The following is a 57,671-nucleotide window of genomic DNA, read 5'->3' as shown; positions in this document are numbered from 1 at the left end:
AAGATGCTCCAATGTGTTTTCTGTTTCTTTTTGTTGCCGATGCTGCCCGGCAAAGGTTGTTATGGCAATGTCTGCATGGCAGCAGAATGATATTGCGGTAGCCGTAAATGCCGGGAAATCTCTGCAAATTTACATAAAATATCTGTGAACGTCAAACAAATTTCCGGAAAAGTTATTGCGAATTCAGGAGTTGTTCATGTATTTAAAAAAGAAAAAGGGACAGCGCTCTGTCCCAATCTTTGTTAACCTTAAATCTAATACTATGAAAAACACGATGCAAAGATAAGGACATTATTTGTTTGTTGCAAGTTTTTACACTCAAAAAAGAAAGCTAATTATTGTATTTTTGATTTAAATCTACGTAACGGTATGATAATCATGTGATTTGTAGTAATAATGATGAATATTTTGTACCTTTGCATAAGATAAGCTGCACCTCGGCATACATGAACAAGTTCTGTCTGCCCTCGGTTTGCATTATCTTTGCATTACATTCTGAAATCTAACAACCGATTTGTGTTAAACAATAAAATAAAGATTTATGGATCCATGCTTCTATCCGTTGTCATCTGTTCATACTCTTCCGGAGCGTCTGAACTGTCCGTTCTATTATCGTCCACATGCTTTGTGCCTGCAGGCTGCCGAGGCTGTGCAGGAGGAGATTGCAGTTATGAGGGAATGGACGGACGAGGTGGCGGAGGGAAAGATGTTTGGTGTGCTTGTAGTCAGTGACGGCAATGGCAGCATAGGCTATCTGCGTGCCTATTCCGGTCAGATAGGTGGCAGGGCGGACTGGCAGGGATGGGTGCCGGCTGTCTTTGATTATTTGCAGCCGGACGGATATTTTGCTGTCCATGAAGCAGAGATAACATCATTGACCGGTGAGATAAAGGAACTTGAACGCTCGCCACGGCATACTCTTAATTGTGCTTCCCTTGTCAAGGCAAAGGAGGAAGGAGAGCGTCGCATAGAGGAGTACCGCACCTTTATGGCGGAACAGAAAGCCTCTCGTGTGGCGCGCCGTGCTTCAGGAGAGGATGAGGAGTCGCTGATACGCGAGAGCCAGTTTCAGAAAGCTAAGTTTCGGCGTTTGAAGGTTGCGGTTAAAGACTCGCTGAAATCTTTTGAAGAGGCGGTTGCAGCCTATGACCTGAAACTTACAAAGCTGCGTGTGCTACGCAAGCAACTCTCTGATTCTCTGCAACGTTGGTTGTTTGAGAGGTTTGTGATGCTGAACGGAAGAGGCGAGACTAAGAACCTTATGGAGATATTCTCCGGGACTCCCGCCCGCGTTCCGCCGTCAGGGACAGGCGAATGCTGTGCACCGAAGCTCCTGCAGCATGCCTTCCTGCATGGCTACAAGCCGTTGGCTATTGCGGAATTTTGGTGGGGAAAGTCACCCATTGGTGAGATACGGCATCATCTGGAGTTCTACCCTGCCTGCCAAGGAAAGTGTGCGCCTGTGCTTGAGTTTATGCTCCAAGGGCTTGAGGTTGAGCCGAATCCGCTGCATCAGCCGGAGGAAAGGACAGAACTCTCCGTGGTTTATGAGGATGAGTGGCTCATTGCCGTCGACAAACCGGCAGGCATGCTCTCCGTGCCGGGTAAGGGGCAGAGACTTTCCGCTCAGGAGATTCTCTCAAAGGCGTCCGCCACAGTCTATGCGTGCCACAGGCTTGACATGCAGACTTCCGGCATACTGTTGTTTGCAAAGACGGAGGAGATGCAGCGCACGGTACAGGGAATGTTTGCAAGGCGTGAGATCCGGAAGATGTACATGGCTGTCCTTGACGGCGTAAGTGACCGCCCTTCGTCAGGGAAAATCTCTCTGCCCTTATCTCCGGATTACACCAACCGCCCTCGTCAGCGTGTGGATTTCAAGGACGGAAAACCTGCCATTACACATTATAATATATTACATGCGCGCAACGGTCGTACGGTTGTGGAGCTGTTTCCGCATACAGGTCGCACGCATCAGCTCCGCATCCACTGCGCTTATTCCGAAGGACTTGGCGTGCCGATTGTGGGTGACGAACTGTACGGTCGTCATTCCCAGAGGCTTCTCCTTAATGCGCAGCGCATGGAGTTTGTGCATCCTGTCACGGCAAAACCTGTCTGCATCCGGTCGGAAACGGATGTTGTTAATGTATCAAATCTGTTGTAGTGCAAGATTTTAACCAGATAGCAAATATATAGCGTCCACTTATTGAAAGTGAACGCTATATATTATTCTCAGCTTACCTTATTTATTTCATCTATCAGGTTGTGATAACTTGCTACCTTATGGTATTTCACATTTGCTGTTGAAATGGAGTTGAATAATTTCTCCGCACAACATATTTTTGCCTTTTCGATGGCATTCAAGTCCATAGATGACATGGAGCCTTTGGTTTCGGCGATAAAGAAGATGTGCTTGACACCGTCTTTCTTCATTGCGATTGCCCAATCGGGAGCATAGTTGCCTACCGGAGTAGGAATTTGGAAAGTGCGAGGCAGCTTGGCATACACCACCACCTCATTAGCCTCATCAAGGTCATGTGCAAATTGGCGTTCACCTTTGCTGTCGCTGAACACATAATCGGTGATGTGCTTCTTGGCTTCGTAGGCACGGTCAAAATCAGTTTTGCTCTTTACAGTGAATATGTTGCTGTCGTACTTCCCTTCTGTCATGTTGTATCGGATAGCTTCAACAATCATTGTGGATTTCTGCTCTTTGATGATGCTCGCCACCTTGCGGATAAACTCTTCAGGGTTGTTCTTGAAAAGATAGAGTTTGTTTTCCTTGATACCCTTTAGTATCTTTACAACCGTGCGGCGGGTGAGGTTAGCCCCCTTGGCTATATCACCCACAAGGTCATAGCGGACAGTGGACGTGCAGACATCCGTAAGTCGCTTGGACTGTGAATGGGTATTGCCGAAATCTGTCACTTTATCCTCATCCTGTGTGCCTTCTACCATTACATAACGAAGCTGCTTTACCTCCAGCTCCGCATTGATATGCAAGATAGCTTTGTCTATCAGCTCGTTGCTGTCATAGTTTACTGTGTAGACATATTGGTGGTTGATTTCATTCCACAAGGCTTGGAACTCTGCTTTGTTGAAATTATCGTTGAGCTTGTTGTCCGGTGTGGTTGGCTTCTCTTCCACTACCATATCTTCCAACGCTTTCGGGTCAAAGATTGAATTTATCAAACGTGTCACACCCTCGGATATCGGTTGCTGTTTTGGTGGCAACGGAGCTACACAAGCATTGGCAATCGCCTCACGGTAATCGGGTGTGATATGCTTGTCCTCATCGATATATCCATTGTCTTCCAGATAAATGATGATGCGGCTTGCTTCCGTCTCACTGATGGTGTGTATCTCTTCTCCAATCTTGATTTGCCGCCCCTCGAAATAGGCAATCGTCGCCTTGGCGGTACGTTCGCGAAGCACTTCCAGTGTCTCACGTTGCAGTGCTGTAGTGAAATCAGCATAGCTTTCATTGGCAATAACGGTCAGTTTGTTCACTTCATGCACATCTTCACCAAGCAATTCTCTGTCCATGCGCACTCCGTTCTTGTCCACGCAGATACGAAGTCCTCGTCCCACCTCCTGCCGCTTGGCGGTAGTGGAGTTGCTGTGCCGGAGTGTACAGATCTGGAAAACATTAGGATTGTCCCACCCCTCGCGCAATGCCGAGTGTGAGAAGATGAAGCGTGTAGGCTCCTCAAAACTCAGTAAGCGTTCCTTGTTCTTCAGAATAAGGTCGTATGCAGAAATGTCGTTGGACAGTCCAGATTTCTTCTCCACTTTGCCGTCAATAGCCCTGTTGGTCTTCTTGTAAATGGAGAAATAACCGCGATGCACCTCCTGCGGCGTGGAACGCCGGAGATAATCGTTATAGTCTTCATCCCAGATGTGGAGCTCGTCGTTAACCAACCGTGCGTATTCCTCTTCGAATATCTTCTGGAACACACCTTTCACTTCCTCGCCGTTTTCGTCATAGCTCTTATACTTTGCCACTTCGTCAATGAAGAAAAGCGACAGGCATTTGACGCCACGTTTGAAAAGCTGGCGTTCCTTTTCGAAGTGCGACATGATGGTTTCACGGATTTGCACCCGCTGCATGTTAAGCTCATTGGAATCGCCAATCACTTCACCACGACGGATTGTTACACCGTTGAGGAATGTCACATATCCGTTTACGTTGATTTCCGATACAACAAAATTGTCATACTCTGCCAGTCCGGACTCTTCGCACAGGTTGTCGCCCACGGCAAATGCCTTTATCTTCCTGATAATGTTGCCGGAGACGTTCCTTGTCTCCAGTTCGATGCGAGCTTCAGGTGGACGCTTGGGCGACAGCACAATATTGTCGAGATAGAGATATCCGCTTGTTCCACGAAGATTCTTCACCTCAAAGCCTTTCACATGGATGCGCTTTACCAGTTTCTGCCGATAAGCATCCAAGGCATCAAGTGCATAAATCGTATTATGCTTTGTCTTGTGTGTGGCGGAATAGTTCAGCACAAACAACGGATTGAAGCGCTTGATACCGGCTTGTGTGGCATCGCCCTCCATTTTCTGAGGTTCGTCCATGATAATGATGGGACGGTTGGTTGCAATCACATCTATCGGGCGACGGCTGCCAAACTCATCACGTTTGGAGTAAATGATGCGGCTCTCCTTGCTTCTGCCGCCCTCTTTCATGGAAGCGGCAAAAGCCTGTGTGTTGATAATCATCACGCTCAACCCGGAATCCGATGAGAAACTGTCAAGCTGTTGCAGGTTGCCGCTGTTGTAGATGAACCAACGCGCCTTCTTGCCATAGTGTTCCATAAAATGCTCTTCAAGCATCGAGAAACTTTTTGCCACACCTTCGCGAATGGCGATGCTCGGCACAACAATGATGAACTTGCTCCAGACAGATTGCTTGTTCAGCTCGAACATGGTCTTGATATAGACATATGTCTTGCCCGTTCCTGTCTCCATCTCAATGTCGAGGTTCACTGCTCCGATGCCTTTTGAGAGGGAGGTGGAGGGAGTGATGTCGTAGAGGTTCTGGATGCTGTTGATGTTCTGCAACAATGTTTTTGCATCCAGTTCCACGTGGTGGTTCCTGTATCCCGTTTCATCGTCAAACTCAAACGCCGGTTGTGCCTGCACTCCACGGTCTATGCGGAACTCTGTCATCGTGTGCGAGGGCTGCCCGGTAAAGACTGCCACGGTGTTTTCTACAGCATCAGTCTGATATTGTTGTATCTTAAACTTGAATTTCATTGTTTCATTATATTGATTGCGTGGCAAACACATGCCAGCTTCCGTCCTTGTCGCGTCTCTGTATATAACCTTTTTTGTCATTTGCTGCAGTTGCTTTTTTACTGCACGGGGAATAATGCCGGCGGCATCCGCTATCTGTTCGATGGTAATGTTTGGATTTCCGTTGATTGCCTTTAGTATCAGCGGACTGCTTGAACTGCGAAATGTGATATCGTTTCCGCTCAGTCAATGGTTGAAGGCTTTGCCATTTGGCGTATAATGTATCTATTTTATCCATATTATTACCGTTTTTTTACACCTGAAGGTATCCTAAGGGCACTTCTGGATGTGTTATCTGAGATTTTGCAGACGTATCTGCAAAATCTTAAAAGTTAGGAAATGGATGTGTTATAACTGTCATTTTATTTTGCTTCATGGCTTATAGTATTCTGCACGTTGTGCCGGGTGAATAATGGCGGAATATTTGTTCAAAGTTGTCTATCACATTATCATTGGCTGCCGAGGCGTCGCGCATCACAAAATAGACAGGCTTCAACCTGGCAATTTCAGTAATGGTGCTTTCGTTCACATCTGTGTCGAAGCAGGCTATCAGATAGTTGTCGTCTACAAAATGCACATGCTTGCCTGCTATCTGCCGTGTCTCAATGTTTGCCGAGAGTTCAATGCCAAGGTTGAGCATCACTTGGAAAAGTAGGTCTTCGCTGGTGCGATCGGATTTGATGTTATCTGCAAACATATCTTGTATGCTGAACTCTTGCGGAGTGTAGTAGACATCCTCCATGTTGCTGCTGTCAAGCTTCAGCACACGGAAACCGGTATCGAGTTTTTCGATACCTTCTTTGCCGGCATTCTCTTCCTTTATTTTCTTTCCAGCACGGCGGATGCGTTCTTTGCCAATTTCACAGATATTTTTGTAGCCTGCTTTATAGGCTTCGCTCTTCTCATCTGTTAATTCTGGCAGCTGCACCATAATGAATTTGCGGTAGCCTCCGTCTTCCGCATTAAGCTGCAGTATGGCGTGGGCGGTGGTGGCAGAACCACTAAAGAAATATAGGATAATCGAGTCTGTGTGAGACGAAATTCTCAGCATCTGACTTATAAGGGATGTTGGTTTGGGAGTATCAAAAGGAGTTTTTCTACCAAATAGGGCACAAACTTCTTTGTTTGCTGCATCATTGTGTCCTACTTCTTCAAAAGGCCACCATGTCAAAGGAACTCTTCCTTGTTGAACTTCATTTAAATAGCGTTTCAATTGTGGTGCACCTTTACCATCTTTACCGAAGTATATACGATTTTCGGCAAGCCATCGCTTCATCGTGTCTTGACTTGCTCTCCAACAACTGCCCTCTGGTGGTAGGTATTCAAATCCTGTATTAGGATTTATAATGGGGTATACACCAGATGGAGAGAATGATTTTACAAGAATATTGTCACTTCTCCAGAATCCTTTCCCATCACCATCATCATATTTATACGGTGCGTTTTGTTCATCAGTTCTAGGTAAAAGGTTTCGTTCGAAATGTTCTATATTTTTTGCATAAATTAAAATATAATCATGTGTTGTTGAATATCCTTTTGAATCATTTGTGGCTGCATACTTCTTCTGCCATACAATACAAGCAATAAAGTTCTGTTCCCCAAATATTTCAGCACATATTTTTTTAAGATTCATAATCTCATGGTCATCCATAGAAATATATATAGAACCATCTGGAGAAAGCAGGTCGCGAGCCACTTTCAACCGTGGATAAATCATATTCAGCCAGTCCGTATGAAAGCGACCGTTACTTTCTGCATTGCGTTGCATCGGATCTATAGTTTGGTTGCCATCTTCATCAAACAGACCGCTGTTTTGCTCAAAGTCTGATTTACCTTGTGCAAAATTATCATTATATACAAAGTCATTACCCGTATTATAAGGCGGGTCTATATAAATCATCTTCACCTTGCCGAGATAAGTCTCACGCAACACTTTGAGTACATCAAGATTGTCACCTTCAATGTAAAGATTCTGTGTATTGTCAAAATCCACACTCTCTTCACGGCAAGGACGCAAGGTCCATAGTGGTAGGCGTATTAGCCAAACGGTTTGCTGCACGCTTATCAGGCCAAGTGAACTGATAGCGCTCCTCACCCTCGGCAAGAATATCGTTCGACAGCTCCGCTTGCAGTTTCTCAAAATCAATAGTCAATTCAGGCTTACCATCCTTGCCCAACCGCTCCGTTACGCAGTTCGGAAACAGCCCGGCTATCTTGTCTATATTTGAGCCAATGACATCGTGGTTCTGCATCTTTAGTTTCTCCATGTTATATTATACAATTATTGTCAAATTCATTATAGCTGTAAATTTCTTGAGTTTGAACAAGTTCATTGTGAGCGTATAAATCTTGTTACATGTTTGGTGATTTCAGATTTATTGATTATCTTTGCAAAAAGAATATGTATCTATGAACGATTGCAACAAATACATCCGTTTTGACTGGGCTGCAAAGCGCATGCTTAGAGATAATGCTAATTTCGGCGTGTTAGAAGGACTTGTAACAGTTCTTCTGAATGAGGAGGTGAAAATTATTGAGCTGCTTGAAAGCGAGAGCAACCAGGATGCACGAGATGATAAGTTTAATCGTGTGGACATCAAGGCTCTGAACAGCAAGAACGAGATTATTATAGTAGAGATACAACAGTCGCGTGAATTGTATTTCCTTGAACGCATACTGTATGGTTCAGCGAAGGCCATAACCGAACATATTTCCCTTGGGGAGAAATACGACAAGGTGCGGAAAGTGTACTCTATCAATATCTTGTATTTTGACCTTGGTCATGGTGCGGACTATCTTTATCACGGCAAGGTGTCCTTTGTTGGTGTGCATAAGCATGATGAGCTGAAGATAACGACAAAGGAGGAGGATGTGATAAAGATAAAGACTCCCGAAGAAATTTTCCCCGAGTATTTCATTATCCGCGTGAATGAATTCAACGATGTTGCGAAAACTCCACTTGAGGAATGGATGGATTATCTGAAAAATGGTAATATAAAGGACGATACCACTGCTCCCGGTCTTAGTGAGGCTCGCACGAAACTACAGTATCTGAGCATGAGCAGGCAGGAAAAGTCTGCCTATGACAAGCATGTTGAAAACATAATGGTGCAGAACGACATACTTGACACTGCAAAAATGGAAGGACGTGCTGAGGGACTGAAGGAGGGTATTGAGCAAGGACGGCTTGAAACAGCAAAGGCTCTTCATCAGATGGGGCTCTCTAATGAACCGATTGCCCAAGCTACAAAATTGTCCATAGAGAAGTTAAAAGAGTTATTCATATAAGTGTTTATTAAATATTATACCATGGAAAAGAACAATAACCAGCAACAACAGATGCAGTTGGAAATACAGCCGGACGTTGCTCTCGGCAATTATTCAAACTTCGCTGTAATCACTCATTCAAGTTCGGAATTCATCCTTGATTTCGCGACGATGCTGCCGGCGATGCCAAAGGCAAGTGTTGCCACACGTGTCATCATGGCTCCGGAACATGCTGTCCGTCTCCTCGGCGCTTTGCAGGAGAACATCAAGCGCTACGAAGCTCAGTTTGGCAAGATTCAGATGCCGGGAATGCCTGTGCAGCGTACCATCGCTCCATTCTCCAACGGCAACGGCGGAGAGGCATAAAGACCTTTGACGCGAAAGCAATAAAAAAAGCGAAGGAAATACCTGTTGATATTCAGGAGTTTCCTTCGCGTTTTCGTATACATGGTGTGTAAGCGTTGTGTTTTGCATCCCTATCACTTGTGCTTGCGGTTGGCACGCTGCTGTCTGTATTTGGCTTTCTGCATGGCAGAGCCTGACCCATGGGCACCGGTGATGTACTTTTTTTTCTTCGCCTTTGTCTTCACTTTGCCGTCATCCGCATTATTGCGCTGACCGCCACGACCGAAACTGATGCCGTTTTGTAGTATCAAGTCAAAATCATCCATAGATGTTTGTGGGTTGTAGGTTGAAGGGCTGTTAAGAATACCCCCCAACCTATAATCAATTAATGGTGGAAGAGGCGCACGCCTGTGAATGCCATCGTTATGCCGTACTTGTCGCAAGTGTCGATGACATTATCGTCACGCACAGAACCACCGGCTTGTGCGATGTATTCCACGCCTGACTTATGGGCACGCTCGATGTTGTCTCCGAATGGGAAAAATGCATCTGAGCCAAGAGCCACGCCTTTGTTCTCTGCAATCCATGCCTTCTTCTCCTCACGTGTCAGAGGTTCCGGCTTTTCAGAGAAGAACATCTGCCATGTTCCCTCTGCGAGTACATCCTCGTAGTCGTCCGAGATGTAAACATCGATGGTATTGTCGCGGTCGGCACGGCGTATTCCTTCCTTCCATGGGAGGGTCATGACTTTCGGACATTGGCGCAGCCACCAAATGTCTGCCTTGTTTCCGGCGAGGCGTGTGCAGTGGATACGTGACTGCTGACCGGCACCGATGCCGATAGCCTGTCCGTCCTTCACGTAGCATACAGAGTTTGACTGAGTGTATTTCAGTGTGATAAGAGCAATGATGAGGTCACGTTTTGCAGTCTCTGTGAAGTTCTTCGTCTGTGTAGGGATGTTCTCGAAGAGGGCGTCATCAGCGAGGTTTATCTCATTGCGTCCCTGCTCGAAAGTGATTCCGAAGCACTGCTTTGTCTCGATTGGCTCAGGCTTGTATGCCGGGTCTATCTTGATGACATTGTAAGTCCCTTTGCGCTTCTCCTTAAGAATGGCAAGAGCTTCTGGAGTATAGTCAGGAGCGATGACACCGTCAGATACCTCGCGCTTGATAATCAGTGCGGTAGCCTCGTCGCAAGTGTCAGAGAGCGCTATGAAATCACCGTAGCTTGACATACGGTCGGCACCTCGTGCTGCAGCGTATGCGCTGGCAATAGGTGTGAGAGGCACTTTGATGTCGTCAACGAAATACACCTTTTTGAGTGTGTCGGAGAGTGGAAGTCCTACAGCAGCGCCGGCAGGGCTGACATGCTTGAAACTTGCGGCAGCCGGCAGTCCTGTCGCCTCTTTCAACTCTTTGACAAGCTGCCATGAGTTCAGGGCATCAAGGAAGTTGATGTAGCCCGGACGGCCGTTAAGCACTTCGATAGGCAACTCTCCCTCCTGCATGAAGATGCGTGAAGGTTTCTGGTTCGGATTGCATCCGTACTTTAACTGTAATTCTTTCATTTTTTTATATGTAAAATATTGTATGTCGTAAAAAAAGAGTATCTTTGCAGCCTATAAATATCATTAATGTCATGAAGAAAGATATAAAGTGCCTGCTTACAGAGGTGGAGAGCAAACTTGTGAAACGCATCCATGAGCGTCCTTCAAAGGATGCTCTTGACCGACTTGCCTTGTTTGTCGGTTTCCAAGATTGGGAGAGTTTCAGGAAAGAGTTGCATGAAGGTGAAGACCTTTATGCTGAAGACGGTGACTCCAATGATGCAGAGAAAGATGCCAAGGAATAGTTCCTTTATTTCTTTTTCTTCTTCTTTTTCAACTCTTCCTCTGTTGTTACGGTTATGCGTCGGTTGCTGTTGTCGCGCAGAACCTGCAGGACTATCTCGGAAACCTGTTGTTTCAGTTCCGAGATAAACTGCTGTGCGTCATATTTATGATGCTCTATATCACGCAGCTTCTTCTCCCAAATGCCGGTCAGCTCACATGATTTCAGCAGTTCCTCGCGTATTATGTCTATGAGGTCCATGCCCGTCGGAGTGGCAAGCAGGTTTTTGCGCTCACGCCGTATGTAGTGCCTTTTGAAGAGAGTCTCAATGATTCCGGCACGTGACGATGGTCGTCCGATGCCATTCTCTTTCAGAGCGGCGCGCAGAGTCTCATCCTCCACAAACTTTCCTGCCGTCTCCATGGCACGGAGGAGTGTAGCCTCTGTATAGTATTTTGGAGGAGTTGTCTGCTTTTCTGTCAGTGTCGGCGTGTGAGGTCCGCTTTCTCCTTTCTCAAAATTAGGCAGTGTGCGCTCCTCTTCCTCTTTTTTCCCGTTGTCAGCGGATGCGTTTGCACTGTCATTTTCAGTCTTGTTGTTCTTTGCGAAGACAACGCGCCAACCCGGGTCAAGGATTTCCTTGCCACTTACCTTAAACTCAACTTTCTCCTTCTCGCCCTGTACTTCACCGTTGACGGTGGTTGTACTGATGATGCAGTCCGGATAAAAGACCGCGATGAATCGTCGCGCAATAAGGTCAAAGACATTCCTTTCCGCATCACTCAACCCATGAGGAGGCACTCCGGTAGGGATGATTGCATGGTGGTCGGTGACCTTTGAGGAATCGAACACGCGCTTTGATTTCGAGAGTTTCTTGCCTCCCAACGGGCGCACAAGGTCGGCATACGGTGCCTGTCCGGCAAATTTCGTCTGAAAAAGACCGTTGAGCGTCTGCGGGCATTTGGCGTAGATGTCATCGGAAAGATACTGTGTGTCGACACGCGGATAAGTCGTAAATTTTCCTTCATAGAGCGACTGTATCGTTCGCAGTGTCATGTCAGCCGAGTAAGAGAATTTCTTGTTGCACTCCACCTGCAGGGATGTGAGGTCAAAGAGCTGCGGACACTGCTCCTTTCCTTTCTTTTTCTCCACCTTGGTGACTGTGAACGGTCTGCCTTCTATTATGGAAAAGGCTGCCTCACCCTCTTCTTTCTTAAGGTATTTGCCTTTGGTGGCGGTGAAAGTTGTGCCACGGAAAATGGTGGACAGCACCCAATAAGGCTCAGGGACAAAGTTCTCTATCTCCCGTTGTCTGTTGACGATGAGGGCGAGGGTTGGTGTCTGCACGCGTCCGATGGAGAGAACCTGTCGGTTCTGCCCGTATTTCAGGGTGTACAAGCGTGTAGCGTTCATGCCTAAGAGCCAGTCGCCGATGGCACGTGAAAGCCCGGCAAAGTACAGCGATTGGTATTCACTCTGGTCTTTAAGGTTTTGGAAACCCTCACGAATAGCGTCCTCCGTCAGTGAACTAATCCACAGACGCTTCACCGGACATGTAGCCCCGGCTTTCTGCATCACCCACCGTTGTATCAGTTCTCCTTCCTGCCCGGCATCACCACAGTTTATTATTCCGTCGGCAGCCTTCATCAGCTTTTCCACAACAGCAAACTGTTTCTCAATATGCTGCTGAGGAATCAGCTTTATTCCGAAGCGTGCCGGCAGCATCGGCAATGCCGAAAGAGACCACGCCTTCCAACGGTCGGTGTAGTCGTTCGGCTCTTTCAGTTCGCACAGATGACCGAAAGTCCATGTCACCTGGTAGCCGTTGCCTTCTATGTAGCCGTCCTTCGCCTGTGTTGCCCCTATTACTTTGGCGATGTCACGGGCGACGGACGGTTTCTCTGCGATGCAAACAATCACGCTTCTTCTCCTTGTTACGGTTAGCGGTTAGAGTACATTGACTCGTAATATTTCTCGTATTCGCCACTTGTGATGTTATCCATCCAAGCCTCATTCTCGAGATACCACTTCACAGTCTTCTCTATTCCTTCCTCGAACTGCAGTGAAGGCTCCCAGCCAAGTTCCTTCTGGAGCTTTGTGGAGTCTATGGCATAGCGTGCGTCATGGCCGAGGCGGTCGGTGACATAGGTGATGAGGTCGAGGTCGGCTCCCTCCGGTCTGCCGAGCAGGCGGTCAACAGTCTTGATGACAGTCTTGATGATGTCAATGTTTTTCCATTCGTTGAATCCTCCGATGTTATATGTCTCGGCAACCTTCCCGTTGTGGAAAATCACATCAATGGCACGTGCATGGTCCTCAACATACAGCCAATCGCGCACGTTCTCGCCCTTGCCGTAGACAGGGAGCGGCTTGCGGTGGCGGATGTTGTTGATGAAGAGAGGGATGAGCTTCTCAGGGAACTGGTAAGGACCATAATTGTTTGAGCAGTTCGTCACTATCGTAGGCATGCCGTAAGTGTCATGGAATGCGCGGACAAAGTGGTCGGAACTTGCCTTGGAAGCCGAGTATGGGGAGTGCGGGTTATATTTTGTTGTCTCGTAGAAGAAATCCTTTCCGTAGGCGAGGTGGTGCTCGGATGATGACGCGGTGGTGGTGAACGGCGGTTCGATGCCTTCCGGATTGGTCATCTCAAGTGTTCCGTAGACCTCATCGGTGGAGATATGGTAGAAGCGCTTGCCCTCATATTTCTCCGGCAGGGACTCCCAATAGAGCTTTGCAGCCTGGAGAAGCGAGAGTGTTCCCATGACGTTTGTGCGTGCGAAAGTGAACGGATCCTTTATCGAACGGTCGACATGGCTCTCGGCGGCAAGGTGGATGATGCCGTCAACCTGCTCGTCCTGCATGAGTTTGTAGAACGCGTCAAAGTCGCAGATGTCCATCCTCACGAACTTGTAGTTTGGCTTGTCCTCTATGTCCTTGAGGTTGGCGAGGTTGCCGGCGTAAGTGAGTTTGTCAAGGTTGATGATCTTGTAATCCGGATACTTGTTGACAAAGAGGCGGACAACATGGGAGCCGATGAAGCCGGCGCCGCCGGTGATTACGATAGATTTCATTGTACTTGGTTTTTAGGGGATATATATTAAGATTATCTTGGAGTGTTTAGTCTAAGTTTTATTTAACATCAACTGTCCATAGACGAATAACGCGGTGTGTTCGTAGACCACGGCGCAACCTGCTTCGGAGCTTCTGCTGCATTGCGGTTGACATGTTTCGAAAGTTCCTTCTCTATGCGCTCGCTCTCCGGAAGCTCTGCGACAGGAGTGTTCATCGGGTCAGCCTCCATGCGTTTGAAGCGCCGCATGTAGACAATCATCATCGCCAAGGCGACAAGGGCTGCCAGCGCATCACTTGAAGGGAGTGCTGCCCATACACCGTCAATGCCATAGAATTTCGGCAGAATGATGATCAATGGTATGAGGAACAGCATTTGCCGTGACAATGACAAGAAGGTGCTTATTTTCGCCTTACCTATAGACAGGAAGAAGTTTGTCACAACAATCTGGTAGCCGATAATCGGGAACAGGAGCATGTTTATGCGCAGTCCGCGTGCCGCCGCTTCTATGAGGTCGTGGTCGGTGGTGAACAGGCGTATAATAGTCTGAGGGAAGAACTCGCAGATGCTCCAGCCGACAACCATCACGACAGTAGCACTTGCTATGGCATAGTTGAGAGTCTTCAACATGCGCCCATACTGTTTCGCACCGAAATTGTAGCCGACGATAGGCTGCATTCCTTGGTTTATGCCGATGCAAATCATCACGAACATGAACGAGATTCTGTTGCCGATGCCATAAGCACCGACAGCCATGTCACCGCCATACGCCACAAGGGCGTTGTTGATGAATATGATTACAAGGCACGCACAAGCATTCATAAGGAACGGAGAAACACCGATTCCAATGATGCGCCTTACAAGTTCGCCTTTCAGACGGTAGATTCCACGGTGGAGATGCAGCAGTTCGTCCTTGTTGGAGAGCAACTTGAACTGCCAGCAGAGTGCACAGAACTGCGCAAGGATAGTTGCCAGTGCCGCTCCGCGGATGCCCATTCCGAAAGTGTAGATGAACAGCGGGTCAAGGATTGTGTTAAGAACCACGGTGAAAATCGTGGCATACATCGCCATCTTCGGCTTTGATGCGGCACGCAGCACGGCATTCATGCCGAAATAAAGATGTGTGACGATGTTGCCAACCAGCAGCACCTCCATGTACTCACGGGCATAAGGCAGTGTCTGGTCCGATGCTCCGAAGAACCTCAGTATCGGGGAAAGGAACGCAAGACAGACAATGGCGAAAGTTATGCCGGTGATGCAGTTCAGCGTGACATTGTTTCCGAGGATATTCTTTGCCCCGTCATAATTCTTCTGACCAAGGAACACACTGATGAGTGTCGATGAGCCAATGCCTATCGCCGCGCCGAAAGCGCCGGAGAGGTTCATGAAAGGGAATGTTATGGCAAGTCCCGCAATAGCCATCGGACCAACACCACGACCGATGAATATGGAGTCAACCATGTTGTACAGAGAGCTTGCCACCATAGCCACAATGGCAGGCACGGCATACTGCATGAGCAGTTTGCCGACAGGCTTCGTACCAAGTTCCAATGTTGCTTGCTTCTGTTGCATGTAAATGAATATTTGGTGCAAAATTACAAAAAATCTCTGTCATTACATAATAAAAAAGGAAAAAATCCCCTCGCCGCGTATTTCTCTTGACATAGTTTGCGGATTATGGTGGAGACAAAGTGCCTGCTTTTACGCAGAATAGGATAAATTCTAATACAAACAGCTCCGACTGCACGCAGCCGGAGCTTAATCTTTTTTATAGTGCCTGTGGGTGCCTGAGCCTCATCCATGTTATAATAGTAATATGCAACCGCATCTTCTATCCTTGTGTTTGGTATGACGTTATGAATTCTACGATTCCCGGTTTCCGGATAGGTCGATTCAAATGTGAAAAGGTAGAATCCTAAACGATAATATCCTATGTCAGACAAGTACTCTTTAGCCTTTTCAGCATCGGAAATAATTACACCTCTGTTCTTCAGCAACTCTATTTGTTGTTGAAAAGTTGTTGCGCTTTTTGTATATTGTATTTTCCTCCTTGCCATAAGATTGCAATTTTCAGTCTTTTATAAGATTTTTTTTGTTTGTCGGGCAATATCATTTCTTTATACCATTGTCCGTATCTGCAAGGTTATTTCCATGCCGAGGACGGAAAGGGGACTGTGCGCATACAGACGAAAGCCGGCACTCCGGACAACCGCAGTGCACGTCTGGAGCGTCAGCGCACCATGGATTTCGCATTGGGAGGCGAGCATTTGTGGGGAGCTGTAGGTATGGACTGGACAGCAAGTTATGCCAAGGCAACCGAGGAGCGTCCCAATGAGCGTTATCTTGACTTTCAGTTGAAGAAGCAGAAGTTTGACATCGACCTGAGCGATGAGCGCCGTCCGTATGCCGTTCCAAAACTAGGTTCCACCATGCTGTTGGGCGATGAGTTCAGTCTGAAGGAACTTACGGAGCAGCAGGAGAGCATCAAGGAAGAGGATTTGAAATTCTCTGCCAACTTCAAGGCCTCTATGAACAATGGCGCAAAACTGAAGTTTGGTGCGAAGGTTGTACGCAAGACGAAGGAGAAAGATGTTGATTTCTATGAATATACGCCGACGGACGAAGAGGGTTTCATGGCAAACAGTCTGAAGAACGCTGTGGACAAAAGCACGGAAAAGTTCATGCCTGACGCGAAATACCAAGTGGGTGTGTTTGCCGACAAGGACTATGTTGGCGGCCTGAGCCTTCCGGGGTCGCCCAAACATACGGCAAACGCTTCACTTTATTTTGAAAAAGGAGGTCTGAATGTGCGTCTGAGCTATAACTTTGCGTCCGCTTTCATCGATGAAATGGGAGCAGATGCCTTCTATGACAGATACTATGACGCAGTGAACTACATGGACATCAATGCCGGATATACGTTCGGAAAGAAGGTGAAGACGACTTTCTATGCGGAGGCAAACAATCTCCTGAACCGGCCTTTGCGCTACTATCAGGGAACAAAGGACCGCACGATGCAGGCGGAATACTATGGCATAAAGGTGAATGCAGGCATAAAAGTGAGTTTTTAATGAGTATGGATTTAATTTATTAAGCATTATATGAATATGAAAAGAATCATTCTGTTGGCATTGACAGCTGTCATTGCCTTGGCAGTGAACGCCCGGACTCCTGAAACATGGAAAGGGCTGAAGCGAGGACTCAACTTCTACATGGTCAACGATTTGGGGCGCAACGGCTACTAGGACCAGAAGCCAATTGCCGAATTGATGGGCGAAATGGCAGAGGAAATCGGACCGGAATGTGTGTTCGCTGCCGGCGATGTGCATCATTTTGAAGGAGTACGCAGTGTGGCGGACCCGCTGTGGATGACCAATTACGAACTCATCTACAGCCATCCGGAACTGATGGTCGATTGGTTTCCGGTGCTTGGCAACCATGAGTACAGGGGAAACACTCAGGCAGTCCTTGACTATACGAACGTAAGCCGGCGATGGACGATGCCTGGCAGATATTATACCAAAGTGTATTCAGGGAAAGGAACATCAATCAGGTTTGTCATGATTGACACCACTCCGCTGATTGGCAAATACCGCAATGACGATGAAGGTTATCCGGACGCCTGCCGGCAGGATGCGGACGGGCAACTGGAATGGGTCGATTCGGTGCTGAATGTGGCAAAGGAGGATTGGGTGGTAGTCGTGGGTCATCATCCTGTTTATGCCGAAACACCGAAAGACGGCAGTGAGCGCGAGGACATGCAGAGGAGGTTGGACCCAATACTCCGTAAGCATAAGGTGGACATTTATGCTTGCGGGCATATACATAACTTCCAGCATATCCGTGTTCCGGGCAGTGATGTGGATTATGTTGTCAACTCCTCTGCCTCGCTAAGCCGTAAGGTGAAGGCGGTGGAAGGCACGGTGTTCTGCAGTCCGGAAGCGGGATTCTCTGTGTTTGCGGTGGACAAAAGCGAACTGGCGATGCACATGATTGACAAGACAGGGACAGTAATTCACACTGTCAGGCGCACGAAATAGTTTTTCAGAGGGCTGTTGTCCGGTTCATACGAAGATACGCATAAGCAGACAGAAAACTTTGAATGAAATTTGGTTTTCTGTCTGCTTATGCGTATCTTTGCAAATTATACAGCGATTGCTGTGCAGAATTTATACTAAAAATATAGAATATGAAGATTTATGAGATTTGTTTCAGTCCTACGGGCGGAACGGCAAAAGTATCCCACATACTGGCAGGAGGATTGGGTTCAGAACCGATATTTATCGATCTTTCCGACAATGCTGCCATGGCAAACGGTGTTACACTTGCGGACGATGGTCTTGCCGTGATTGCCGTTCCGTCGTACAGTGGCAGAGTTCCTGCCACGGCTGCCGAACGCATTGCCTGCATCAAAGCCAATGGTGCCAAAGCCATAATTGTGGCAGTTTATGGCAACCGCGCTTACGAGGACACTCTTGTGGAATTGCAGGATGTGGCAGAGAATGCAGGATTCACCGTTGTCGGTGCTGTCGCTGCCATCGCCGAGCACTCCATCGCCCGCCGCTATGCCGCAGGAAGACCGGACGCGGAGGATACCTCCTGCCTGAAAGAAATGGCAGGCAGGATAAAGGCAAAACTTGAGAAAGGCGACATGAGTGTCCCTGCAATCCCCGGCAACAGACCTTACAGGGAGGTGGGCGGCAAAAAGATTGTGCCTTCCGCCGCCGGCAAATGTACCAACTGCGGGCTTTGTGCGGCGAAATGTCCTGTGGGAGCAATCAGCAAGGACAATGCCAAAGAGGTTGACAAGGATGCTTGCATCTCGTGTATGCGGTGCGTGGCAGTGTGTCCGCATAATGCAAGAAGCATCAACTGTGTCCTGCTGTCGGCTGTCAATCTGATGCTCCGCAAGCCTTGCGCGGTAAGGAAAGAGTGCGAACTGTACATATAATGCCAATGCTTCCGCACATATTTTGCGTGAATGCTGTTGTCCTTTTCAAGAAATAATTATGACAAAAGATGTTGCTTCTTGTTGTGAAAAGTGACAAATGGTTAAAAATACTTGCCTATCTGCATTAAAAATATGTAAATTGGTTGTTATTTCATGGTTTCTTGCTATCTTCGCCACAGAAGCGCATGGAAAACGTTTATTTACTTCTTGTAATGCACATGCAATACAGGAAACTGTGTTTTCCGGTAGCGTGGAGAGTTAGCCAACGCGGAGAGTCCGTCTCCGTAGAAAATGAATCCTTAAAACATGAGAAACATGAAAGAAATCGCAACAATCAGTCTGGAACGCATGAACAACGGAGCGCATTTCCTGTTCGTGAGCAATGTCATAGGCTTTGCAGAGGCTTCCAGAATCGTAAAGGAGAAAGCGCAGGCGCTGATTTCTGCATTGAAGGAGGCTGTGGCAAAGGAGGACAAATGCCTACAAATCTCGCACAAGAGTATGCTTACTGCCGACATCGAGGAGAGCGATGCTGAACGTGATGCTCTCTACAATGGCTACAAGAGTGCCGTAAAGGGCTATCTCAGTCTTCCTTCCAACGACTATGCGGAGCGAGCCAAGAAACTTTGGCAGCATCTGAAGGACTATGGACTCATACCACAGCTCCAGTTGGACCGTGAGACGGGAATGCTCATGAATTTCATCACTGACCTTGAGGGGAAATACAAGGAAGACGTGGCTGCCTTGAATCTTACGCCTTTTGTCGCCGGGATGAAGGCTGCAAACAACCGTGTCAGGGAGATGATGCTTGAAAGGACGGAGAATCAGAAGAGCATCCCTGTCGGGGCTTTGAAGGGTGCGCGCAAGATTGCGGACAACGCCTACCGGAAACTGGTCAGTATGATTAACGCGCTTGCCACTGTTGAGGGTGCGGCGGAATATTCACCGTTCATTGAGATAGTCAACGCGGAAATCCTCCATTTCAAGCGCGATGTGCTTCGCCAGCACTCTTTCTTCAAAGAGGTGGCGGGGTTGGATGTGAAGCTGGAATGTGATGTGCAGGAACAGATGCCGGTTTATTTTTGATTTTGGAGCCTGTTGCTTCTAATGCAAGATGAGCAATGTGTTATAAACAAGATAGTCAGATGGCTATTCTGCAAAAAAAAGACTGCCTGACGGGAATCAGACAGTCTTTTTTTGCAGAATATGTTTGTAAAATAGTCTTGCAGCATGTGTTTTATTTCATATATTTCTTACCGTTGCGTATCACGATACCACCGTTTTGCAGATATGAAGGATTGATACGCTGACCTGCGATGTTGTAAGTGGCATTATTTGTTGTATCCGTGTCAGAAATGGAGACGTTGCATATACCGGTCAGGATTTCTTGCAGTTCTTTCCAGTAAACCACTGGTGAGTAGGAAATGTGTGGAGGTTGGTTGTAGGTAGTGTTCTGCCATACGATGGCATTGTCGTAGACATGGTCGTCACGCAAGTACGGCAGCATGTAGTTGCTTTCGTAGTTTGTGGTGATGATGTTCAGCCCGAATTTTCCGGCTGCAGCGTCTATGGCATAGTAGTAGACAACCTCCTCGCGCCAGTCACCAAGGATGTCAGCTTGCAGAGAAGGAACATATTTTGTTCCGTTGATGGATGATGCACCCGGTGCGATGTTGTAGAGGGTTGTCAGGCGTTTCCACTGTTTTGTCGTGCTGTCCCACTTGTCTATATGCTGTCGGTCGTGGTACTCGTCATAGAGGTCTCCGTCCCAGTAAATGCGGAAGTTTATAGAAGAAGAGCTTGTTGTACCTACATGCCAGTCGCTGATGACATTACCCTTACTGTCGTACAGTCCGGGATAGGCAGAACACATGGATTCCGCTCCCTCATGCTTGTCGTCAAAGTCGCCGCAGAGACCGCGTCCGCAGTCACCGCCAGTCTTCGGGGTGCCCCAAAGAAGCTGGCCTGTCTTTGCGTCGCGCATGTCTTGTGCGTAGTGGACATAGGATGCTTTTCCATCCTCCATGACAGAATAAATCTCCATTCCCGGGTTGTTCCAGTCAAAGTCGCCTATATGCAGCGCGTCACCATGACCTTCGCCGCTTCTCCACAGCACGTTCACACCGTCATGGTCAAGCACTGCCGAACCGGCAACTATCTCATCAAAGCCGTCACCGTCGACATCTGCCGACTGGAGTGTGTGGTAGCCTTGTCCATACATTCCCTTTCCGCTTGTTGTGGAAGAGTGACGCCATAACTCATGGAGTTCCTTTCCGTCAAAGTATGCAGCCATATAGTATGCCTGGCTGTAATAGCCATGATTCATCACTGCACACGGAGTAGCCTTGCCGTTGACGTTAAGTCGCGCCATGGCTGCATTATAACGCTCTATGCGTGCTGCACTGCCATAAGCGGCTGAATTGTTCTCGAAGTCGTCATGGGCAGGCCAGTAGTGGATGCTGCTTATTGCACCGCCGGTTGTGCCGTCGAATACAGTGAGATACTCCGGTCCGCTCTCCACACGCCCATTAGCTGCAACGTAATTTGCATAAGGGTCATCATTGCCCATAAGCACGAAATTGCCTTCGCCGTCTATGGTTCCGGGAGCGGTGCGTACAATCATCTCGCCATAGCCGTCACCGTCAAAGTCATAGCAGAGGAATGTTATTGTGTGCTGTGACGCCCACATGTTCCGTCCAAGATTGATGCGCCAAAGGTGTGTGCCGTCAAGTTTTACGCAGTCAAAGAATACAGCACCCGTTGAGCCGGTATTTGCGCCATCGCGGACATTGGAAGGTTCCCAGCGTATGACAATCTCCTGCTCGCCGTCGCCGTCCATATCATAACATGAAGCATCATTCGGAGTGTATGTAGCTCCGGTACCGTTGGTGTCTGTAGGAGCCTGTGGCAAGGCGAAAGCGGTGTTCTGCGCATCCCATGCAGAAGTTTCCTGCGTCTCAAGCACAGCGCCGTCGGCACTGCATACTTCTATGCGATAGTTCGTTCCGGCAGTTTTGCCACGATCATAGTAGTTCGTCTTTAGTTTCAAGGTCTGTATCAGTTCGCCCTCACGATAGAGTTTGTACAGAGTGGAGCCTGGGATGTCTGTGGCACGCATACGCCAGCTGACAAGATTGCCATCGTTAAGGTGGACAGCCAGCAAGCCACGGTTGAGCGGTTTTGCCTCGCCACGGTTGCCGATGTGACTGACCATGAGGCGTACAGCTGATGAGTAGACAGTGCTGCCATTCTCCTTTATGGTAACAGTGGCAACATTGTTTGCATAGTCGACATTGGCAGTATAGCCTTCCGTCGGTATGGCATTGAAGTCTGTAGGGACTTCTGTCAGTTTTGTTCTGAAAAGGCTCTCGACACCATTGCCAGAATCCTTTATTACAGGGTACAGGTCAATGGTTTCTCCGTTGGAACGGCAAGTGAATGCGGACAGGTAGTGTGACATGTTGTATACCGGCTCATCCACGATGCCTTCTATTTCCACACTGCCTATTGCAATCTGCTTGGTGTTGGCGATTCCCATTATGTATATGTTCACAGTGTAGGATGAACCTTCAACTATCACACCGTTGATGTTGTATTCATGGGTGCTGAATCCGGTAGAGTTGCCTGACATGATTTTGTTGCGCAAAGGAGTGATTCCTTGTGCAAATGTTGTTGCAGGAGCAGAACCTGTCTGTGTGGTTATGCTTATTGTGCCTTTGTCCGTTCCGCAGCGTGCTGCATCGAAGGACAAGCGAGTAGGTTTGAATGTATGCCCTTCAGCAATGTTTATGCTGAAAGAGCCACAATAGCCGTTGGTGATGTTTTTCACCTCTGTGGCAGGTTGGAATTTCGTCATGGGACGGTCGTATGTCACCGCCGTATAACCGGCATCGGCTCCTGAGACTGTCAATAATTCCGTGGCGGTCAGTTTTTCGCCAATCTTGCAGGCAGTCGTCAACTGGGCAACTGCAGTTTCATCGCCTGTAAGGCTTGCAGTTGTCAGGTTCTCCAAATCATTTAAACTCCACAACGCGGTCGCTTTCTGCGCCCACATGGTTGTTGCCGTTGCAAGTAAGAGTACAAATAGTAATTTTCTTAGCATGTTTGTTAGTGTTTTAATTGGTGTTTTTGTTAATCAGGTCAAGTCATTCCATGAAGTCGTTTGGCTATGTAGGAAGCCGTCTTTTTGTGAGGTCATTTCCATTTCGGGTACAAATTTACGAATTTATTTTGACATAAATAGCTATATGCAAGCGATTTTTCATTTCTCATTCATATAATAATAAGGTGAATTAATAAACTTTTGCGAAATAATTTTGGTGGTACTTTGGGTATTTTGTAATTTTGCATATAGATTGTTGTGATTTATCATTTATCCGCTTTGAATGGCATGGTGTACACTCTCTTTGGTGAAAGATATAGGGTTTTCCCATGTACAGTTAGGGGATTTCCATTCTGGCGTTACAGTGGAAATGAGTACCTTTGCACCAAGTGACAGAAATGGACAAGCCAACAGATAAATATATTTACAACACTTATTGCTGCTTATGGGCGGCATAGTATTAAAAATGACAATTAAAAACGTAGAACAACAATGAAAAAGATTCTAAGCATCATCGCAGCATTAGTATGCGTACTTACAGTAAGTGCACAGTCAGTCAACCAGTCAGACAATAGCCAAAAGGCTAAAACTACCTCATGTGTAGGGAAACAGTGCACACAGTCTGACAAATGTACAGCTAAGTGTGGCACAGCCAAATGTGAGAAGCAGTGTGACAAGTCTGCAGGCTGCAAGTCCAAGTGTGAGAAAAAATGTGGCAATCCGTCAGAGTGCAAGAAGCAGTGTGACAAGCAGTGCACCAAGTCTGAAGATTGCAAGAAGCAGTGCATTCGCAACAATGCCAAATAATCGGCAATGTGCTTTGTCACTGATGTGAACAAGTGATTATCTTGACAATAATATATTCAACATTACTTTTTTGATGAAAATTCTGTTGCTTGGCTCAGGAGAACTGGGTAAGGAGTTCGTTATTGCTGCAAAGCGCAAGGGCGTGTATGTTGTGGCATGTGACAAATATGACAATGCACCGGCTATGCAGGTTGCCGACGAGCGTGAGGTTTTCTCCATGCTTGACGGTGACAAACTTGCGGAGGTGGTTGCTAAGCATAAGCCGGACATCATTGTCCCGGAGATAGAGGCGATACGCACAGAACGCCTTTTCGATTTTGAGAAGCAGGGCATACAGGTTGTACCGTCAGCGCGTGCCGTGAACTATACCATGAACCGCCAGGCTATTCGTGACCTCGCTGCAAAGGAATTCGGGCTGCGTACGGCAAAGTATTTCTATGCCAAGACCTTCGAGGAACTTGAGACAGCCAGCCGTGAGATAGGTTTCCCATGCGTAATCAAGCCTCTGATGTCATCTTCCGGACATGGTCAGTCCACTGTAAAATGTGCAGAGGAACTGCGTCCGGCGTTTGATGCTGCCATGGCAGGCGCACGTGGTGATTTGCAGGAGGTAATCATTGAGGAGTTTATTCATTTCACATCAGAGTTTACATTGCTCACGGTCACACAGAAAAACGGTCCTACTCTTTTCTGTCCTCCGATAGGCCATGTTCAGAAAGGCGGTGACTACCGTGAGTCATGGCAGCCTTACATGATTTCCGATAAGGACCTTAAGGATGCTCAGGACATGGCGGCAAAGGTCACTGCGGCACTCACGGGTGCAGGCATCTGGGGCGTGGAGTTCTTCCTTACCGAGACAGGCGTTGTCTTCTCAGAGCTTTCCCCGCGTCCGCATGACACAGGTATGGTGACCCTCGGTCATACTACAAACCTTTCAGAGTTTGAGCTGCATCTGCGCGCTGTCCTCGGTCTGCCTATCCATAGCATCAAGCTGGAACATGCAGGAGCGTCAGCCGTAGTGCTTGCTGACAAGGATTATGAGGGCGTGCCTGAATACAATCTTGCCGATGTGCTCTCAGAAGAGAACGCACGCATCCGCATCTTCGGCAAGCCTGAAGCTCACAAGGGACGCCGTATGGGCGTTGTGCTGACTTATGGCGATGTCGAGAACGGCACTGACTGCCTGCGCGACAAGGCTAAGCGTCTTGCCGAAACAGTATTGAAATAGAATTTCCAAGGTTATGGGTTGTAGGTTTTGGGTTATAGGTTCATTTTTATTAAGCAAAATGAAGGGCTGCAACCCAAAACCTGCAACCCAAAACCTGCAACCCAAAACCAAAGAATGCAAACATTATATCCCAAACTCATCACTGATGCCCTTGCCACAGTGAACTATGCCGGAACGAAAAAGAACCTCATCGAAAGCGAGATGCTTGTCGATGATGTCAGCATCGATGGCATGAAGGTATCGTTCACACTGCTTTTCCCAAAAGAGACAGACCCTTTCCTCAAATCCACACTGAAGGCTGCCGAGGCGGCAATACACTATTACGTGGGCAAGGAAGTGGAGGTCACGATAAAGACAGAGTTCAAGACAAAGCCGCGTCCGAAAGAGGACAAGTACCTCACAGACCTGAAAATAATTGCCGTAAGTTCCGGAAAGGGGGGTGTCGGCAAGTCTACGGTGTCGGCAAACATCGCTGTTGCCATGGCGCGCCTTGGTTATAGGGTGGGGCTTCTTGACACAGACATCTTCGGACCTTCCATGCCAAAGATGTTCGGATGCGAAGATGCACGCCCTTATGCGATAGAGAAGGACGGCAGACAGCTTATTGAACCTATCGAAAAATTCGGTGTGAAACTCCTTTCCATTGGCTTCTTCGTATCGCCTGAGACAGCAACTCTGTGGCGTGGCGGCATGGCTTGCTCTGCATTGAAGCAGCTTATCTGCGACTCCGATTGGTCGGACATCGATTACCTTATCCTTGACACTCCTCCCGGAACGAGCGACATTCACCTGTCATTGCTCCAGATACTGAACATCACGGGAGCGGTAATCGTCTCCACTCCGCAGCAAGTTGCGCTTGCCGATGCACGCAAAGGCATAGACATGTACCAGAACGACAAGGTCAATGTGCCAATTCTCGGTCTTGTGGAGAACATGGCATACTTTACTCCGGCGGAACTTCCGGAGAACAAGTACTACATCTTTGGCAAGGACGGCTGCAAGAATCTTGCCGAGCAGCTTAACCTTCCGCTCCTGGCACAAATACCTATCGTGCAGAGCGTTTGCGAGAATGGCGACAACGGTACTCCTGCTGCAATGGATGTCGCGTCACCGACAGGGCAGGCATTCCTCGCCCTTGCACAGGGAATTGTTTCCAAGGTGCGCTTATTGTAGTAAAGCTTTGCGTCCGATTGTTTCCGTAATGGGCTGTAAAATAAGTATGGCAAGTATGTCAAAGAACTCTGTAAACCAACATTCTTGATGTTTTTGGTTTCGGTTGCAAAGGTACAACATTCCGCAAGCGATTCCAAATGTTATAGGGGTATATATGGGGGTATCTCTTGTAAAATGGAATAGTTGTATAGAGCATATTATATAATATAAGGTGTAAATAGTTTTGTGCGCTCTTATATATAATCAACATAATCTTCTGAATCCGTGTTATGATTTAACGTGAGTTCGACGGACTCACGTTAAATTATTAGTGCTGCATAGAGCCATCCGCATGCGAACTCAGAAGATTAATCGTTTCTCAAAGCATGAATTGCAAAGGATTATGCCTGTTTGCCGGACACCAATGCTTTTGCAACCGGTTTGCAAAATATTTTATGTAATTTTGCACCCGAAATCAAGGAAAGGCGTATAACTATGCGCTGTCCTTTTACACTTTTGCAAACAATAAATCACATAGAAATGATTATGATTAAAGATGTTCTCTCCGACTACGTGCTTTCGTTCTGGCATCTGCTGTGCGAAATGGCACCTTACCTCCTTCTGGGATTCTTCATTGCGGGACTGCTTCAGGCATTTGTCCCACGGAATATGTTTTCACGCCACCTTGCCTCCAATGACTGGAAATCAGTGGTTAAGGCTGCACTCTTGGGCATACCTCTCCCATTATGTTCATGCGGAGTCATACCTACCACTGCCGCCCTTCGCCGCGAAGGGGCGTCCAAAGGTGCTGCAACATCATTCCTCATCGCTACCCCACAGACAGGAGTGGACAGCATTATGGCGACATACTCCGTGCTTGGACCGGCGTTTGCCGTCATCCGCCCGTTGGCAGCACTCGTCACATCATTCTTTGGCGGCATACTTGTCAACAGACTTGACGGTAAGGAGGAATGGAAAGACGATGAAGAGACAGTGGAAGAGGGGTGCAAGGACGGCTGCTGCCATAGTCATGAGCATGCAGAAGACGCTTCTTTTGCTGCACGCATGAAGTCTGCCCTCAACTATGGATTTGTGGAGATGTTGCAGGATGTGGGCAAATGGCTTTTCATCGGTCTGCTTATCGCCGCTTTAATCACCGTTGCTGTGCCTGCGCAGTTCTTTGAACTCTTCTCAGGAAACACACTCCTGAGTATGGTTCTTGTGCTGCTGGCTGCCATTCCCATGTACCTCTGTGCCACTGGCAGCATACCAATTGCCGTGTCGCTGATGCTCAAAGGTCTCTCTCCGGGCACTGCCCTTGTCATGCTTATGGCAGGACCGGCAAGCAATGCCGCATCAATCCTTGTCGTGCGCAAGATTATGGGTCGCAAGACGCTCATGATATACCTTGGCTCCATTATCTTCGGTTCGGTTCTCTGTGGTCTGGCGATGGACTATCTTATGCCGCGCGAGTGGTTTGCGCTGTCACCGGCAGGTGTCATGGCAAATAGCTGTTGTGAGGATGGCGGACCTGGGTTTATAGAGATAGCTTCCGGCATTGTTCTTGTTGCGCTTATGGTCAATGCTTTTGTCATTCGCCGCAGTCATCATGGTAGTGAGCATGAGGTGGCAGCCACAGACATGCCTGACTATACGATAAAGGTTGATGGCATGACCTGTTCCCACTGCCGCGCCGCTGTCGCAGGTGCTGTGCAGTCCGTTGCAGGAGTGGAGCGTGCGGATGTCTGCCTGAACTGTGGTGAGGTCAAGGTGTGGGGCACCTGCTCTGCGGAGTCTGTGATGAAGGCTATTGACTCTGCCGGCTTTGACTGCCGTTTGCTGTAAGATTTTAGCGTTTTGACAATCACTCTCCTTACAAAAAGAACATCTGCTTTTTGTAAGGAGAGTGATTTGTTTTTATGTGTGAGATTTTTCCTGATTGCTGAGATGTTACTTAGCTTGTGAAAGTGAGCGTGGTACATCCACACACACGCATCCACATGCACAAGTTGTCAACAGGCTTTATAGGCACGCATTGCTGAATCCTGGGATACCATGAGGACACAGTGGCCAGGTCACGGTCATTAGCGAGTCATGGACTATCATTGCGCAGAGTTTGTTACACTAAAAAAATAATGAACTGCAGAGTGTTGAAGATGTTTGCCGTACACCAACAATTCTTTTATGGCAATGATATGCCAACCCCGATTGCAAGATTGTTGTCAGAAGAATTTCGGAGTATGTTCCTTTCGTATTCTGCTTTGATGACAATCTGTTCGAGTGGCAGATAGTTGATGCCTATCTTCGCGCTATGACAATTCTCTTTATGATTGGAGAAGTCATACCGTACAAAGGCAAAAAGACGGCTGTTTGCTTTTGGCAGACCATGGAACAGGTCATAGCCGGCTTCAGCTCCGCAGTGGACGGCATTTGCCCGCTGGGAATATGTGGCAACGGCACGTGCAATGACGGCATCAGATGAGAATCTCAGGTTGCTGCTCACAATGAATTTTCCGTCATAATATCCGCTTGCGTCAATACTTAGATTGTCGGCAGGACTGTTCTCGATTCGCATTGCCAATGCCAAGGAGTCGTTTGCCAGCAGTATTTGCGCTTCATAGTTGCACATTTTATGGCTTCCAAGGAACGATATGCCGGTGAGGTTGCAGTTCTCTGGCAGGATATCCGTTTCGCCCAATGGCAGGGATACGGAGAAGTGGTCCATGGGATTGTCAAGAAGATTTGAGATGCCGACAGGGACAGTCATCTTGCCGAAACGCACTGCTGCCCATTCTGTGAAGGTCTTCTGTGCGAACAATTGTGTGATGTCAGCCGCATCTGCATACTCCACTTCTCCAAATGCGCTCCAGCCATATTTCCAAATATACTCCGCGCCTGCGAGAACATGCGGACTGACGGCATTATAACCTTCGGATGTCTTCATGACTCCTGTTTCGCCGTAACCTTCGATGGTAAATGAACTGTTTCTTGCTTTGCTGCTGTCTTCGTCTTTTGCTGCCGCCATGACGGATATGGCAGACAGCGCAATTACGCAGATAATTGCTCTTTTCATGCTATGTTTTTTGAGTTTTTTGAATTTTTTGTGCAAAATTACAATGATTCTTTGTGTACGGCAATACTTAAAAGTAGGTAATATTTTTACGGTAGATTGTCGGTGTTGTTGAAGAAAGATTATATAGTATGTGCTTTTGTTAAAGGGCAGGATAATGAGCGGGAGTGTCGCTTTTTCACATGAGGGAAAGGCTGCACTCATGTTTATGTACCGAAATTGTAATTAGAAAACTCAATGCTTTTTCCCCTCCGTAGAATTGCATAAAAACAAGACTGTAGGAACAAACATAGAAATTTGCGAAATTTCAGAATTCTTGCAGTCTGCTGGTATTCAACGGCTTATGTAAAATAAGGCGTCTTTTCTCAATCAGCGGGACTGCAAAGTGTTACCATTCGTGTGACAAAAGGTTATCTCTGACAGGACGAAAGGTCATGAAAAGGGATGTAATATGTGGCTTTTTCTGATGAGAAATGCCGTTTTTCACAGGAAAAAGAGTGGGAAACGGCTGATATAGATGTCAAGTCAGGCGTTTCCTTAATATTATGATAAACAGAACATTTGAAAACTTGATGTTTTCCGCTGGCAGGGAAATGTACCGTTTGGCAATATTTTTTTGTGCCGGACGAACTGCATAAGGATATGACAACCGGATGATTTGTGGATGATGTGTTTTGCCGCACCACTTATGAAGCACCCGTATGAAAATTGTACCGATGTTCGATTGTATGGGTAATGGAAAATATATAAATAAGACTTTGGTCATGATAAAAATGTTAATGATTTTTTATTTGACATTTTTTCTTGATTATACTGAATTTGATATAAGAAACCCGTTGGCGGAATTAAATTAGCGCATATTTAACTCTTCCAATTGGTTTGTTAATTAATGTATTGTAGGATTGTGAGTGCGCTGGCTTTCCCGATAATTCGCGTAAACAGTCCTTCTGTGTCTTTTGCATAATTCCTTGTAATCCAAAATTGGCCGGACAACTGTGAGAATAACGTTTCAATCCTTTTCCTTGCTTCTGCAAAAAAGAGGAGCGGTCGGTTTCCTGTCCTTCCGGTTTCTCCTATGATGAGCCTCCGGCTTTATTTTGGCAGTAGTAAGCAGGTCCAATTGTACTTGTCTTATGTATCCTCTGTCGCCTGTGACAGTACAGCTGTTATGACCACCCCTTGCATCTTTGATGTAATGAATATCATGTACACTTGCCTTTGTCAGGTCAGAAGAATGGACTACTCCGCTTAACCCACAGAGGGCGTGCAGTTCATATCCGTAATTATTGCCTGCGGGATACAAGGTTCGGGATTTTCCTGCGATACTCCTTTAACTTGGAAAAGAGCAAAGGCTCGCTGTCAATACCGACAGCTTCGGAACACATATTCAAGGCAACTGCTTCCATATCGGAAAATTTTGTAACAACACCTCTACGGGGTAAGCTTTCTGATTCATTGATTGAATTTCCTGCAATTTGTTTGTATATGTCCAATAACGATTTCGATGGTTAGGATAAGTGTTTTTGAAATTGTAGTATACAGGGGTAAAGAAGAATGGAATAAACTGGCTTTAAATTTGTAATTGTGATTATTTCTCGTTATCTTTGTACAGAAATATAAAAAAAAACTCCCACCGAAGCGGGAGTATAGGTTTTCAACCTTCGGTCTGATGACCTTATTGTGATAAGATGTAAGAAATCTTATATTGCAAAGGTACGGCTTTAAAATGACTAATAATCACAAATGATAGGCTATTAACATAAATTTAACGAATATACAGATGAAAGAACGAATTTTAGGTCTTGATACAGGAACAAACAGCGTAGGCTGGGCTGTGGTTGATTATAATCCGGAAGCACCGACCGACAAGTATACATTAGTTGATGCAGGAGTTAATATCTTTCAGGAGGGTGTGAAGATAGAAAAGGGTACAATAGAATATTCACGTGCTGCTGAACGAACAGGGTACAGGCGTCAGCGTATAGGATATTGGAGGCGCAAAGTCAGGAAAATCAAGTTGCTGAAGATTTTGATAAAGCATGGATTATGTCCTTTCGTTTCTGACGATGCTCTTAAAAATTGGCGCACGAAAAAAGAATATCCATTGTCTGATGAGTTTGTTGATTGGCAACGGACAGATGAGGCGATGAACAAGAATCCTTATTATTACCGCAATCTATGTCTCTCGGAGAAATTAGATATGGATGATGTGGGGAACAGGTACATTGTCGGGCGTGCCATTTATCACATAAACCAGCGTAGAGGTTTCCTTAGCAATAGAAAAGAGGAGGCCAAGGAAAGTGACGGTAAAGTTGCAAAATCGATTAGTGACATTAATGATGAGATGGAAACTGGAGGGTATGAATACCTTGGACAGTATTTTTACTCTCTTTATCAGAGAGGAGAACGTATCCGTGCAAAATACACAGACAGGCTGGAGCACTATGAGAAAGAATTGCTTGCTATTTGTGAGAAACAAGGCTTGGGAGAAGAACTGGCAAAGGTTTTACGCAAAACAATTATTACGCAACGACCTTTGAAATCTCAGAAACATACTGTTGGGCGCTGTGTTTTTGAACCTAACAAGACTCGTTGCCCAATATCACATCCGATGTATGAGCAGTACAGAATGTATGCGTTTGTTAACAATATCAAGATACAGACTCCGATAGACAGTGGAAGCAGGCACCTTACCCGAGAGGAAAAAGATTTGATAATTCCGCTCTTCTTAAGGAAATCAAAGAAAGATTTCGGCTTTGATGAAATTGCAAAGAAATTGTCTGGGACAAAGAATAACTTTTGCTATTATAAAGACAAAAGCGAGCAACCTTACCGTTTCAATTACCACATGGACACTCGCGTGAGTGGTTGCCCTGTTATTGCTCAGTTGTCAGATGTCTTTGAGTGCAAGGCAAGCGATGACTCATGGTTGGAAGCTGCCTGTGAGGTTTATGTAATGGGTGGAGGCAAAACTCGCTTCCAGATAATGAATGATATTTGGCATGCATTGTTTTTCTTTGAAGACAAAGAGCATTTGTTCTCGTTTGCAAAGGAAAAATTGCAATTGGATGATGAACATGCGAAAATGTTCAGCAATATCAAGGTACCATCTGATTATGCTTCATTGTCTCTTGCGGCAATTAGGAAAATATTGCCATACATGAAGCACTATGGTTTGATTTATTCTCATGCAGTGTTCCTTGCAAACATGTACAAGGTTGTGCCATGTGCAATTGACAAGGAGGCTTTGCTTCCAATGCTGCCGAAAGAGGATGCGGAGGATATTGTTGAGGCATTTGAAGAATATGATTCGCAAAAGTCAGAAATTCGTACTCGTGAGGAATATGTAAAACGATATGTTGCATGCAAGTATCAATTGGATGAAGAGCAGGAAAGAAGGTTGAAGGTTCTTTATCATCCTTCCCAAATAGACTTGTTCCCTAAAGTGCGCAAGCCAACCGAAGATGGTTATTTCCAGCTTGGCTCGCCACGTACAAGCAGTGTACGCAATCCTATGGCTATGCATTCATTGTTTAGGATGCGTCATGTGATAAATACATTGTTGAAAGAGGGAAAGATAAATGAATTTACATCTGTCAGAATAGAACTCGCCAGGGAACTTAATGACTCCAATAGGCGTGCTGCCATAAGACAGTGGCAGAATGACAATGAAAAGAAAAACGTAGAAAATGCAAAGCATATAAAAGAGCATTTTGGTGAGTCGTATGTGCCAACAAGTGTGGATTTGCTGAAATATAAATTGTGGGAAGAGCAGAATCATCTTTGTTTGTACACGGGAGAGACGATACGCCTTGGGGATTTGTTTGATAAGAACAAATACGACATAGAACATACTATTCCACGTAGTGTTGGTGGTGATTCAACAGCAACGAATCTTACCGTGTGCCAAAGCCGTTTTAACCGTGAGGTGAAGAAGACTTGTCTCCCAAGTGAATTGGAGAACTATGAGGCGATTCTTGAACGTGTGGAACATTGGAATGAAAAATACGAACAAGTGGACAAACAATTACGAAAGCTGAATACACGAGGTGTAGCAGACAAAGAATTGAAAGACCGCATTATTCAGAAAAGGCACAGGCTGGCTTTGGAGCGTGACTATTGGCAAGGAAAGTACTCGCGTTTTATTATGAAAGAGGTCCCTGAAGGATTCTCACGCCGTCAAGGTGCCGATGCCGGTTTGATTTCAAAGTATGCCCGGCTTTATTTGAAATCATTGTTCCGCAATGTGTCAATAGTCAAGGGCCTTGCAACGTCTGACTTCCGTAAAATCTGGGGGCTTCAGGATAAGAATGAACAGAAACGGCGTGAGAATCATTGCCATCATGCTATTGACGCTGTGACCATTGCTTGTATAGGCAGAGCAGAGTATGACCAACTTGCTCAATATTATCATGACGAGGAGCGACATAGATGGGGAATGAACAGCTGCAATGGGATGTTCCCAAAGCCTTGGCAAACATTCACAGAAGATGTAAAGTCGCTTGCTGATAGAATTCTCGTCAGTCATTATACGGCAGATAATATGTCTAAGCGGACAAAGAAGCATATAAGAAAGAATGGGAAGGTTATGCCGCAGTTTATGCAAGGTGACACTGCACGCGGACCGTTGCATTTGGATACATTCTATGGCGCGATAGAACGTGATGGCGAAATCAAATATGTTGTCCGTAAGTCATTGGACCAAGTGCTTCCAAAGGATGAAGAGAAGTTCATAAACAAGATAGTTGATGAAAAGGTAAAGGAAAAGGTGAAATCTGCAAAAGACGAGTATGGAAGTCTGAAAAAGGCAGTTGCCGCAGGTATTTGGATGAACCGTGATAAAGGGATAAAGATAAACAAGGTAAGGATATATTGTGAAGACGTGAAACATCCCATCGAAATACGTATACATAGGGACATCTCACGTAAGAAATATAAACAGTATGTCAATGTAAAGAATGAAGTTAATTATATGATGGCAATCTATGTTGGCAAGGATAAACGAGGGAAAGAGAAACGCTCTTTTGAACTTGTTAACAACTATGACGCTGTGGCTTATCATAATAGTGATTTGAAGGTACAGGGGATAAGATTATTTCAAGAATACAAGGATGGTTATCCTCTGAAATGGCAACTGAAAACAGGTTCTATGGTATTGCTGTATGAAGAAACTCCGGAGGAAATCTATGAATTACCTAAGTCTGCTTTGACCAATCGTTTATATAGGGTGGCAGGAATGTCGTCTATGATTGTGTCTGGATGTCATTACGGTACGATTGCACTTGTTCATCACCAAGAGGCACGCCCATCTTCAGAAGTGAAATTGAAAAATGGAGCTTATAGATGTACTGAAGATTTTCGTGCAGGTATCAAATTGTATCATACTCAATTTAAAGCCTTAGTCCAAAATCAGGATTTTACTATCAATGAAATTGGAGAAATTAAATTCCTACATAGATGATAAAGCAAACTCTTATGTTCTCCACTCCGGTTTTGCTATCCTTGAAACTCAACCAGCTGGTTATTCGTTTCAGGGATAGCGAAGACGAAGTCACGCGCCCGATAGAAGACATTGGCGTAGTGATTGTGGAAAATCAAATGGTTCAAATCACAGTGCCACTGCTGAATGCTTTGGCAGGTAATAATGTATCTGTTGTATTTTGTGATTCTAAAGCGATGCCAAACACTATGCTTATGCCACTTGTTGCAAACAGTACGCAACAAGAGAGTTACCGTTGCCAAATGGAAGCCTCTCTCCCTACAAAAAAGCGGATTTGGAAAGAAATTGTTGAGTGGAAGATAAGGAATCAGGCAGCATTATTGAATAAACTTGGCAAGAACGGCAGTTGCCTGCGCCAGTATTACGAGAATGTGTTGTCGGGTGACAGTGACAATAGGGAAGGCGCTGCTGCCAAAGTGTACTGGCAACGTATGTTTGGTAAAGGCTTTGTACGTCGTAGAGAAGGCATGCCGCCCAATGCGCTCTTGAATTATGGATATTCCATCTTACGTGCCGCCGTGGCAAGAGCTTTGCTGGGTTCTGGTCTTCTTCCTGCTTTTGGTTTGTTTCATAGAAATCGTTACAATGCATTTCCATTGGCTGATGATGTAATGGAGGTGTATCGTCCATACGTGGATGAGATAGTGTATTCTGTATATATGGAATGCCCGGATATAGGAATCACAAAGGAGGTGAAACAACGACTGTTGGAGGTGTTGTTTGCAGATGTGCGTATGAACAAGCAGACAAAGCCTTTAGAGGTTGCTTTGTCGTTTACAACAGCCTCACTTGTCAGGGCGTTGAAAGATAATAGACAACACATTGTTTGCCCGAAAATGCTATGACTGTAAATCGTCTAAATGCTTATCATATTATGTGGCTATTTGTCCTGTTCGATTTGCCGGTAACAACGAAAAAAGAGCGTAAATTGGCTTCTGATTTCAGGAAGAATCTGATTAAGGATGGCTTTGTAATGATGCAGTTCTCTGTGTACATACGCCATTGTGCTTCTTATGAAAGTCTTACTGTGCACAAGAAGAGGGTGAAATCGCTCATGCCTCATTCTGGAAAGGTTAGTATGATAGCGGTTACTGATAAACAATATGGTGATATGGAGACTGTTTTTGGAAAATCTGCGAAAAAAGAAGTGAAAGCACCAGTGCAATTGGAATTTTTTTAGTATCTTTGCAGTGCAAATACATCAAAGATGTCCACTTCTTATACGAATAGCCCTTTTGAATACGCTGATATATAGGTGTTTGATGAATATAAGTTGTGGTTTGATGTAAGAATAGAAAGATATACAACTGCCTGAACATGATGAAGAACATATTGCAGGTTGTGGTTTGATGTAAGAATAGAAAGATATACAACAGGTGTACGAAACGTACAGGGGTTTACTAGTTGTGGTTTGATGTAAGAATAGAAAGATATACAACATATCTTTGCGCATTTGGGGCCGCATGTAGTTGTGGTTTGATGTAAGAATAGAAAGATATACAACGATATTGCAGATTATAATGAGTTTGCGAAGTTGTGGTTTGATGTAAGAATAGAAAGATATACAACGCCACACGCAAGCGGATGCTCGCTCAGTTGGTTGTGGTTTGATGTAAGAATAGAAAGATATACAACAAGTTCAGTAGAAGGAACCTCAATGGTAACGTTGTGGTTTGATGTAAGAATAGAAAGATATACAACAGAGGAGGGGGGGGAGAACACTGTATTAGTTGTGGTTTGATGTAAGAATAGAAAGATATACAACAATAGAATCTATCACCAAGATAAGGGTCAGGTTGTGGTTTGATGTAAGAATAGAAAGATATACAACAGAACACGTTATTGTCGCTTGGAGCGGTAGTTGTGGTTTGATGTAAGAATAGAAAGATATACAACCCGGACCCGTCCCATTCGGCATTCTGTAAGTTGTGGTTTGATGTAAGAATAGAAAGATATACAACTTCTTGTTCGCTAATAGCAAATAGGGTATGTTGTGGTTTGATGTAAGAATAGAAAGATATACAACTGCCGGGTGTATAATTAAAGCCTTTCATTACTATAGTGCTGTATATAACAAGATAGTTATGGCAAGCCAGCCGACACAAAGCATTCGATTAATTGTCGACAGGTTCAACGATACGGTAGTACCATCGTAGAATTTGCTTTTGGAATGGAGAGAACCTTGAAGCAATATAATAAGTTGTCAGATGGTATCGCTTATACTGAATTAGTCAAATTAAAGCATTGATTGAAAATGTTTTGTAATTTTGCATCATGTAAAAGCGTTCTTTTGAATTATTGCAAAATAAGGTGAAACACAGAATTTCGCTGGTTTATAATATCGTTACCCATCAAGCTGAACTATTAATTATTGAATTTTAGCGAGAAAGAAAATTTGCTATGCCTTGTGTTATGAAAAGTTCAGTTTTTTCGATATATAGGAACCTGCTATCATCTTTGGGGATACCACAAGGATGATAGCAGATTAAACTTTAAAATCAGGCCAAAATGGAAATAAGAAACCTGGAACATACCGATTTTGACACGCTTTTTCACGGCTTTGAAAAAGCATTTGCCGATTACGAGATACACTTTGAGAAAGAAGAGGTGCGCTCCATGCTCATACGGCGTGGATATAATCCCAAACTCTCTTTTGCAGCTTTCGTCAATAACGAAATTGTGGCATTTACTTTGAACGGAACAGGAACATTCAACGGTATTCCCACCGCCTATGACACCGGGACTGGAACAGTAAAAGAATGTCGGGGACAACGCATCGCCGGAAAGATTTTCACCTATTCAATTCCTTTTCTTAAAGAAGCTGGTATCAGTCAATATCTGTTGGAAGTCATGCAAAACAACCAAAAGGCAATCGGCGTTTATCGCCGAATGGATTTTGAGGTAACACGGGAATTTGATTGTTTCAGACAAACGATTGACCACATTGACAATCGAAAAGTAAACACGGACTGCAGCATTGAACAGGTCAATGCAGATGCCATCAGAGAAGCACAGCACTATTGCGACTTTAGTCCTTCGTGGCAAAACAGCTTTGAATCCATTGAAAGAGGGATAGCCGAGCTGAGGTGTCTTGGGGCTTTCTTGGACGGGAAGATGGTTGGATATTGTGTGTTTGACATTCATACAGGTGATTTGACTCAAATAGCCGTTCTAAGAGAATGCCGAAGAAAAAGAGTAGCTTCCCGATTATTGCAAGAGGTCACTGCGCGTATGAAAACAGACTTCATCAAAGTGCTGAACATCAGCCCCAACAATACGACCATGTCTGTTTTTCTCGAAAGCAAGAACATTCCATTGGCAAGCAGGCAGTTTGAAATGATATTGCCACTTTAACAGTGATGATGCAGGCTATGAGAAAAGTGATACTTTATATTGCCGTCAGTCTGGATGGCTATATTGCTGATGACAAAGGTTCCGTTGACTGGATAGGTGGACAAGATGAAAATGTAGAGGTGGAAGATACCTTTACACGATTCTTCAATAGTGTGGATACGGTCATTATGGGAAGAAAGACCTACAGCCAGATTGTGACCGAACTTTCACCCAGCCAGTGGCCTTATGAGGGAGCAACGACCTATGTCCTGACTCATCAGACCAAAGCTGACGACACAAAACACATCCGTTTAAAAAATATGGATATTTGTCAACTTGTAGAAGAGTTGAGACAGGAATCAGGTAAAGACATCTGGGTTTGTGGAGGTGCAAAAGTCGCCGAGCAGCTTATTGATAAAAATATGATAAACACCTATCATCTGGCCATCATTCCGGTTATTTTGGGTGGAGGGGTTAGGTTATTTGGCGCTTCTACCCAAAAGATTGATTTGGCATTGGTTGAAACAAAGAAATACAATGGAATAGTGGAGGTAATATATAATCAGAAACAAATTTAGATTACCATTAATGTTCTTTACCCGAAAAAGGACAAAGCCAATTATCTGCAGGCTTGACAGAAATAGGAGTGAACTGTTTCATGAATACAGCGTTAAAGCAGATAAATGTGAAAGATGCGCAAATCAAAGACGTATCGGACTGGGCTTTCTACACATGCGAGGACTTGAAAGAAGTAGCATTACCTGACGGCTTGGTTGCAATTGGAGACAATGTATTCAGAGTGTGTTCGTTCACATCCATTAAGTAGCCTGCATCTTCAAAGGAAATACAAGGAGCTGCATTTTTTTGTTGTGACAACTTGCTCTGTTACTTGCAATGCGACCGCACCGCCGACATTGGTAGGAGATATGTATGACCAACCAATCCATTTCACCAAATACTTTATGCAATCCAACAGGCAAGACATCGCTTTCTTGAAATGTTGAGCTATGACATTCTAAACATTGAGAAACCGCATTTGGTAGTTAGCGATACTGCAAGCCATTTTAGGTAACTGCGGGTTTGTATAAAAACGGATACAATCATAAACTAATTTTCAACTGTTGCTCTTGAGAATTATGAATATCTTTAGTCGCTCAGTTTATCCTTAAATATGAGCAATATTTGGCAAGTAGATTCACTAAAGGGAGGTCTCCGTTTTCGAACCGTTGCGCATTTAAAGGCAGAATCCTTTCACACACACATGTTCTGCCTCTGTAAAGAGCTTTGAGATATAAACAATAAGGCTTTCATACTGAGATTTAGCGCGAAAGCCTTTGTCATGTCAATGATTTTTAGTAATTTTGCCTTCGGTAATCATAGCGGAATTTTTTAGTTTCATTGTTTCGTGTATATTGCAAAGTTGCCGGGAATTTCGCTAATTGCTAAATTATTAGAGAGTTGCTTTTCAGAACTCACGTTAAAATAATAAAAAAATAAATATGAAAAAGTTTTTCCAGACACTTGTCTTCCTGCTGTTTGCAATGACGGCAAATGCTGATTTTGTCATTATGCTGCCTTCAAAATATGAAGGGCAGAAAATTCTCGTGATGGCGGAGGATATTTCGTCAATAGCCAGCTCCAAATCGCGGCGTGACGTCATAAGAAAGATGGATACATTGACAGTGGAGAACAACACTCTGAGGGTGTCTCCTATGATGGATGTCCCTGCATGCTACAGCATAGGTACGGATAAAGAGTTGCTGGAAAGGTTTTATGCCGCTCCTGGCGAAAACCTTGTGATAGACGTTTCCAATCCAGAAACTTATAAGGCTTCCGGCAGCACTTTGGTAGAGCAGATGGCTGTCATCAAGAACCGCCTCAGCCAGTTCCAGTCGGAGGCGAGGGAAGCGTATCGTAATGGTAATAAAGCTGGAGCTAAGGAGAAACAAGAGGCACAGGAGAATTACTTGTCGCAATACATCACGGAGAATGCGTCCGCTCCGGGGGCAGTCTATGCGCTTCTGAGGTTAGGTGAGGAGAAGACACTGGTGAAGCTTGCCACGACGCTTGAAGGTACAGCCAAGGAATGTGTCATATATCCGTTGGTGACGAAAGCTGTTTCACAAGCTGAGGAGCAAATGGCAAGGGACGAACGTCAGGCTTCTCTTGAAGGTGCCCTTGCTCCGGATTTCACTCTTGCCGGCCTTGACGGAAAGATGAGGAGTCTTAGCGATTATCGTGGGAAATGGGTGATATTGGACTTCTGGGGAAGCTGGTGTCCTTGGTGTATCAAAGGCTTCCCGGACCTCAAAGAACTTTATGGGAAATATGGTCGTGACAAACTGGAAATCATAGGCATAGACTGCCGTGAGTCGGAAGATGCATGGCGTCGTGGGGTGGAGAAGCATCAGTTGCCATGGGTGCAGCTGTATAATCCGAAGAACGGCAATGCCACAGACCTCTATGGGGTCAGCGGCTATCCTACAAAGGTTGTTGTCAGCCCTGACGGTAAGGTTCGGAAGATAGATATCGGACATAATGTTGATTTCGTTAGGGATTTTGAGAGCATGGTGCAGCATTGATGCGGCTGCATGTCGTTGTAAATGACCAGGTCTCCGGATTCGGCCAGGTGCAGATGTGTGTTTATATCATCTTGTTTTTGCTAAATGATACATATAAAAGTTATATTATCTTAAAAACAAACACTCTTGTTGCGATAAATGCCTATTTAATTATGTTATTTTAGGGAAATTGTGTAACTTTGCACCCTGAATCGGCTTTATGGGAGTCGTGTATACCTATGCATATAAGTAAATACAATAATATATAAAATCAAAAACAAAAAATTATGCCTACAATTCAGCAATTAGTTAGAAAAGGCAGAAAGGTGCTCGTAGACAAGAGCAAGTCTCCGGCTCTGGAGGCGTGCCCACAGCGCCGTGGCGTTTGTGTGCGTGTCTACACAACAACACCTAAGAAGCCTAATTCGGCAATGCGTAAGGTTGCCCGTGTTCGTTTGACAAACCAGAAGGAGGTCAACTCCTACATCCCGGGAGAGGGACACAACCTCCAGGAGCACTCTATCGTGCTTGTACGCGGCGGTCGTGTGAAAGACCTTCCGGGTGTGCGTTATCACATCGTGCGTGGCACACTCGATACCGCAGGTGTGGCAAACCGTACACAGCGCCGTTCAAAGTACGGAGCAAAGCGTCCTAAGGCTAAGAAGTAATCGGATTACAGATATAGCACAAGACAAACTCGAAAAGAAGAAAACAAATTGAAAGTTTTGCTGGAGACTATAAAAATGAAGGTTGAGTAAATGTCCAGGAGCGGACGTTGAAGAACAAGAAAAAGACAGCCCCAAGCAAGATGAATTGACAAACAAAGCAATGAGAAAAGCAAAACCAAAGAAGCGCGTGATCCTTCCGGATCCGGTGTACAATGACCAGAAAGTGTCAAAGTTCGTGAACCACCTCATGTATGACGGCAAGAAGAACCTCTCTTACGAGATTTTCTACAACGCCCTCAAGACTGTCGGTGAGAAGATGCAGAACGAAGAGAAGTCAGCTCTCGAGATTTGGAAGCAGGCTCTCGACAACGTTACTCCTCACGTTGAGGTTAAGAGCCGCCGTATCGGTGGTGCCACATTCCAGGTTCCAACAGAAATCCGTCCTGACCGTCGCGAGTCTGTATCGATGAAGAACATGATTCTCTTCGCACGCAAGCGTGGTGGCAAGGGTATGGCAGACAAGCTTGCTGCCGAAATCATGGACGCATACAACAATCAGGGTGGCGCATTCAAGCGTAAGGAAGACATGCACCGTATGGCTGAGGCTAACCGTGCATTCGCTCATTTCCGTTTCTAATATTTAAGGAGGAAAAAGAAAAATGGCAAAACACGATTTGCATTTTACCCGCAACATCGGCATCATGGCTCACATCGATGCCGGTAAGACAACAACATCAGAGCGTATCCTCTTCTACACAGGTAAGACTCACAAAATCGGTGAGACTCACGACGGTAGCGCAACAATGGACTGGATGGCTCAGGAGCAGGAGCGTGGTATCACTATTACTTCTGCTGCCACAACATGTTTTTGGAACTACCTGAACAAACAGTATAAGATTAACCTTATCGACACTCCGGGACACGTTGACTTTACTGCAGAGGTGGAGCGTTCACTCCGTGTCCTTGACGGTGCTGTCGCTACATATTGTGCGGTAGGCGGCGTGGAGCCACAGTCTGAGACTGTATGGCGCCAGGCTGACAAGTACAATGTGCCTCGTATCGGATATGTCAACAAGATGGACCGTTCCGGCGCTAACTACTATGATGTGGTTAAGCAGATGAAGGAAGTCCTTGGCGCCAACCCTGTAAGCCTCTGCTGCCCAATCGGTGCAGAAGAGAATTTCAAGGGTCTGGTTGACCTCGTAAAGATGAAGGCTATCTTCTGGCATGACGAGACAATGGGTGCTGACTATGACGTAGAGGAAATCCCTGCTGACATGGTTGACGAGTGCAACGAATGGCGCGACAAGCTCCTTGAGTCTGCCGCTGAGTTCGATGAGTCTCTCATGGAGAAATACTTCGAGGATCCTTCCACAATCACAGAGGAAGAGATTATCGCCGCTATCCGTAAGGGTACTCTTGCTCTTCAGTGCGTTCCAATGCTCTGTGGATCTTCGTTCAAGAACAAGGGCGTGCAGACAATGCTTGACTACGTATGTGCACTTCTCCCTTCTCCGGTTGATATTGATACAATCGTGGGTACAAACCCTGACACAGAGGAAGAGGAAGAGCGTAAGCCGTCTGAGGCAGAGCCGACATCAGCTCTTGCATTCAAGATTGCTACAGACCCGTACGTCGGACGTCTTGTATTCTTCCGTGTCTACTCAGGTACTGTTGCTGCGGGTTCATACGTTTACAACCCACGCTCAGGAAAGAAAGAGCGCGTAAGCCGCCTCTTCCAGATGCACTCCAACAAGCAGAACCCTGTAGAGGAGATTGCTGCCGGTGATATCGGTTCCGGCGTAGGCTTCAAGGATATCCGCACAGGTGATACACTCTGTGACGAGGCACACCCAATCGTGCTCGAGTCAATGACATTCCCTGACACCGTTATCTCTATCGCCGTTGAGCCTAAGTCACAGGCTGACATCGCTAAGCTTGACAACGGTCTTGCCAAGCTCGCTGAGGAGGATCCAACATTCACAGTGCGCACTGACGAGCAGTCAGGTCAGACTGTCATCTCAGGTATGGGTGAGCTTCATCTCGACATCATCATCGACCGTCTGAAGCGCGAATTCAAGGTAGAGTGTAACCAGGGCAAGCCACAGGTTAACTACAAGGAGGCTATCACACGCGAGGTTAACCTCCGTGAGGTCTACAAGAAGCAGTCCGGTGGTCGTGGTAAGTTCGCTGACATCATCGTTAACGTCGGTCCTAAGGACGAGGACTACAAGGAGGGCGACCTTCAGTTCATCAACGAGGTTAAGGGTGGTAACGTGCCTAAGGAATTCATTCCTTCTGTACAGAAGGGCTTCGAGGACTGCCTGAAGGCAGGTGTACTCGGTGGATTCCCTGTCACAGGACTCAAGGTTACTCTCATCGACGGTAGCTTCCACCCGGTTGACTCTGACCAGTTGTCATTCGAGCTTGCAGCACGCAACGCCTTCAAGAACGCATGCCCTAAGGCTGGTCCTTGCCTCATGGAGCCTATCATGAAGGTAGAGGTTGTTACTCCGGAAGAGAACATGGGTGACGTCATCGGTGACCTTAACAAGCGCCGTGGTATGGTACAGGGCATGGAAGAGGCTCGCAGCGGTGCACGCATTGTGAAGGCTATGGTGCCACTGGCAGAGATGTTCGGCTACGTTACAGCCCTCCGTACCATCACTTCTGGTCGTGCTACATCTTCTATGGAGTACGATCACCACGAGGCAGTGTCAAGCTCTATCGCTAAGGCTATCCTCGAAGAGTGCAACGGTCGTGCTGACCTCGTTTAATCAGGTCACGCACTAAGCAACAGATAAATAGTGAAAAGGGACTCCGTGAGCAAATGACTCTTTACGGAATCCCTCTTTCACAACATATATCTCATAACAAACAAAAAACAAGAACTAATGAGTCAGAAAATTCGTATCAAGCTGAAGAGCTACGACCACATGCTCGTAGACAAGTCAGCAGAGAAGATTGTGAAGGCTGTTAAGGCTACAGGTGCAGTTGTCAGCGGTCCTATTCCACTCCCAACTCACAAGCGCATCTTCACCGTCAACCGTTCAACCTTCGTTAACAAGAAGTCACGTGAGCAGTTCCAGCTCTCAGACTACAAGCGTCTCATCGACATCTACAGCTCAACAGCCAAGACTGTTGACGCTCTGATGAAGCTTGAGCTCCCTTCAGGTGTTGAGGTTGAAATCAAGGTGTAGTTAAGTATCTAATAGCAAATATAAAAAAGACGGATATGCCATTCAAGGCGTATCCGTCTTTTTTTGTGACATCCTCACATTGACAGATTGTTTTGCGTTCCTGCTTCAGGAAATCTTGTGTCTCGTGTGTGTGTTTTTTTTATGAGAAGGTTTTAGGCTTTTATATTATTAATCTGCCAATGTCTTGTAAATCAATAAGAAGAGAGATTGTATCTTGCCACAGGACCAAAGGTCACTTTTTGCCAATCAAAGTGTCACTTTTAACTATGCTATGTATTACCTTTTACTCGGTCAAGTGTCATATTTTATTTTTGTTGGTATATTGTTTGACGAACTTATACAACAGCAATGTCAATTCTGCTATGTGATAATGTTTGCTTCTTGTTTAGGAGATTGCAGTTAATTAATGTTATTTTGATATGTTTTATTTTGACAAATAATTTTATTTTTATACTTTTGTAAAGTAAACCTAACTTGTGATTATGACTGATATCGGATTATTGCAAAAAAATGCACGACTGATGCGAGGGTTGTCAATGGATGCTCTTGTCAAAAAGATGTCTAACTATGTGTCAAAGCAGACTATATCTAACTATGAGCGTGGGGCGTTTGAGCCTTCACGCGAATATTTGCAGAAACTGTCAGAGGCACTTCTCCTCCCAAAGGGGTATTTTGACCAGGAGACCTCCGACATCAAGGATGTGCAACTCCGTGATGATGGCAGGATTGGACCAAAGGAACGGCGTATGCTGGAAGCAAGGATAAAGGCAGCACTTGCGGAATATTTGCGTTTGGAAAACAACCTATGCATTATATCTTGTTTTTCCAATCCAATATCCTCCATCATTGTTCATGATAAGGATGATGCGGAAAAAGCTGCGGCAGAGCTGCGCAAAGCATGGACGCTCGGTACTTTCGCGATACCCTTCTTGTGTGATGTTGTGGAGAATGCCGGGATTATCATGCTTGAAATGGATGGCGGGTTGAAAGATTTCTTCGGTCTATGTGGAAGAGTTGCAAGTAACAATCGCCCATTCATAGCCTTGGAAAGTACGCAGACTGCTGAGCGTTACCGCTTCACCGTGGCTCACGAGTTAGGGCACTTGCTTATGAATATCTCTCCGGAAGCAGAAAACGTAGAGAAGTTGTGCCATCGGTTCGCTGCGGCGTTCCTGCTTGCTCCGGATGCCGTTATCAAAGAATTCGGAGATTACCGCAAGGCCCTCACCATGGAAGAGCTTATAAGCGTCAAGAACCGCTATGGTGTGTCCGTGGCATCCATTGTCCACCGCCTCTATGACCTTGGCATAATCAACCGCAGATATTATGACTACATGTATGATGAACATATAAACAAGAACCGCATGGAAGAAGGGTGGGGCGGATATCCTATCAATGACCGTCCACAGTTGCAGACAATGATGAAGTGCAGGGCGGCATCTATGGGTATCGAAGGATTTGAGAAATCAGAATTGGTGATAACGGTCTTGTAGTATTATTGAAAAGTTATATAAACTAATATTTATGAGAATAATAATAGAAACGACTCCGAATACGGAATTTGTCAGTTTTGACTATCAGCAAAAACTTGTGGGAACAATCCATAAATGGATTGGGGCGCACAATGTGCACCATGGTTCTGTATCTCTATATTCTTTCTCTTGGCTGCAAAACGGCAAGATGCAAGGCAAAGGACTTACGTTTCCTAATGGTGCCAAACTTTTCATCAGTTTCTATGATGAAGATGTAATAAGGGATATTGTCAGGTCAATAATGGAAAATCCTGATATGTTCTGTGGCATGACTGTTTGTGATGTTTCCATAGTGCCAGATCCCGATTTGGCAAATAAAGAGCTGTTCTATTTGGCAAGTCCGGTGTTTATCCATCATAAGGAGGGTGATGGCAGGTATAAGCATTATACATATGGTGACGAACATTCTTCTGAGTTGATGACAGAGACATTACGGACGAAGATGAGGGTGGCAGGATTGCCGGAAGACGAAGGCCTTAGTGTTGAGTTCGATATGTCTTATCGTGGCAGGCGCATAAAACTTATGACTTATAAAGGTATAAAGAATAAGGCAAGCATGTGCCCTGTTGTGATAAAGGGAACGCCGCAAAGCAAGCAATTCGCTTGGAATGTAGGCATTGGCAATTCCACAGGTATAGGTTTTGGTGCAATTTATTGAATATAGGGTAATGTTATGTATCATGTAGTGAAATATACAGGTCCTTTTGGCTTTATCAAGCCTTGGACTGCTGTTAGAGATAGCGAGACATACAGCCAGCAGTTTCTCACTCCATCGATTATAGAGGGAATAGAGAAGAAACTTTTTCCTGAGATGCTGCCAAAGCCAGGTATTATAGAAAAGATTGCAAGGCATAAACTTTCGTATGCTTCTATGAGCGTGCAGCAGGAGGTTACACAAGCCAAAGGTTGGAAGATTTCAAAAAAGAGTGCAATGAGAGAGCGCAGTGTGCTGAATAGGGGCGTGATGATAAATCCAATTCTTTATCTGGCATTCTGGAATGAAGAAGATGCGGCTGTTGCTGCCAAGCAACACATTTGCCTATGCCGAAATGAAGATGTCTTGCTGCCGCATGTATCTGCCGTCATGGAAGAAGACGCTTTCAATGAAATTCCAGGATTTGAATTGCGCTTTAATATGTCAGAAGAATCATTTCTTGTAGGATACAATCGTTTTGACGAAAACAAGCCAATGTATGGAACGTTAGAAATCAATGGTGAATCGATATTGAAACTATAATGGGTAAATATGACTACATATTAGCCAAAAGTGAAGAGCAATGTGGACAAACATTATCTTCTCATTTAAAGGATGTTGCAGAAGTTGCGGTGAGAATTGCACAATATTTGCATTTGGATGTGGAAACGGCTCGTTTGGGAGCATTGCTACATGATGTTGGTAAGGCAAGCCCGCATTTCCAGAAGACTTTGCAGAAAGGCTATACAAGACGGCCTGGAGAAGTGTTCCGCCACGAAATAGCGTCGCTTTTCTTTATTTCTTTGGTAGAAGAATCAAAGCGTGATGCTGTGATAGAAATGATTGCAGCACACCATAAATCGGCTTATAAGGATGGGCTTGAACTTGGAATAATAGACATGGATGATACCGATGACTGTTTTGCTATTCATTCAAAGGATTTCGACAAGTGGAGCAGTATAGTCACTGGATTGTTGGAGGAAATGGGAATGACCATACATCCTGTTTCCTTAGAAGAAGCAAAAGAGAATTATGACTATGCGTTAGACTATTGTTGTAATGCAATCCGCAGATGCTGTTATTCGGCATGGCGAGGTTTGCTCATGGCTGCCGACCATTACGCTTCGGCATTGAATGAAAAGGTGGGTGCAAATATAGACAAGCTGTTTATCAATCCTGATTTGAAATTCTATGAGCGGCAGAGTGAATTGTACCCGCTTTCGTCGATTGATACAAAGGACAGGCGTCCGCATACAATAGTAACAGCACCCACAGGTGCAGGAAAGACAGACTTCTTGGTTCGTCGTTGCAGAGGACGGCTCTTTTATACATTGCCGTTCCAAGCGTCTATAAATGCAATGTATGAGCGTTTTAGAAAAGACCTTTCCGGTACCGATGCACAAATCTATCTGCTTCATTCGGCATCGACACTTAAAGTGGAAGATGGAAACTTGGAGGAAAGCATTTTGCAGCGTCATATTGGTGCATCCATTAAAGTCTTGACACCACATCAGATGGCATCCATTGCTTTTGGCATTAAAGGCTATGAAGCGATGATTCTTGATCTGAAAGGACAAGATGTTATTCTGGATGAGATTCACACTTATTCGGGAGCAACCCAGGCAATTGTATTGAAGATAATAGAAGTGCTTGCAAATATAGGATGCCGTATACATGTTGGGACTGCTACAATGCCGACGCTTCTGTATAACAGAATAAAGAATCTGCTTGGTGGAGATAAAAATGTGTATGAAGTGTCATTACCTGATGATACTTTGGGAACTTTCAATCGCCATATAATCAATAAGGTGGAGAGTTTCGCTTCCTGTACAAGCATCATAGATGAAGCAATAAGAGAAAATCAAAAGATACTCATTGTGTGCAATCAGGTTCAGCGTTCGCAGAATCTGTATTGTGAATTGAAAGAACGTTATCCAATGGTAAAGGGAATGCTTCTTCACAGCCGCTTCAAACGTGGTGACAGAAATGAGTTGGAAACAAGGTTGAAAGAGGAATTCAATACGATTGCAGAGGCTTGCATTGTTGTATCAACCCAAGTTGTGGAAGTGAGCCTTGACATAAGTTTTGACCTTATGATAACAGAATGTGCTCCGATTGATGCCATGATTCAGCGCTTTGGACGAATCAATAGGAAAAGAACAAAGGAGACAATAGGGCGATACAAGCCTGTCTATGTTCTTGCCCCGTTGGCAGACAAAGATGCTTTGCCATACGATGAAGATGTATTGAAACATAGTTATGAAGTCTTGCCAGATGGTGAAGTCATGCGAGAAACAGAAGTACAGCAAATGATTGACACTGTTTACCCTGATACGCATTTTATGGATATAGACTATTCTGGGACAATATTCATTGATGGAAGATGGACTTTGTCGAAACTTTGCCACCGTGACAAGGCAGCCTTCCTTGGTTTGCTTGACATTCAATCGGCAACTTGTGTGACAGAGTCAGACGTTGAAACCTATAAGCATGGCACGCACAAGGAAGCATCGCTTTGCGAAATTCCATGTAGCTATCACTCCATAGCTCACCGTAATCTTGAGCGAATAGACAAACGGCAACATCCATTTGTTGTTCCCAATATGGCTTACACTGAGGATATGGGACTGCTGATGGATAATATTTCACCGGTTAATTACAACAGTTTTGAAATAATTTGAAAAGAATATGGTAACATCAACATTTGGAAAGATATTTCTTGAAGCCTATAACGAGAAGTACGGTACTCAATATGATGCAAAGAGCTTCTTTGTAGAGAAGTATTGGCCGCTGTTCTTTAATCATAACAAGTATATGATGTGGGCGCAAAACTCTCCTTTTGTCCAAATGAAAGCAGGGCAAAAGGTGGAAACGCTTACGGACATAGAGCGTAACGATAAGTTGGAGGAATTCATCGCAAAGGTTGAAAGCGGAGCGGCGGATGCAAGTGTGGCGTTAGGATACGCTGCGTCCGAAGAAAAGGAATATGCAACAACATCTGGGCAGGTGACAGGCATTCCATTGGAAAAGGATGTGGCAGATATTTATTTGTCATGGATTGGTGCCAGTCTTGCTTTGGGTGTAGCTGGAGGAATGACCATCCTCTTCAATAACAAGAATATACTTTTGGATATATTTGAAGGGTGGGAAGTATATCGTTCTGTGTTGACAAGAAGCGAGCAGATGAAAGGCAACCAAATCTCGTCATGGAATGGGGTGTGGCTTGCTCATCGATACGGACGAAGCTATAACCCACGGAATCCTATGGATAATTTTAATCCTTTTACACCAAAGGGAGAGGAAATGTCGGTCGAGCTGAATTCTTGGACAAAAATCTTGTCTGGGATAGCAAGGAAATATGGACAATCAAGGATGCTTGGGTATGTTTACAAATTTGGTAAGACGAATACAACAATTGGTTTCATTCCTTTCTCGTTGAATCATATTCGTCACACAGCTGAGTTGTATCGTCAGTTGTTTGGATATGAAGAATATCGTCAAGCTGAAGAACTGTTTGGAACAGCCGAGGGATTGAAGAAAAGTTGCCAGTTGGGTGCAATTGGCATAAAAGCGTTAGAACCTAAAGGACTTGCCGAATATGTCAAGAAAGGCATTGTACCAAAGAATAAGGAAATAGAGAAAAAACAAATAAATTTTCATACATATATAATTTGGATTTTAGCTATGCTTAACAATCAAGAATTATGGGATAAAGCCCAGACATTTGCGTCTGCCCTGAAGGCTTTCTCTGAGTCTGGAGAAAAAGGACGTAGGGACCGTGTAAATCTTACCAACGAAGTGTTGTCTTCAACAAATAAACGTATATTTATTGAGAATCTATCGGAAGTGGTGGCTTTTGTTGATGACAAAGTGGCAATAATTGAGACAGCGAAGCTTGTTAATGAAATGCCTACAGACAATGTGCCTTATTTCCTTACACTTATCCGTTTCCAGTATGCAACAATTAAATAAAAATATAGAAATGAACAAACCTTTTATTTATCTTCGCGCTCTACGTCACGTTGACTATAGCGTATTTTGTGTTTCAGATGGGCAAAAAACTTATTTTGACCCAGTCTTTAATCAATTTGTTCCATTCTCGAGAGTACCATGTTGGCAATGTGAGCAGGGTTTACGGGTCTTTAATCAATTTGTTCCATTCTCGAGCGGTCAGCAAGTAAAACGTTCGATAATGAATGCTATTGCTGATAATCTTGGCGAACAGCCTTCGCCGGTTACTTTTGTGTTTGATATTAAAGGCAAAGCTATGGGAGAAGGGGAGGTGTTGTCTGAATGTAATCCGACCTATAGTGATCAACTGTTTGGTGGATGGATGCGCTCAGTGAAGGGCGGCAAAGAAAAGACCCTTAAACGTCGTAGTCCATTGTCTATATCAGCAATGCGTCCGATTCACCCTTTGCTGGCTTCATCACCAAGGGAGAATGCCACTTTCGACCGTTCAGACAAACCTAATGTGCATAAAGTTGTTGTTCGCGATGAAAAAGGAAACCCTTTGACTGACGAGCAGATAGAAGGGTTCTTGGAGGGTACGGACCGCAGTCTGTATCGTAAATGGATTGCTGATAATAAGCGAGCTACTGGACTTTTTGTTTATGATATAGCTATTGACCTTCGCACTTTGTTCTGCGTATCACTGAATCAATTTGAGCCTGAGCTAAGAAAAGAAACGGCTGCAGAATTGATTTCTAAAGGTTGGATAGAAAGCGAGAATATATTCGGTCCTTGCCTCGTTATGCCAAAAGCAGAAAGGGAGCATTTGATTCCTGCGTTGGCAGATGCTTTGCTCAACTGGCGCATCACATCTAACCAGGCACGTACATTCAGTTTGATGGAGACTTTGGCTGTGGCAATCAGCGATAATGCAAACAATCTTGCAGCGGCTATTCGTGCCAAACTAATAGATGATGGCGAGAAGCCAAAGGCAAAACCGATAGTTGATGACAATGCAGGAGCAGACTTGTTTGTAACTCTTCCTTGTGCAGGATATATGGTGACCGAAACAGAATCAGCGACAGCACTTGATGATGCAAAAAACAAACTCATTGAAATGATGAATGCCTTTGATTTTGAGAATCAGGTATTGCCTTCCGTAAATGCAGAACCTTCATTATTTTAGTGGTTATCAGATAATCTGTCGTCCAAAGTGCCAAAATGGCACTTTGGATGGCACTTCATAAATTCTATGGAAATAACAGGTACACATTTCAATTATTATCAGGTATGCCATAGAAAGCTGTGGCTGTTTGCCAATGGGATAAACTTTGAGCATACGTCTGATGCTGTATATGAGGGAAAACTCATACATGAGCGGAGCTATCCTCAGCGGTCGGCGAAATATGAGGAAATGGAGATAGGTGGAATCAAGGTGGATTTCTATGACGCAAAGAACAAAGTCATTCATGAGATAAAGAAATCCAATAAAGTGGAGAGGGCGCATGAGTGGCAGTTGAAATATTATATGTATGTGTTTGAGCAATGTGGTGTGGATGGTATTGGTGGTATATTGGAATATCCAACGCTTAGGCGCACTCAGCGAGTGGAGCTGACTGATGAAGACCGTGATGAGATTGGCAGGATGAAGGTTGAGATTGCGGGAATTATTGGGCAAGAGGAGTGCCCTGCACTCAGGAAAAAGGGATTGTGCAAGTCGTGCAGTTATTATGAATTTTGTTTTACCAATGAATGTGAGGATGTATGAAGAAGACTTTCTATCTGTTTAATCCTGGAGAGCTTGAACGCAAGGACAATACGCTGAAATTCACGCCTGTGTCTGAGGATGGGGCGCTTGCACCAGCTAGCCAAGCCCGTTATCTGCCTGTTGAGGACATCAGCGAATTTTATGTCTTTGGAAGTCTGCGCGCAAACAGCTCGTTGTTTAATTTTCTTGGACAAAAGGACATTTGCGTACATTTCTTCGACTATTATGAAAACTATACAGGCTCATTCATGCCTCGTGATGGATTGCTGTCGGGCAGAATGCTCCTTGCACAAACGGAACATTATCGCTCCAAATCAAAGAGGATTATAGTGGCAAGAAAGTTCATTGAAGGGGCTGCTGCCAACATGTTGAAGAACCTTGCTTATTATAATAGGCGTGGAAAGGATTTGGAGGAACTGATGCTGGCAATAAAAAAGTTGTCAGAAAATATCCCGCTCACAGAGAGCGTAGAGGAACTGATGGGTATAGAAGGAAATATCAGACAAGCGTACTATCAGGCTTTCAACCTTATAATTAATGATTTTGAGATGGGTACACGAACGAAGCGACCTCCTCAAAATGAGGTCAACGCCCTTATTTCGTTTGGCAACATGATGTGTTATACTATATGCCTGCGGGCAATAAGTCAGACACAACTCAATCCTACGCTAAGTTTTCTGCATACTCCAGGCGAGCGCCGTTATTCTTTGTGCCTGGACATCTCGGAGATATTCAAGCCGATAATTGTTGACCGCACAATCTTTAAGGTGCTAAACAAAAGAGAGATACAGGCAAATCATTTTGACAATAAAATAGGGCGTTGCCTGCTTAATAATGCGGGAAAGAAGATTTTTGTGCGAGCATTGGAGGACAGGTTGACAGAGACAATTCAACATAAGTCGCTTGGACGTAAGGTCAGTTACAAGCATCTCGTAAAATTGGAATGTTACAAGCTGGCAAAACATTTATTGGGAATGGAAGAGTATAAACCTTTTAAAATGTATTGGTGATGTACGTTATATTAGTGTATGATTTTGGCGAGAAGCGGGTCGGCAAGATGTTGAAACTTTGCCGCCGATACCTTAATTGGATTCAGAATTCGGTCTTTGAGGGTGAAATATCAGAAGTGCGGTTGAAAGAGATGCTTATGCTGGCTGAGAAATTTATGGATAAGGAATCTGACAGTATAATAATGTTCAAAAGTTATTATCAACACGAAATGGATAAGATGATAATCGGGAAAGAGCGAAGCCAGTTGGACAATTTTCTGTAAATCGAAATTGTCGATGTCGTTGGCTATATGCTTGTTTTTATGATATTTCTTGTTAATGTGCTCCTTGACTTGCTGATTTACAATGAATTAAGAAGATTGTCGATGGCGCGGCGTATTTTTCTTATTATATATCGACATTTTTTCAATAAAAAAATGTACCTTTGCACCGTCATAACGTATTGATATATTAGTATATCCAATTTTGTTATTGACGGCTTTTAATTGTACCTTATGGAATTGAAATTACATTGTCTTTATACGGTCAGTAAGCATGCGACGCTTTTAATTGTACCTTATGGAATTGAAATGTCTGAAGACAAACTTCAAGGGCATGGAGTATGCGCCGCCTTTTAATTGTACCTTATGGAATTGAAATTGGAGTCTCTATTTCTTCATGTGACTGTTTCTGTGTGCCTTTTAATTGTACCTTATGGAATTGAAATTGCTTTTCTATTTTAGCCTTTGGTTTGGATTTGCCTTTTAATTGTACCTTATGGAATTGAAATGGCTTACCTTCTTCTATCTTGGCAAATGTGTTTACGCTTTTAATTGTACCTTATGGAATTGAAATATGTTTCGCTGTCACCACTTTCCACACCGATTGTCAGCTTTTAATTGTACCTTATGGAATTGAAATATGGTGAATGTCACTTCAAACATGAGGAAGATAACGGCTTTTAATTGTACCTTATGGAATTGAAATTATTCAAGAATTTTCTGAAGCACTTGTGGCAATGGCAGCTTTTAATTGTACCTTATGGAATTGAAATAGGATAAGAGCCTTTTTGTGATATTTCTCCAACACTTTTAATTGTACCTTATGGAATTGAAATCTGACATTTGGAATAACAACTATCTATACAGCAACTTTTAATTGTACCTTATGGAATTGAAATCAGTTCGAGGTCCGGATTGACAGGGTTCTTGACAAACCTTTTAATTGTACCTTATGGAATTGAAATTGCGTCAAATGCTGCAACAGGAAGCAAATTTGATGCTTTTAATTGTACCTTATGGAATTGAAATTTAGAGCCGAAGATGAATCCTGGAGTTATGAACACTCGACTTTTAATTGTACCTTATGGAATTGAAATTGGACAGGGTCGTTGATTATTTTCATCAATTTCCGGCTTTTAATTGTACCTTATGGAATTGAAATAGGATTATAATGAGTTGGCAGGCATGGTTGTCAATCTTTTAATTGTACCTTATGGAATTGAAATGTGTGCTGCGCACCCGTGAGGATATTGGCAAGCTCTTTTAATTGTACCTTATGGAATTGAAATCACTTTCCACAAGGGACGGTAATATAGATAGGGTCCTTTTAATTGTACCTTATGGAATTGAAATCTGTGCCGCCCCTGCTGTATCATCAGCTTCAATGCTTTTAATTGTACCTTATGGAATTGAAATATCATGCTGGCGCTTTGTCTTTACGGCAATGTCAAGCTTTTAATTGTACCTTATGGAATTGAAATAAAGGAAGTGATTGCCTCGCTGGTCTCCTATTACAACTTTTAATTGTACCTTATGGAATTGAAATATCACACACGCACAGAGGAGAGGGAGGGGGGACACTTTTAATTGTACCTTATGGAATTGAAATTTAAGCAATTATTAGCTATATCCTATTTATCATAATGCCTTTTAATTGTACCTTATGGAATTGAAATATATTCGGCACCTTCGGTGTGATGTACAAATTGACTTTTAATTGTACCTTATGGAATTGAAATGTTGCTGAAGTATTTCGGTGTGTCTCAAGGTGAAACTTTTAATTGTACCTTATGGAATTGAAATAATTCAAGCGTTTGCAAGCTGCTCCATCCCGATTCTTTTAATTGTACCTTATGGAATTGAAATATTCACAACGGAGCGAAAAGCATATAGCATCGTTCTTTTAATTGTACCTTATGGAATTGAAATATCTTTGCCTCCTGTTTATTTGTTAGCCGGAACCTCCTTTTAATTGTACCTTATGGAATTGAAATAAAATAGCACGAATATTCTCATCAACATCAGGAGATCTTTTAATTGTACCTTATGGAATTGAAATCAATATGAATTGAAGCAGCACAAGAGTCAGCAGAAACTTTTAATTGTACCTTATGGAATTGAAATACCCTTAATAGTAGAAACAGTTTCTAACTCAGAAGGCTTTTAATTGTACCTTATGGAATTGAAATAACAAGCGAATAAAAAACAAAGAAAATACAAGTTATGACACTTTTAATTGTACCTTATGGAATTGAAATATGGGCGGTACAATCTACTTTAAGAAATCGGAGATTGAAGCTTTTAATTGTACCTTATGGAATTGAAATAGCTTCATTCATGTTGGATTTTATGGATACAGAACTTTTAATTGTACCTTATGGAATTGAAATACCACAAACAAAAACCTTTTTACCTGGACCTGTGCCACTTTTAATTGTACCTTATGGAATTGAAATTAAATTAATTTGTCACGAGATACATACTTTGTGATCTTTTAATTGTACCTTATGGAATTGAAATTGTCGCAGTTAATCAGACACAGTCAGATTTGAACCCTTTTAATTGTACCTTATGGAATTGAAATTTATGCTGCAATAAGTATTACGCTTATCGATACCGCTTTTAATTGTACCTTATGGAATTGAAATATTATCTTGTTTATTCTTAATGCAATCTTTACAAAAACTTTTAATTGTACCTTATGGAATTGAAATTTCGGTTTCCGTCCTCGTTACATGTCATACAAGTCTTTTAATTGTACCTTATGGAATTGAAATAAAGAAGGGTCATCTATAGGCAGATAGTCATAAGAACTTTTAATTGTACCTTATGGAATTGAAATTAGCAAGACGCTTAAGTTGCTCTGCTTGTTCTTGAGTAACTTTTAATTGTACCTTATGGAATTGAAATCGACGTCGCTTCTTTCTAAGTGACATAGGTTTTGACTTTTAATTGTACCTTATGGAATTGAAATAAGCAGCAGAATCAGAAGCAGTTGTGTTGAAAATCGACTTTTAATTGTACCTTATGGAATTGAAATTCAATAGTCAACTTAGTATCAAACATCTTTCTACAGCTTTTAATTGTACCTTATGGAATTGAAATGCGCATGATGATGAACATATTGCAGCGGCTATCGCTTTTAATTGTACCTTATGGAATTGAAATAAAAAACTTGGCACAGACTACAATCAGATGAAGGCTTCTTTTAATTGTACCTTATGGAATTGAAATACAAGCAGCATTAGAAGGAATTGAATAAGATTTAAGACTTTTAATTGTACCTTATGGAATTGAAATATTATCCTGTTTGTTTTTGATACAATCTTTACAAAACTTTTAATTGTACCTTATGGAATTGAAATGAAGAAGCTGCTCATTTGTCTTTGAGTGAGAAATACCTTTTAATTGTACCTTATGGAATTGAAATTCGAGTCTCATGAAGTTATCTCTGTGTGTCGATGCTTTTAATTGTACCTTATGGAATTGAAATGCGCAATAAGCAAAGGTAATATTTAACCCCTACGACTTTTAATTGTACCTTATGGAATTGAAATTTCAGCTCTTAAGGTCTTGTGGTGTTCTGAGTATGCTTTTAATTGTACCTTATGGAATTGAAATCACACTGTCACCGTGGTAAAAGAAAGAGGACAGTCACTTTTAATTGTACCTTATGGAATTGAAATAGAGTGAGTTCGGCGGTGAGGAACCGCGTGAGGGTCTTTTAATTGTACCTTATGGAATTGAAATATTTGCGTCAATTCCGGTTATCGCACTCCTTGGCGTACTTTTAATTGTACCTTATGGAATTGAAATACATTTGCAGTGGGCAAAGGTTATCAGAATTCATACACTTTTAATTGTACCTTATGGAATTGAAATAAACCCAAAGAGGAGAGGTCGAAATACGAGAGATCAACTTTTAATTGTACCTTATGGAATTGAAATGTCAGAATATTCAATGAACTTGTTCAAACTAATTTATATTCGTTAATTATTCGCTAAAATACAAACAATACAGCGTATTTTCCAAAAGGTTTATTATATTATTGTGACCAAACCTTAATAT

At 44.3% G+C, this 57,671-nt stretch carries 43 protein-coding genes, 3 pseudogenes and 2 CRISPR repeat arrays (1 of these 48 running past the window's edge); of the genes and pseudogenes, 32 read left to right on the top strand and 14 right to left on the bottom strand.

The window, feature by feature from the left end:
• A protein-coding gene (gene xseA, locus E5358_RS11165) for an exodeoxyribonuclease VII large subunit (protein ID WP_135940264.1) crosses the window boundary here: on the bottom strand, positions 1–12 show its 5' end (the start). 1,158 nt of this gene lie to the left of the window's left edge; the window shows 12 of its 1,170 coding nt (coding positions 1–12); it begins with the start codon at positions 10–12; its stop codon lies beyond the left edge, outside the window.
• Positions 13–541: 529 nt separating this feature from the next.
• Here xseA and E5358_RS11160 point away from each other — a divergent pair.
• Complete coding sequence (locus tag E5358_RS11160; RefSeq protein WP_135940263.1) at positions 542–2,164, top strand: RluA family pseudouridine synthase; 1,623 nt, start codon at positions 542–544, stop codon at positions 2,162–2,164.
• A 68-nt stretch (positions 2,165–2,232) separates the two neighbouring features.
• On the opposite strand, the gene E5358_RS11155 is transcribed toward E5358_RS11160, so the two are convergent.
• The 4 genes from E5358_RS11155 to E5358_RS15395 form a co-directional block, all read right to left on the bottom strand.
• Positions 2,233–5,262: a type III restriction-modification system endonuclease gene (locus E5358_RS11155; protein ID WP_135940262.1), complete on the bottom strand. Its 3,030-nt coding sequence runs from the start codon at positions 5,260–5,262 to the stop codon at positions 2,233–2,235.
• Between the two features lie 7 nt (positions 5,263–5,269).
• Entirely contained in the window at positions 5,270–5,539 is a 270-nt protein-coding gene (locus tag E5358_RS15400; protein ID WP_277821272.1) for a hypothetical protein, read from the bottom strand.
• 141 nt (positions 5,540–5,680) lie between these two features.
• Positions 5,681–7,294: a site-specific DNA-methyltransferase gene (locus tag E5358_RS11145; protein WP_277821271.1), complete on the bottom strand. Its 1,614-nt coding sequence runs from the start codon at positions 7,292–7,294 to the stop codon at positions 5,681–5,683.
• Between the two features lie 7 nt (positions 7,295–7,301).
• The gene (locus E5358_RS15395; RefSeq protein ID WP_277821270.1) at positions 7,302–7,568 is read right to left on the bottom strand and encodes a hypothetical protein; all 267 of its coding nucleotides are present in this window, start codon (positions 7,566–7,568) and stop codon (positions 7,302–7,304) included.
• 142 nt (positions 7,569–7,710) lie between these two features.
• Here E5358_RS15395 and E5358_RS11140 point away from each other — a divergent pair, with 142 nt between their 5' ends.
• Positions 7,711–8,589 (top strand): Rpn family recombination-promoting nuclease/putative transposase, encoded by an 879-nt coding sequence (locus E5358_RS11140; RefSeq protein WP_135940261.1) that lies wholly within the window; start codon positions 7,711–7,713, stop codon positions 8,587–8,589.
• Positions 8,590–8,610: 21 nt separating this feature from the next.
• Positions 8,611–8,934: a DUF3467 domain-containing protein gene (locus E5358_RS11135; protein WP_135940260.1), complete on the top strand. Its 324-nt coding sequence runs from the start codon at positions 8,611–8,613 to the stop codon at positions 8,932–8,934.
• Positions 8,935–9,047: 113 nt separating this feature from the next.
• Here E5358_RS11135 and E5358_RS11130 read toward each other — a convergent pair whose 3' ends face one another.
• Both E5358_RS11130 and E5358_RS11125 read right to left on the bottom strand, forming a co-directional pair.
• Positions 9,048–9,239 (bottom strand): hypothetical protein, encoded by a 192-nt coding sequence (locus tag E5358_RS11130; protein ID WP_135940259.1) that lies wholly within the window; start codon positions 9,237–9,239, stop codon positions 9,048–9,050.
• 59 nt (positions 9,240–9,298) lie between these two features.
• Positions 9,299–10,504: a phosphoribosylaminoimidazolecarboxamide formyltransferase gene (locus tag E5358_RS11125; RefSeq protein WP_338400496.1), complete on the bottom strand. Its 1,206-nt coding sequence runs from the start codon at positions 10,502–10,504 to the stop codon at positions 9,299–9,301.
• A 47-nt stretch (positions 10,505–10,551) separates the two neighbouring features.
• Between E5358_RS11125 and E5358_RS11120 the strand changes: the two genes are divergently transcribed.
• The gene (locus E5358_RS11120; protein WP_135940257.1) at positions 10,552–10,764 is read left to right on the top strand and encodes a hypothetical protein; all 213 of its coding nucleotides are present in this window, start codon (positions 10,552–10,554) and stop codon (positions 10,762–10,764) included.
• 5 nt (positions 10,765–10,769) lie between these two features.
• Here the strand turns inward: E5358_RS11120 and E5358_RS11115 are convergent, their stop codons facing one another.
• The 4 genes from E5358_RS11115 to E5358_RS11100 form a co-directional block, all read right to left on the bottom strand.
• A complete protein-coding gene (locus E5358_RS11115) occupies positions 10,770–12,662 on the bottom strand; it encodes a DNA topoisomerase 3 (RefSeq protein ID WP_135940256.1) in 1,893 nt (630 codons plus the stop codon).
• A gap of 20 nt (positions 12,663–12,682) precedes the next feature.
• Positions 12,683–13,816 carry a dTDP-glucose 4,6-dehydratase gene (locus tag E5358_RS11110; RefSeq protein WP_135940255.1) on the bottom strand — a complete coding sequence of 378 codons (1,134 nt, stop codon included), beginning with the start codon at positions 13,814–13,816 and terminating at the stop codon, positions 12,683–12,685.
• Between the two features lie 68 nt (positions 13,817–13,884).
• A complete protein-coding gene (locus E5358_RS11105) occupies positions 13,885–15,387 on the bottom strand; it encodes an MATE family efflux transporter (RefSeq protein WP_135940254.1) in 1,503 nt (500 codons plus the stop codon).
• A gap of 23 nt (positions 15,388–15,410) precedes the next feature.
• Entirely contained in the window at positions 15,411–15,872 is a 462-nt protein-coding gene (locus E5358_RS11100) for an Abi family protein (RefSeq protein ID WP_135940253.1), read from the bottom strand.
• Between the two features lie 99 nt (positions 15,873–15,971).
• Between E5358_RS11100 and E5358_RS11095 the strand changes: the two are divergent.
• From E5358_RS11095 to E5358_RS11080, 4 genes and pseudogenes are all read left to right on the top strand, one after another.
• Positions 15,972–16,886, top strand: a pseudogene (locus E5358_RS11095) (TonB-dependent receptor); the annotation flags it as partial.
• Between the two features lie 30 nt (positions 16,887–16,916).
• Positions 16,917–17,855 (top strand): annotated as a pseudogene (locus tag E5358_RS11090) (metallophosphoesterase).
• Positions 17,856–18,004: 149 nt separating this feature from the next.
• Entirely contained in the window at positions 18,005–18,766 is a 762-nt protein-coding gene (locus tag E5358_RS11085; protein WP_135940252.1) for a 4Fe-4S binding protein, read from the top strand.
• A gap of 315 nt (positions 18,767–19,081) precedes the next feature.
• The gene (locus E5358_RS11080) at positions 19,082–19,852 is read left to right on the top strand and encodes a DUF6261 family protein (RefSeq protein WP_135940251.1); all 771 of its coding nucleotides are present in this window, start codon (positions 19,082–19,084) and stop codon (positions 19,850–19,852) included.
• Between the two features lie 151 nt (positions 19,853–20,003).
• Here E5358_RS11080 and E5358_RS11075 read toward each other — a convergent pair whose 3' ends face one another.
• A complete protein-coding gene (locus E5358_RS11075; protein WP_135940250.1) occupies positions 20,004–22,868 on the bottom strand; it encodes a rhamnogalacturonan lyase family protein in 2,865 nt (954 codons plus the stop codon).
• Positions 22,869–23,360: 492 nt separating this feature from the next.
• Between E5358_RS11075 and E5358_RS11070 the strand changes: the two genes are divergently transcribed.
• The 4 genes from E5358_RS11070 to E5358_RS11055 all read left to right on the top strand — a co-directional run bounded on the left by E5358_RS11070 (position 23,361) and on the right by E5358_RS11055 (position 27,900).
• Positions 23,361–23,675, top strand: a complete 315-nt coding sequence (locus E5358_RS11070; RefSeq protein ID WP_135940249.1) for a hypothetical protein — start codon at positions 23,361–23,363, stop codon at positions 23,673–23,675.
• A gap of 70 nt (positions 23,676–23,745) precedes the next feature.
• Positions 23,746–24,903, top strand: a complete 1,158-nt coding sequence (gene purT / locus E5358_RS11065) for a formate-dependent phosphoribosylglycinamide formyltransferase (protein ID WP_135940248.1) — start codon at positions 23,746–23,748, stop codon at positions 24,901–24,903.
• A gap of 114 nt (positions 24,904–25,017) precedes the next feature.
• Positions 25,018–26,076, top strand: coding sequence for an Mrp/NBP35 family ATP-binding protein (locus tag E5358_RS11060; protein ID WP_135940247.1), 1,059 nt, complete (start codon positions 25,018–25,020; stop codon positions 26,074–26,076).
• Positions 26,077–26,601: 525 nt separating this feature from the next.
• The gene (locus E5358_RS11055) at positions 26,602–27,900 is read left to right on the top strand and encodes an SO_0444 family Cu/Zn efflux transporter (protein ID WP_135940246.1); all 1,299 of its coding nucleotides are present in this window, start codon (positions 26,602–26,604) and stop codon (positions 27,898–27,900) included.
• Positions 27,901–28,237: 337 nt separating this feature from the next.
• On the opposite strand, the gene E5358_RS11050 is transcribed toward E5358_RS11055, so the two are convergent.
• Together E5358_RS11050 and E5358_RS11045 are read right to left on the bottom strand one after the other, a co-directional pair.
• Positions 28,238–29,128 carry a hypothetical protein gene (locus E5358_RS11050; protein ID WP_168354650.1) on the bottom strand — a complete coding sequence of 297 codons (891 nt, stop codon included), beginning with the start codon at positions 29,126–29,128 and terminating at the stop codon, positions 28,238–28,240.
• Between the two features lie 842 nt (positions 29,129–29,970).
• Positions 29,971–30,621 (bottom strand): annotated as a pseudogene (locus E5358_RS11045) (transposase); the annotation flags it as partial.
• A gap of 284 nt (positions 30,622–30,905) precedes the next feature.
• Between E5358_RS11045 and cas9 the strand changes: the two are divergent.
• From cas9 to cas2 (E5358_RS10935), 20 genes are all read left to right on the top strand, one after another.
• Positions 30,906–34,586: a type II CRISPR RNA-guided endonuclease Cas9 gene (cas9, locus tag E5358_RS11040; protein WP_135940244.1), complete on the top strand. Its 3,681-nt coding sequence runs from the start codon at positions 30,906–30,908 to the stop codon at positions 34,584–34,586.
• Positions 34,583–35,470: a type II CRISPR-associated endonuclease Cas1 gene (gene cas1, locus E5358_RS11035; RefSeq protein WP_135940243.1), complete on the top strand. Its 888-nt coding sequence runs from the start codon at positions 34,583–34,585 to the stop codon at positions 35,468–35,470. The genes cas9 and cas1 overlap by 4 nt, the downstream gene beginning before the upstream one ends.
• Complete coding sequence (gene cas2, locus E5358_RS11030; RefSeq protein ID WP_135940242.1) at positions 35,467–35,805, top strand: CRISPR-associated endonuclease Cas2; 339 nt, start codon at positions 35,467–35,469, stop codon at positions 35,803–35,805. Before cas1 ends, cas2 (E5358_RS11030) begins: the two co-directional genes overlap by 4 nt.
• 92 nt (positions 35,806–35,897) lie before the next feature.
• Positions 35,898–36,652: direct repeats of the CRISPR family, unit length 37 nt; unit sequence GTTGTGGTTTGATGTAAGAATAGAAAGATATACAACA.
• Between the two features lie 481 nt (positions 36,653–37,133).
• Positions 37,134–37,979 carry a GNAT family N-acetyltransferase gene (locus E5358_RS11025; protein WP_135940241.1) on the top strand — a complete coding sequence of 282 codons (846 nt, stop codon included), beginning with the start codon at positions 37,134–37,136 and terminating at the stop codon, positions 37,977–37,979.
• Between the two features lie 17 nt (positions 37,980–37,996).
• Positions 37,997–38,536 carry a dihydrofolate reductase family protein gene (locus E5358_RS11020; protein WP_135940240.1) on the top strand — a complete coding sequence of 180 codons (540 nt, stop codon included), beginning with the start codon at positions 37,997–37,999 and terminating at the stop codon, positions 38,534–38,536.
• A 53-nt stretch (positions 38,537–38,589) separates the two neighbouring features.
• Positions 38,590–38,784, top strand: a complete 195-nt coding sequence (locus E5358_RS15590) for a leucine-rich repeat protein (protein WP_422121077.1) — start codon at positions 38,590–38,592, stop codon at positions 38,782–38,784.
• Positions 38,785–39,457: 673 nt separating this feature from the next.
• Positions 39,458–40,540, top strand: coding sequence for a peroxiredoxin family protein (locus tag E5358_RS11000; protein ID WP_135940238.1), 1,083 nt, complete (start codon positions 39,458–39,460; stop codon positions 40,538–40,540).
• A gap of 266 nt (positions 40,541–40,806) precedes the next feature.
• Positions 40,807–41,187 carry a 30S ribosomal protein S12 gene (rpsL, locus tag E5358_RS10995; RefSeq protein WP_135940237.1) on the top strand — a complete coding sequence of 127 codons (381 nt, stop codon included), beginning with the start codon at positions 40,807–40,809 and terminating at the stop codon, positions 41,185–41,187.
• Between the two features lie 160 nt (positions 41,188–41,347).
• On the top strand, positions 41,348–41,824 hold the full coding sequence (gene rpsG / locus E5358_RS10990) for a 30S ribosomal protein S7 (protein ID WP_135940236.1): 477 nt from the start codon (positions 41,348–41,350) through the stop codon (positions 41,822–41,824).
• Positions 41,825–41,846: 22 nt separating this feature from the next.
• Complete coding sequence (gene fusA, locus E5358_RS10985; RefSeq protein WP_135940235.1) at positions 41,847–43,964, top strand: elongation factor G; 2,118 nt, start codon at positions 41,847–41,849, stop codon at positions 43,962–43,964.
• A 117-nt stretch (positions 43,965–44,081) separates the two neighbouring features.
• Complete coding sequence (gene rpsJ, locus E5358_RS10980; RefSeq protein ID WP_135940234.1) at positions 44,082–44,387, top strand: 30S ribosomal protein S10; 306 nt, start codon at positions 44,082–44,084, stop codon at positions 44,385–44,387.
• A 482-nt stretch (positions 44,388–44,869) separates the two neighbouring features.
• Positions 44,870–45,880, top strand: coding sequence for an XRE family transcriptional regulator (locus E5358_RS10975; RefSeq protein ID WP_135940233.1), 1,011 nt, complete (start codon positions 44,870–44,872; stop codon positions 45,878–45,880).
• A 31-nt stretch (positions 45,881–45,911) separates the two neighbouring features.
• Complete coding sequence (gene cas6 / locus E5358_RS10970) at positions 45,912–46,577, top strand: CRISPR-associated endoribonuclease Cas6 (RefSeq protein WP_135940232.1); 666 nt, start codon at positions 45,912–45,914, stop codon at positions 46,575–46,577.
• A gap of 15 nt (positions 46,578–46,592) precedes the next feature.
• Positions 46,593–47,156 (top strand): hypothetical protein, encoded by a 564-nt coding sequence (locus tag E5358_RS10965; RefSeq protein ID WP_135940231.1) that lies wholly within the window; start codon positions 46,593–46,595, stop codon positions 47,154–47,156.
• Positions 47,156–49,294: a CRISPR-associated helicase Cas3' gene (gene cas3 / locus E5358_RS10960; RefSeq protein WP_135940230.1), complete on the top strand. Its 2,139-nt coding sequence runs from the start codon at positions 47,156–47,158 to the stop codon at positions 49,292–49,294. Before E5358_RS10965 ends, cas3 begins: the two co-directional genes overlap by 1 nt.
• A gap of 7 nt (positions 49,295–49,301) precedes the next feature.
• Entirely contained in the window at positions 49,302–50,585 is a 1,284-nt protein-coding gene (locus E5358_RS10955; RefSeq protein ID WP_135940229.1) for a hypothetical protein, read from the top strand.
• Complete coding sequence (locus tag E5358_RS10950; protein WP_277821269.1) at positions 50,569–51,750, top strand: CRISPR-associated protein Cas7; 1,182 nt, start codon at positions 50,569–50,571, stop codon at positions 51,748–51,750. The genes E5358_RS10955 and E5358_RS10950 overlap by 17 nt, the downstream gene beginning before the upstream one ends.
• Positions 51,751–51,816: 66 nt before the next feature.
• The gene (gene cas4, locus E5358_RS10945; protein WP_135940228.1) at positions 51,817–52,332 is read left to right on the top strand and encodes a CRISPR-associated protein Cas4; all 516 of its coding nucleotides are present in this window, start codon (positions 51,817–51,819) and stop codon (positions 52,330–52,332) included.
• Positions 52,329–53,342, top strand: coding sequence for a type I-B CRISPR-associated endonuclease Cas1b (gene cas1b, locus E5358_RS10940; RefSeq protein ID WP_135940227.1), 1,014 nt, complete (start codon positions 52,329–52,331; stop codon positions 53,340–53,342). Before cas4 ends, cas1b begins: the two co-directional genes overlap by 4 nt.
• Entirely contained in the window at positions 53,342–53,605 is a 264-nt protein-coding gene (cas2, locus tag E5358_RS10935; RefSeq protein WP_135940226.1) for a CRISPR-associated endonuclease Cas2, read from the top strand. Before cas1b ends, cas2 (E5358_RS10935) begins: the two co-directional genes overlap by 1 nt.
• Positions 53,606–53,820: 215 nt before the next feature.
• Positions 53,821–57,550: direct repeats of the CRISPR family, unit length 29 nt; unit sequence CTTTTAATTGTACCTTATGGAATTGAAAT.
• Between the last annotated feature and the right edge of the window lie 121 nt (positions 57,551–57,671).

Source organism: Palleniella muris, from assembly GCF_004792655.1.
GTDB lineage: Bacteria > Bacteroidota > Bacteroidia > Bacteroidales > Bacteroidaceae > Prevotella > Prevotella muris_A.
The sequence above is the reverse complement of the archived record's forward strand: the minus strand, read 5'-3'. Positions and strand labels throughout refer to the sequence as shown.

What these genes read in the sequence shown, in the direction of transcription:
- E5358_RS11160 (WP_135940263.1), top strand. Translation starts at nt 542, where the DNA reads ATGGATCCATGCTTCTATCCGTTGTCATCTGTTCATACTCTTCCGGAG.
- E5358_RS11155 (WP_135940262.1), bottom strand. Translation starts at nt 5,262, where the DNA reads ATGAAATTCAAGTTTAAGATACAACAATATCAGACTGATGCTGTAGAA.
- E5358_RS15400 (WP_277821272.1), bottom strand. Translation starts at nt 5,539, where the DNA reads ATGGATAAAATAGATACATTATACGCCAAATGGCAAAGCCTTCAACCA.
- E5358_RS15395 (WP_277821270.1), bottom strand. Translation starts at nt 7,568, where the DNA reads ATGGAGAAACTAAAGATGCAGAACCACGATGTCATTGGCTCAAATATA.
- E5358_RS11140 (WP_135940261.1), top strand. Translation starts at nt 7,711, where the DNA reads ATGAACGATTGCAACAAATACATCCGTTTTGACTGGGCTGCAAAGCGC.
- E5358_RS11135 (WP_135940260.1), top strand. Translation starts at nt 8,611, where the DNA reads ATGGAAAAGAACAATAACCAGCAACAACAGATGCAGTTGGAAATACAG.
- E5358_RS11130 (WP_135940259.1), bottom strand. Translation starts at nt 9,239, where the DNA reads ATGGATGATTTTGACTTGATACTACAAAACGGCATCAGTTTCGGTCGT.
- E5358_RS11120 (WP_135940257.1), top strand. Translation starts at nt 10,552, where the DNA reads ATGAAGAAAGATATAAAGTGCCTGCTTACAGAGGTGGAGAGCAAACTT.
- E5358_RS11110 (WP_135940255.1), bottom strand. Translation starts at nt 13,816, where the DNA reads ATGAAATCTATCGTAATCACCGGCGGCGCCGGCTTCATCGGCTCCCAT.
- E5358_RS11105 (WP_135940254.1), bottom strand. Translation starts at nt 15,387, where the DNA reads ATGCAACAGAAGCAAGCAACATTGGAACTTGGTACGAAGCCTGTCGGC.
- E5358_RS11100 (WP_135940253.1), bottom strand. Translation starts at nt 15,872, where the DNA reads ATGGCAAGGAGGAAAATACAATATACAAAAAGCGCAACAACTTTTCAA.
- E5358_RS11085 (WP_135940252.1), top strand. Translation starts at nt 18,005, where the DNA reads ATGAAGATTTATGAGATTTGTTTCAGTCCTACGGGCGGAACGGCAAAA.
- E5358_RS11080 (WP_135940251.1), top strand. Translation starts at nt 19,082, where the DNA reads ATGAAAGAAATCGCAACAATCAGTCTGGAACGCATGAACAACGGAGCG.
- E5358_RS11075 (WP_135940250.1), bottom strand. Translation starts at nt 22,868, where the DNA reads ATGCTAAGAAAATTACTATTTGTACTCTTACTTGCAACGGCAACAACC.
- E5358_RS11070 (WP_135940249.1), top strand. Translation starts at nt 23,361, where the DNA reads ATGAAAAAGATTCTAAGCATCATCGCAGCATTAGTATGCGTACTTACA.
- E5358_RS11060 (WP_135940247.1), top strand. Translation starts at nt 25,018, where the DNA reads ATGCAAACATTATATCCCAAACTCATCACTGATGCCCTTGCCACAGTG.
- E5358_RS11055 (WP_135940246.1), top strand. Translation starts at nt 26,602, where the DNA reads ATGATTAAAGATGTTCTCTCCGACTACGTGCTTTCGTTCTGGCATCTG.
- E5358_RS11050 (WP_168354650.1), bottom strand. Translation starts at nt 29,128, where the DNA reads ATGAAAAGAGCAATTATCTGCGTAATTGCGCTGTCTGCCATATCCGTC.
- cas9 (WP_135940244.1), top strand. Translation starts at nt 30,906, where the DNA reads ATGAAAGAACGAATTTTAGGTCTTGATACAGGAACAAACAGCGTAGGC.
- cas1 (WP_135940243.1), top strand. Translation starts at nt 34,583, where the DNA reads ATGATAAAGCAAACTCTTATGTTCTCCACTCCGGTTTTGCTATCCTTG.
- cas2 (WP_135940242.1), top strand. Translation starts at nt 35,467, where the DNA reads ATGACTGTAAATCGTCTAAATGCTTATCATATTATGTGGCTATTTGTC.
- E5358_RS11025 (WP_135940241.1), top strand. Translation starts at nt 37,134, where the DNA reads ATGGAAATAAGAAACCTGGAACATACCGATTTTGACACGCTTTTTCAC.
- E5358_RS11020 (WP_135940240.1), top strand. Translation starts at nt 37,997, where the DNA reads ATGAGAAAAGTGATACTTTATATTGCCGTCAGTCTGGATGGCTATATT.
- E5358_RS11000 (WP_135940238.1), top strand. Translation starts at nt 39,458, where the DNA reads ATGAAAAAGTTTTTCCAGACACTTGTCTTCCTGCTGTTTGCAATGACG.
- rpsL (WP_135940237.1), top strand. Translation starts at nt 40,807, where the DNA reads ATGCCTACAATTCAGCAATTAGTTAGAAAAGGCAGAAAGGTGCTCGTA.
- rpsG (WP_135940236.1), top strand. Translation starts at nt 41,348, where the DNA reads ATGAGAAAAGCAAAACCAAAGAAGCGCGTGATCCTTCCGGATCCGGTG.
- fusA (WP_135940235.1), top strand. Translation starts at nt 41,847, where the DNA reads ATGGCAAAACACGATTTGCATTTTACCCGCAACATCGGCATCATGGCT.
- rpsJ (WP_135940234.1), top strand. Translation starts at nt 44,082, where the DNA reads ATGAGTCAGAAAATTCGTATCAAGCTGAAGAGCTACGACCACATGCTC.
- E5358_RS10975 (WP_135940233.1), top strand. Translation starts at nt 44,870, where the DNA reads ATGACTGATATCGGATTATTGCAAAAAAATGCACGACTGATGCGAGGG.
- cas6 (WP_135940232.1), top strand. Translation starts at nt 45,912, where the DNA reads ATGAGAATAATAATAGAAACGACTCCGAATACGGAATTTGTCAGTTTT.
- E5358_RS10965 (WP_135940231.1), top strand. Translation starts at nt 46,593, where the DNA reads ATGTATCATGTAGTGAAATATACAGGTCCTTTTGGCTTTATCAAGCCT.
- cas3 (WP_135940230.1), top strand. Translation starts at nt 47,156, where the DNA reads ATGGGTAAATATGACTACATATTAGCCAAAAGTGAAGAGCAATGTGGA.
- E5358_RS10955 (WP_135940229.1), top strand. Translation starts at nt 49,302, where the DNA reads ATGGTAACATCAACATTTGGAAAGATATTTCTTGAAGCCTATAACGAG.
- E5358_RS10950 (WP_277821269.1), top strand. Translation starts at nt 50,569, where the DNA reads ATGCAACAATTAAATAAAAATATAGAAATGAACAAACCTTTTATTTAT.
- cas4 (WP_135940228.1), top strand. Translation starts at nt 51,817, where the DNA reads ATGGAAATAACAGGTACACATTTCAATTATTATCAGGTATGCCATAGA.
- cas1b (WP_135940227.1), top strand. Translation starts at nt 52,329, where the DNA reads ATGAAGAAGACTTTCTATCTGTTTAATCCTGGAGAGCTTGAACGCAAG.
- cas2 (WP_135940226.1), top strand. Translation starts at nt 53,342, where the DNA reads ATGTACGTTATATTAGTGTATGATTTTGGCGAGAAGCGGGTCGGCAAG.